The organism is Bacillus sp. m3-13 (genome assembly GCF_000175075.1).
GTDB classification, from domain to species: Bacteria; Bacillota; Bacilli; order Bacillales; family Bacillaceae_I; genus Sutcliffiella_A; species Sutcliffiella_A horikoshii_C.
Genome location: NZ_ACPC01000015.1, coordinates 1 through 57,671 on the forward strand (window position 1 = coordinate 1; position 57,671 = coordinate 57,671).

General features: G+C 40.4%; 62 protein-coding genes and 4 pseudogenes (1 of these 66 running past the window's edge). 57 read left to right on the plus strand and 9 right to left on the minus strand.

What is annotated here, in order from left to right; translation table 11 throughout:
* Positions 1 to 438: 438 nt before the first annotated feature.
* From M313_RS0106770 to M313_RS0106930, 33 genes and pseudogenes are all read left to right on the plus strand, one after another.
* Positions 439 to 645, plus strand: coding sequence for a DUF2768 domain-containing protein (locus M313_RS0106770; RefSeq protein ID WP_010193639.1), 207 nt, complete (start codon positions 439 to 441; stop codon positions 643 to 645).
* A 21-nt stretch (positions 646 to 666) separates the two neighbouring features.
* Positions 667 to 1,398 (plus strand): YphF family lipoprotein, encoded by a 732-nt coding sequence (locus M313_RS0106775; protein ID WP_010193641.1) that lies wholly within the window; start codon positions 667 to 669, stop codon positions 1,396 to 1,398.
* A 247-nt stretch (positions 1,399 to 1,645) separates the two neighbouring features.
* Positions 1,646 to 3,124, plus strand: coding sequence for a stage IV sporulation protein A (gene spoIVA, locus M313_RS0106780; RefSeq protein ID WP_010193642.1), 1,479 nt, complete (start codon positions 1,646 to 1,648; stop codon positions 3,122 to 3,124).
* A 505-nt stretch (positions 3,125 to 3,629) separates the two neighbouring features.
* Positions 3,630 to 3,902: a non-specific DNA-binding protein Hbs gene (gene hbs, locus M313_RS0106785; RefSeq protein ID WP_010193643.1), complete on the plus strand. Its 273-nt coding sequence runs from the start codon at positions 3,630 to 3,632 to the stop codon at positions 3,900 to 3,902.
* Positions 3,903 to 4,037: 135 nt separating this feature from the next.
* Entirely contained in the window at positions 4,038 to 4,604 is a 567-nt protein-coding gene (gene folE, locus M313_RS0106790) for a GTP cyclohydrolase I FolE (protein WP_010193645.1), read from the plus strand.
* Positions 4,605 to 4,634: 30 nt separating this feature from the next.
* Positions 4,635 to 4,856, plus strand: coding sequence for a trp RNA-binding attenuation protein MtrB (gene mtrB / locus M313_RS0106795; protein ID WP_010193648.1), 222 nt, complete (start codon positions 4,635 to 4,637; stop codon positions 4,854 to 4,856).
* Between the two features lie 254 nt (positions 4,857 to 5,110).
* Complete coding sequence (locus tag M313_RS0106800) at positions 5,111 to 5,929, plus strand: heptaprenyl diphosphate synthase component 1 (RefSeq protein ID WP_010193649.1); 819 nt, start codon at positions 5,111 to 5,113, stop codon at positions 5,927 to 5,929.
* Positions 5,930 to 5,932: 3 nt separating this feature from the next.
* Entirely contained in the window at positions 5,933 to 6,646 is a 714-nt protein-coding gene (locus tag M313_RS0106805) for a demethylmenaquinone methyltransferase (protein WP_010193650.1), read from the plus strand.
* A gap of 18 nt (positions 6,647 to 6,664) precedes the next feature.
* Complete coding sequence (gene hepT / locus M313_RS0106810) at positions 6,665 to 7,627, plus strand: heptaprenyl diphosphate synthase component II (protein ID WP_010193651.1); 963 nt, start codon at positions 6,665 to 6,667, stop codon at positions 7,625 to 7,627.
* A 136-nt stretch (positions 7,628 to 7,763) separates the two neighbouring features.
* Complete coding sequence (ndk, locus tag M313_RS0106815; RefSeq protein ID WP_010193652.1) at positions 7,764 to 8,210, plus strand: nucleoside-diphosphate kinase; 447 nt, start codon at positions 7,764 to 7,766, stop codon at positions 8,208 to 8,210.
* 325 nt (positions 8,211 to 8,535) lie between these two features.
* On the plus strand, positions 8,536 to 9,318 hold the full coding sequence (locus tag M313_RS0106820; protein ID WP_010193653.1) for a CheR family methyltransferase: 783 nt from the start codon (positions 8,536 to 8,538) through the stop codon (positions 9,316 to 9,318).
* A 127-nt stretch (positions 9,319 to 9,445) separates the two neighbouring features.
* Positions 9,446 to 10,618: a chorismate synthase gene (gene aroC / locus M313_RS0106825; RefSeq protein WP_010193655.1), complete on the plus strand. Its 1,173-nt coding sequence runs from the start codon at positions 9,446 to 9,448 to the stop codon at positions 10,616 to 10,618.
* The gene (gene aroB, locus M313_RS0106830; RefSeq protein WP_010193656.1) at positions 10,602 to 11,696 is read left to right on the plus strand and encodes a 3-dehydroquinate synthase; all 1,095 of its coding nucleotides are present in this window, start codon (positions 10,602 to 10,604) and stop codon (positions 11,694 to 11,696) included. The genes aroC and aroB overlap by 17 nt, the downstream gene beginning before the upstream one ends.
* Before the next feature lie 16 nt (positions 11,697 to 11,712).
* Entirely contained in the window at positions 11,713 to 12,093 is a 381-nt protein-coding gene (gene aroH / locus M313_RS0106835; RefSeq protein ID WP_010193658.1) for a chorismate mutase, read from the plus strand.
* A gap of 290 nt (positions 12,094 to 12,383) precedes the next feature.
* The gene (gene trpE / locus M313_RS0106840; protein ID WP_010193660.1) at positions 12,384 to 13,898 is read left to right on the plus strand and encodes an anthranilate synthase component I; all 1,515 of its coding nucleotides are present in this window, start codon (positions 12,384 to 12,386) and stop codon (positions 13,896 to 13,898) included.
* Complete coding sequence (gene trpD, locus M313_RS0106845) at positions 13,891 to 14,916, plus strand: anthranilate phosphoribosyltransferase (RefSeq protein WP_010193663.1); 1,026 nt, start codon at positions 13,891 to 13,893, stop codon at positions 14,914 to 14,916. Before trpE ends, trpD begins: the two co-directional genes overlap by 8 nt.
* On the plus strand, positions 14,906 to 15,670 hold the full coding sequence (gene trpC / locus M313_RS0106850) for an indole-3-glycerol phosphate synthase TrpC (RefSeq protein WP_010193664.1): 765 nt from the start codon (positions 14,906 to 14,908) through the stop codon (positions 15,668 to 15,670). The genes trpD and trpC overlap by 11 nt, the downstream gene beginning before the upstream one ends.
* Entirely contained in the window at positions 15,663 to 16,328 is a 666-nt protein-coding gene (locus tag M313_RS0106855; RefSeq protein WP_010193665.1) for a phosphoribosylanthranilate isomerase, read from the plus strand. Before trpC ends, M313_RS0106855 begins: the two co-directional genes overlap by 8 nt.
* Positions 16,303 to 17,502, plus strand: coding sequence for a tryptophan synthase subunit beta (gene trpB / locus M313_RS0106860; protein ID WP_010193666.1), 1,200 nt, complete (start codon positions 16,303 to 16,305; stop codon positions 17,500 to 17,502). The genes M313_RS0106855 and trpB overlap by 26 nt, the downstream gene beginning before the upstream one ends.
* A complete protein-coding gene (gene trpA, locus M313_RS0106865) occupies positions 17,499 to 18,305 on the plus strand; it encodes a tryptophan synthase subunit alpha (protein ID WP_010193667.1) in 807 nt (268 codons plus the stop codon). The genes trpB and trpA overlap by 4 nt, the downstream gene beginning before the upstream one ends.
* Positions 18,306 to 18,314: 9 nt before the next feature.
* Positions 18,315 to 19,409 carry a histidinol-phosphate transaminase gene (gene hisC / locus M313_RS0106870; RefSeq protein ID WP_010193669.1) on the plus strand — a complete coding sequence of 365 codons (1,095 nt, stop codon included), beginning with the start codon at positions 18,315 to 18,317 and terminating at the stop codon, positions 19,407 to 19,409.
* A 57-nt stretch (positions 19,410 to 19,466) separates the two neighbouring features.
* Entirely contained in the window at positions 19,467 to 20,579 is a 1,113-nt protein-coding gene (locus tag M313_RS0106875; RefSeq protein WP_010193671.1) for a prephenate dehydrogenase, read from the plus strand.
* A 10-nt stretch (positions 20,580 to 20,589) separates the two neighbouring features.
* Positions 20,590 to 21,888 (plus strand): 3-phosphoshikimate 1-carboxyvinyltransferase, encoded by a 1,299-nt coding sequence (gene aroA, locus M313_RS0106880; RefSeq protein WP_029326375.1) that lies wholly within the window; start codon positions 20,590 to 20,592, stop codon positions 21,886 to 21,888.
* Positions 21,889 to 22,322: 434 nt separating this feature from the next.
* Positions 22,323 to 23,234, plus strand: a complete 912-nt coding sequence (locus tag M313_RS0106885; RefSeq protein ID WP_010193674.1) for a hypothetical protein — start codon at positions 22,323 to 22,325, stop codon at positions 23,232 to 23,234.
* Positions 23,235 to 23,278: 44 nt separating this feature from the next.
* Positions 23,279 to 24,538 carry a tetratricopeptide repeat protein gene (locus tag M313_RS0106890; protein ID WP_010193675.1) on the plus strand — a complete coding sequence of 420 codons (1,260 nt, stop codon included), beginning with the start codon at positions 23,279 to 23,281 and terminating at the stop codon, positions 24,536 to 24,538.
* A 32-nt stretch (positions 24,539 to 24,570) separates the two neighbouring features.
* On the plus strand, positions 24,571 to 25,107 hold the full coding sequence (locus M313_RS0106895; protein WP_010193676.1) for a ReoY family proteolytic degradation factor: 537 nt from the start codon (positions 24,571 to 24,573) through the stop codon (positions 25,105 to 25,107).
* A 435-nt stretch (positions 25,108 to 25,542) separates the two neighbouring features.
* Positions 25,543 to 26,001, plus strand: coding sequence for a YpiF family protein (locus tag M313_RS0106900; RefSeq protein ID WP_010193677.1), 459 nt, complete (start codon positions 25,543 to 25,545; stop codon positions 25,999 to 26,001).
* 247 nt (positions 26,002 to 26,248) lie between these two features.
* A pseudogene (locus M313_RS22900) lies at positions 26,249 to 26,762 on the plus strand (ubiquinol-cytochrome c reductase iron-sulfur subunit).
* Between the two features lie 3 nt (positions 26,763 to 26,765).
* Positions 26,766 to 27,440: a menaquinol-cytochrome c reductase cytochrome b subunit gene (qcrB, locus tag M313_RS0106910; RefSeq protein WP_010193681.1), complete on the plus strand. Its 675-nt coding sequence runs from the start codon at positions 26,766 to 26,768 to the stop codon at positions 27,438 to 27,440.
* A gap of 37 nt (positions 27,441 to 27,477) precedes the next feature.
* Complete coding sequence (locus tag M313_RS0106915) at positions 27,478 to 28,272, plus strand: menaquinol-cytochrome c reductase cytochrome b/c subunit (protein WP_010193682.1); 795 nt, start codon at positions 27,478 to 27,480, stop codon at positions 28,270 to 28,272.
* Between the two features lie 70 nt (positions 28,273 to 28,342).
* Positions 28,343 to 28,939 carry a lipoprotein heptaprenylglyceryl N-acetyltransferase LhaT gene (lhaT, locus tag M313_RS0106920; RefSeq protein ID WP_010193684.1) on the plus strand — a complete coding sequence of 199 codons (597 nt, stop codon included), beginning with the start codon at positions 28,343 to 28,345 and terminating at the stop codon, positions 28,937 to 28,939.
* Between the two features lie 59 nt (positions 28,940 to 28,998).
* Positions 28,999 to 29,796 (plus strand): sporulation protein YpjB, encoded by a 798-nt coding sequence (locus tag M313_RS0106925; RefSeq protein ID WP_010193685.1) that lies wholly within the window; start codon positions 28,999 to 29,001, stop codon positions 29,794 to 29,796.
* 85 nt (positions 29,797 to 29,881) lie between these two features.
* Positions 29,882 to 30,562 carry a zinc metallopeptidase gene (locus tag M313_RS0106930; protein ID WP_010193687.1) on the plus strand — a complete coding sequence of 227 codons (681 nt, stop codon included), beginning with the start codon at positions 29,882 to 29,884 and terminating at the stop codon, positions 30,560 to 30,562.
* A gap of 169 nt (positions 30,563 to 30,731) precedes the next feature.
* On the opposite strand, the gene M313_RS0106935 is transcribed toward M313_RS0106930, so the two are convergent.
* Positions 30,732 to 31,607 (minus strand): YitT family protein, encoded by an 876-nt coding sequence (locus M313_RS0106935; protein WP_010193688.1) that lies wholly within the window; start codon positions 31,605 to 31,607, stop codon positions 30,732 to 30,734.
* Positions 31,608 to 31,936: 329 nt separating this feature from the next.
* Here M313_RS0106935 and M313_RS0106940 point away from each other — a divergent pair, with 329 nt between their 5' ends.
* From M313_RS0106940 to M313_RS0107025, 18 genes and pseudogenes are all read left to right on the plus strand, one after another.
* Positions 31,937 to 32,275, plus strand: coding sequence for a nucleotide pyrophosphohydrolase (locus M313_RS0106940; protein ID WP_010193689.1), 339 nt, complete (start codon positions 31,937 to 31,939; stop codon positions 32,273 to 32,275).
* Positions 32,275 to 33,078, plus strand: coding sequence for a 4-hydroxy-tetrahydrodipicolinate reductase (gene dapB, locus M313_RS0106945; protein WP_010193690.1), 804 nt, complete (start codon positions 32,275 to 32,277; stop codon positions 33,076 to 33,078). Before M313_RS0106940 ends, dapB begins: the two co-directional genes overlap by 1 nt.
* A 13-nt stretch (positions 33,079 to 33,091) precedes the next feature.
* A complete protein-coding gene (gene mgsA, locus M313_RS0106950) occupies positions 33,092 to 33,511 on the plus strand; it encodes a methylglyoxal synthase (protein WP_010193692.1) in 420 nt (139 codons plus the stop codon).
* Complete coding sequence (gene bshB1, locus M313_RS0106955) at positions 33,504 to 34,214, plus strand: bacillithiol biosynthesis deacetylase BshB1 (RefSeq protein WP_010193693.1); 711 nt, start codon at positions 33,504 to 33,506, stop codon at positions 34,212 to 34,214. Before mgsA ends, bshB1 begins: the two co-directional genes overlap by 8 nt.
* Positions 34,215 to 35,348 (plus strand): N-acetyl-alpha-D-glucosaminyl L-malate synthase BshA, encoded by a 1,134-nt coding sequence (gene bshA, locus M313_RS0106960; RefSeq protein ID WP_010193695.1) that lies wholly within the window; start codon positions 34,215 to 34,217, stop codon positions 35,346 to 35,348.
* 16 nt (positions 35,349 to 35,364) lie between these two features.
* Positions 35,365 to 36,582, plus strand: a complete 1,218-nt coding sequence (locus tag M313_RS0106965; RefSeq protein WP_010193697.1) for a CCA tRNA nucleotidyltransferase — start codon at positions 35,365 to 35,367, stop codon at positions 36,580 to 36,582.
* Positions 36,583 to 36,584: 2 nt separating this feature from the next.
* Positions 36,585 to 37,538, plus strand: coding sequence for a biotin--[acetyl-CoA-carboxylase] ligase (locus M313_RS0106970; RefSeq protein WP_050780661.1), 954 nt, complete (start codon positions 36,585 to 36,587; stop codon positions 37,536 to 37,538).
* A 252-nt stretch (positions 37,539 to 37,790) separates the two neighbouring features.
* Positions 37,791 to 38,621 (plus strand): 3-methyl-2-oxobutanoate hydroxymethyltransferase, encoded by an 831-nt coding sequence (panB, locus tag M313_RS0106975; protein ID WP_010193700.1) that lies wholly within the window; start codon positions 37,791 to 37,793, stop codon positions 38,619 to 38,621.
* Between the two features lie 5 nt (positions 38,622 to 38,626).
* A pseudogene (panC, locus tag M313_RS22905) lies at positions 38,627 to 39,489 on the plus strand (pantoate--beta-alanine ligase).
* 3 nt (positions 39,490 to 39,492) lie between these two features.
* Positions 39,493 to 39,879, plus strand: a complete 387-nt coding sequence (panD, locus tag M313_RS0106985) for an aspartate 1-decarboxylase (protein ID WP_010193705.1) — start codon at positions 39,493 to 39,495, stop codon at positions 39,877 to 39,879.
* A 184-nt stretch (positions 39,880 to 40,063) separates the two neighbouring features.
* Complete coding sequence (locus M313_RS0106990; protein ID WP_010193713.1) at positions 40,064 to 42,598, plus strand: exonuclease domain-containing protein; 2,535 nt, start codon at positions 40,064 to 40,066, stop codon at positions 42,596 to 42,598.
* Positions 42,599 to 42,812: 214 nt separating this feature from the next.
* Positions 42,813 to 42,983: a YpmA family protein gene (locus tag M313_RS25070; RefSeq protein WP_010193715.1), complete on the plus strand. Its 171-nt coding sequence runs from the start codon at positions 42,813 to 42,815 to the stop codon at positions 42,981 to 42,983.
* 12 nt (positions 42,984 to 42,995) lie between these two features.
* A complete protein-coding gene (locus M313_RS0107000; protein ID WP_010193717.1) occupies positions 42,996 to 43,469 on the plus strand; it encodes a cell wall elongation regulator TseB-like domain-containing protein in 474 nt (157 codons plus the stop codon).
* A gap of 21 nt (positions 43,470 to 43,490) precedes the next feature.
* Positions 43,491 to 44,681: pseudogene (locus M313_RS22910) on the plus strand (pyridoxal phosphate-dependent aminotransferase).
* Positions 44,682 to 44,814: 133 nt separating this feature from the next.
* A complete protein-coding gene (gene asnS, locus M313_RS0107010) occupies positions 44,815 to 46,107 on the plus strand; it encodes an asparagine--tRNA ligase (RefSeq protein WP_010193720.1) in 1,293 nt (430 codons plus the stop codon).
* A 560-nt stretch (positions 46,108 to 46,667) separates the two neighbouring features.
* Positions 46,668 to 47,343, plus strand: a pseudogene (locus tag M313_RS22915) (DnaD domain protein).
* 71 nt (positions 47,344 to 47,414) lie between these two features.
* Entirely contained in the window at positions 47,415 to 48,068 is a 654-nt protein-coding gene (gene nth / locus M313_RS0107020) for an endonuclease III (protein WP_010193722.1), read from the plus strand.
* The gene (locus tag M313_RS0107025) at positions 48,068 to 48,571 is read left to right on the plus strand and encodes a YpoC family protein (RefSeq protein WP_010193723.1); all 504 of its coding nucleotides are present in this window, start codon (positions 48,068 to 48,070) and stop codon (positions 48,569 to 48,571) included. The genes nth and M313_RS0107025 overlap by 1 nt, the downstream gene beginning before the upstream one ends.
* A 49-nt stretch (positions 48,572 to 48,620) precedes the next feature.
* Here M313_RS0107025 and M313_RS22920 read toward each other — a convergent pair whose 3' ends face one another.
* The 3 genes from M313_RS22920 to recU all read right to left on the minus strand — a co-directional run bounded on the left by M313_RS22920 (position 48,621) and on the right by recU (position 51,967).
* Positions 48,621 to 51,077 (minus strand): transglycosylase domain-containing protein, encoded by a 2,457-nt coding sequence (locus M313_RS22920; RefSeq protein ID WP_010193724.1) that lies wholly within the window; start codon positions 51,075 to 51,077, stop codon positions 48,621 to 48,623.
* A gap of 101 nt (positions 51,078 to 51,178) precedes the next feature.
* Positions 51,179 to 51,325: a hypothetical protein gene (locus tag M313_RS25755; RefSeq protein ID WP_010193725.1), complete on the minus strand. Its 147-nt coding sequence runs from the start codon at positions 51,323 to 51,325 to the stop codon at positions 51,179 to 51,181.
* Between the two features lie 45 nt (positions 51,326 to 51,370).
* Complete coding sequence (gene recU, locus M313_RS0107040; protein ID WP_010193726.1) at positions 51,371 to 51,967, minus strand: Holliday junction resolvase RecU; 597 nt, start codon at positions 51,965 to 51,967, stop codon at positions 51,371 to 51,373.
* A 94-nt stretch (positions 51,968 to 52,061) separates the two neighbouring features.
* On the opposite strand from recU, the gene M313_RS0107045 reads away from it, so the two are divergent.
* Positions 52,062 to 53,078: a DUF2515 family protein gene (locus M313_RS0107045; RefSeq protein WP_010193727.1), complete on the plus strand. Its 1,017-nt coding sequence runs from the start codon at positions 52,062 to 52,064 to the stop codon at positions 53,076 to 53,078.
* Positions 53,079 to 53,126: 48 nt separating this feature from the next.
* On the opposite strand, the gene M313_RS26100 is transcribed toward M313_RS0107045, so the two are convergent.
* Complete coding sequence (locus tag M313_RS26100) at positions 53,127 to 53,231, minus strand: hypothetical protein (RefSeq protein WP_010193728.1); 105 nt, start codon at positions 53,229 to 53,231, stop codon at positions 53,127 to 53,129.
* A gap of 191 nt (positions 53,232 to 53,422) precedes the next feature.
* On the opposite strand from M313_RS26100, the gene M313_RS0107055 reads away from it, so the two are divergent.
* Complete coding sequence (locus M313_RS0107055; RefSeq protein WP_010193729.1) at positions 53,423 to 53,680, plus strand: hypothetical protein; 258 nt, start codon at positions 53,423 to 53,425, stop codon at positions 53,678 to 53,680.
* 36 nt (positions 53,681 to 53,716) lie between these two features.
* A complete protein-coding gene (locus M313_RS0107060; protein ID WP_010193730.1) occupies positions 53,717 to 54,079 on the plus strand; it encodes a YppE family protein in 363 nt (120 codons plus the stop codon).
* Between the two features lie 45 nt (positions 54,080 to 54,124).
* On the opposite strand, the gene M313_RS26105 is transcribed toward M313_RS0107060, so the two are convergent.
* Both M313_RS26105 and M313_RS0107070 read right to left on the minus strand, forming a co-directional pair.
* Complete coding sequence (locus M313_RS26105; RefSeq protein ID WP_010193731.1) at positions 54,125 to 54,289, minus strand: hypothetical protein; 165 nt, start codon at positions 54,287 to 54,289, stop codon at positions 54,125 to 54,127.
* Positions 54,290 to 54,410: 121 nt separating this feature from the next.
* Entirely contained in the window at positions 54,411 to 54,614 is a 204-nt protein-coding gene (locus tag M313_RS0107070) for a YppF family protein (protein WP_029326378.1), read from the minus strand.
* 204 nt (positions 54,615 to 54,818) lie between these two features.
* Here M313_RS0107070 and M313_RS26110 point away from each other — a divergent pair, with 204 nt between their 5' ends.
* A complete protein-coding gene (locus M313_RS26110) occupies positions 54,819 to 55,442 on the plus strand; it encodes a YppG family protein (RefSeq protein ID WP_010193733.1) in 624 nt (207 codons plus the stop codon).
* Between the two features lie 109 nt (positions 55,443 to 55,551).
* Here the strand turns inward: M313_RS26110 and M313_RS0107080 are convergent, their stop codons facing one another.
* The gene (locus M313_RS0107080) at positions 55,552 to 55,740 is read right to left on the minus strand and encodes a hypothetical protein (RefSeq protein ID WP_010193734.1); all 189 of its coding nucleotides are present in this window, start codon (positions 55,738 to 55,740) and stop codon (positions 55,552 to 55,554) included.
* A gap of 139 nt (positions 55,741 to 55,879) precedes the next feature.
* Between M313_RS0107080 and M313_RS25760 the strand changes: the two genes are divergently transcribed.
* Complete coding sequence (locus M313_RS25760; RefSeq protein WP_157182430.1) at positions 55,880 to 56,032, plus strand: hypothetical protein; 153 nt, start codon at positions 55,880 to 55,882, stop codon at positions 56,030 to 56,032.
* 469 nt (positions 56,033 to 56,501) lie between these two features.
* Here the strand turns inward: M313_RS25760 and M313_RS0107090 are convergent, their stop codons facing one another.
* Positions 56,502 to 56,966, minus strand: a complete 465-nt coding sequence (locus M313_RS0107090; RefSeq protein ID WP_010193736.1) for an Hsp20/alpha crystallin family protein — start codon at positions 56,964 to 56,966, stop codon at positions 56,502 to 56,504.
* A 155-nt stretch (positions 56,967 to 57,121) separates the two neighbouring features.
* Here M313_RS0107090 and M313_RS0107095 point away from each other — a divergent pair, with 155 nt between their 5' ends.
* On the plus strand, positions 57,122 to 57,671 hold the 5' portion of the coding sequence (locus tag M313_RS0107095) for a flippase-like domain-containing protein (protein WP_010193737.1). 1,373 nt of this gene lie beyond the right edge of the window; the window shows 550 of its 1,923 coding nt (coding positions 1–550); its start codon is at positions 57,122 to 57,124; its stop codon lies beyond the right edge, outside the window.

Below are 57,671 nucleotides of genomic sequence, written 5' to 3' on the forward strand. Positions count from 1 at the left end.
GACCCCATAGCGCAGCGAGGAGGCTCAAGCACCGTCCCGCGGAAAGCGGAGCCATTTGCGTAAAGGAACAGCGGCGATCAACCAAAAACTAATGTCTAAAAACCCAATTTTTCTTAATGAATCTATACATAAAATAAACAAACACCCATCCTTTAATAGTGCATAACTTATAAGGAAGAAACCATAGGAGGGTGCTCAGGAAAGAAATCCATAATTTTTACAAGCTTTTTTACGATAAATAGGCATTTGGCGATGCATGTATGTAAAGTGCCGCATAAGATGTGTATGAGGATATCACTGGTTGAGCTGTGGGATTGGATTATTTAGTCTTTCTATTACTGCTGAAGTAAAAAGGGCCCCTTTTACTTCAGCTTTTTTTGTTGTTTCACTTCATGTAAATCTTATGCTATAATGTTTCACGGAAAAGGAGAGATGAGGATGTCACCTGCATTAATGAAGATGTGGATTTCGTTTGTAGCGATGGGGTTCATGATTATATCCGTTTTAACGGTTTATTTTACTAGATTCAAGGTGAAAAACACTATTATCAGAGGTATTTTGAATACGGTTGCTTTTTTATTGATTCTATTTGCCGGTCTAATTATTTTTTATGTTGTATTCAGTGGTCCTGTACCGGAGCAATAATGATGAAAGAAGGAATAATTTATGAAATTTAAAAGGTTCTTTCTAGTAGTAGGACTTCTGGTGGTAAGCAGCGTCCTTTCAGGTTGTTTATATCCCCAAGATCGTCTAAGGGAAAACCAAGTCCCTTATTTAGACCAACTTGAAGCGGTTCAGTCCTCAGTCGACCAATACCGCAAGGCATCCGGTGGCTTGTTGCCGATAAAAGACAGGGATATGGAGACACCAATCTATCAAAAGTATCCAATTGATTTTAACAAACTATCCCCAAGATACATACAAGAACCTCCTGGAACGGCATTCGAGAGTGGTGGAGTCTACCTCTATGTGCTTGTGGATGTTGAAGAAGATCCTAAAGTGAAGCTCATTGACCTTCGGGTGGCCGAACAGATTCGTGATATAAACATTAGAATTGATATGTACAAGCGCGCGAATAACGGATATGCCCCGATCAAAGAGGTAATAAATGATCAGGCATTCAAATTAGATTGGGAAAAACTCGGCTATGAATCAGAGCCTTTTGCAGAGAGTCCAATCTCAGGTAAAAACTTGCCATTTGTTCTAAATAACGCAGGACAAGCTCAATTAGATTATTCAATTGACTTGTACGATTTTCTGCAAGAACATGAACATAATTACAAACCAGGGGATGACATCCGTGACATCATAGTGGAACATTCCGTGTTTGTACCTGCTTTCTCGCTTGCCTATACTGTAGATGAGAACAATGAACCAGTGTTTTTAAATAAAGAATAGAATAGTTGTCATGAACCCTTTTTTAGAGAATACATTCTAAAGAAGGGTTTTTTGTTTTATTTACATGAAACATAATGCCCCCCTAATTCATGATATCAACCATATATAAAAATAAAGAGGGAAACGGGATGAATTTTCTATTAAAGTAGTCATATTTAATTAGGACAACATCATACACATATAGTGTCATAGATTATATCCTTACTAGAAAATGAAAATCCCAAGATAAATGTCGGGAGGGAATCACTTGGAAAAAGTAGATATTTTCAAAGATATCGCTGAACGTACGGGCGGCGATATATATTTAGGGGTCGTAGGAGCTGTTCGTACAGGGAAATCAACGTTCATCAAAAGATTCATGGAGTTAGTGGTTCTGCCGAATATAGGAAACGAGTCCGATAAAGCTCGTGCTCAAGATGAGCTGCCGCAAAGTGCAGCTGGTAAAACGATTATGACAACAGAGCCTAAGTTTGTTCCTAACCAGGCAGTAAAGGTTAAAGTAGATGAGGGCCTTGATGTAAATATCCGTCTTGTAGACTGTGTGGGCTACACGGTGCCTGGTGCAAAAGGTTATGAAGATGAAAATGGTCCGAGAATGATCAATACTCCTTGGTATGAAGAGCCAATCCCATTCCATGAGGCGGCGGAGATTGGTACCAGAAAAGTAATCCAAGAACATTCCACCATTGGTGTTGTCATTGCGACAGATGGCTCCATAGGTGAAATTCCTCGCAGAGACTACATTGAAGCAGAGGAAAGGGTTGTCGAAGAGTTAAAAGAAGTTGGCAAACCATTCATCATGGTCATCAACACCGTACAGCCACATCATCCGGAAACAGAGGCATTAAAGCGGGAGCTATGTGAAAAATATGATATCCCGGTAATTGCGATGAGTGTGGAAAGCATGAGGGAATCCGATGTCTACAATGTGTTAAGAGAAGCACTATTTGAATTCCCGGTACTTGAAGTGAATGTTAATCTTCCAAGCTGGGTTATGGTCCTGAAGGATAACCACTGGTTGCGTGAAAGCTACCAAGAGGCTGTAAAAGACACGGTGAAGGATATTAAGCGTCTTCGTGACGTGGACCGTGTGGTAGGTCAATTCAGCGAGTATGAATTCATTGACAGGGCCGGCCTTGCAGGAATAGAGATGGGGCAGGGAATCGCGGAAATCGATCTATATGCTCCAGACGATTTGTACGATCACATCCTCAAAGAAGTAGTGGGAGTGGAGATTCGAGGAAAAGATCACTTGCTGCAATTAATGCAAGATTTTGCATATGCAAAAGCGGAGTATGATCAAGTTTCAGACGCACTGAAAATGGTAAAACAGACAGGTTACGGCATTGCCTCTCCTGCTCTTACAGATATGAGTCTTGAAGAACCAGAGATTATCCGCCAAGGATCCCGCTTTGGGGTTAGATTAAAAGCGGTGGCGCCATCTATTCACATGATTAAAGTGGATGTGGAGAGTGAATTCGCTCCGATTATCGGAACTGAAAAGCAGAGCGAAGAACTTGTCCGCTACCTGATGCAAGACTTTGAGGATGACCCTCTATCTATCTGGAATTCCGATATCTTCGGACGCTCCCTGAGCTCCATTGTTAGAGAAGGAATTCATGCGAAAATATCGTTAATGCCTGAAAACGCCAGATACAAACTAAAAGAAACACTAGAGCGAATCATCAACGAAGGCTCCGGCGGCCTAATCGCGATAATTCTATAAGTCTTCTAGCTGTTGATTGAAGCAAAAGGCGAAGACTCCTGAGGGAGATAGCGCTAGGTGGAGACCCCGCAGGCGCAGCCGAGGAGGCTCCAGCAGCGCCCCTAGGAAAGCGAAGCCATTTGCGGAAATCATCAGCGGAGTTTAAAAAATTCTGTCGAAAATGTTTAATAGCTTCCCAACTGTGGAAATAACACAGATGGGAAGCTCTTTTTTGTGTATTAAAACAGAGAAATGCTTGATATAGAGGGATTCTTATGTTAATCTACAAACAGAAAATCTTCTCTTAATTGGCGAAATATTCCTCTAAAAGCACTTTTTTATGAGAAATTTGTTGAAATCTAGTGTTTAATGGGTTAATATAAGCCTAGTTACAAGATTAAGCGATTCTACTATGTATAGAATCAATCAAAATTGTGAACAAATGTTAGTACGAAAGGCTTTTGCTAGACTAAAATGCTATTTTGGTTTAGAATAGCGATAACTCCTTTGGGAGGAGGTGAATGGCATGAACAAGACAGATTTAATCAATGCAGTTGCTGAAGCTAGTGAACTTTCTAAGAAAGATGCTACTAAAGCAGTTGATGCTGTTTTCGATACAATTCTTGACGCACTTAAAAACGGTGACAAAGTACAATTAATCGGTTTTGGTAACTTTGAAGTACGTGAGCGTGCTGCGCGTAAAGGTCGTAACCCACAAACTGGGGAAGAGATCGAAATCGCTGCAAGCAAAGTACCAGCTTTCAAACCTGGTAAAGCACTTAAGGATGCTGTGAAATAATTGACAGCTACATAGTCAAATGAATGTCATCTTAAAGAGGCGCATAGTTTGCGCCTCTTTATTTTTGCTTTTTTAAAAAAACTTATGCTAGAATCACATTACAGCTATTTTGCGGTAATGTAGGAGGATAAATAAATGATAGAAGTTAATAAGGCTCAAATAGAAGAAGCAGTAAGAATGATTTTAGAAGCAATCGGGGAAGATCCTAATCGAGAAGGACTACTAGATACACCAAAACGAGTGGCAAAGATGTACACGGAAGTGTTTGCAGGTCTAAATGAAGACCCTAAAGAGCATTTTAAGACAGTGTTCGGGGAAGCACATGAAGAATTGGTACTTGTTAAAGACATCTCATTCTTCTCCATGTGTGAACATCACTTAGTTCCTTTCTTCGGAAAAGCCCATGTGGCGTACATACCTAAAGGCGGAAAAGTTACTGGCCTCAGTAAACTTGCCCGTGCAGTGGAGGCGGTTGCAAAAAGACCGCAACTCCAAGAAAGAATTACTTCTACCATAGCAGAATCTATTGTAGAATCCCTTGATCCACATGGGGTAATGGTTGTAGTGGAAGCAGAACACATGTGCATGACGATGCGTGGTGTTAAAAAACCAGGTGCAATGACGATCACGTCTGCTGTCCGTGGGGTGCTGGAAAATGATCCTGCAGCAAGAGCGGAAGTTTTATCTTTAATTAAAGGGTAACCCATACTATAAACTAGAAGGAGGATTGTCATGAGTCAATCTAACACGAACGACTTTATTGTGATCAAAGCGAAGGAAGACGGGGTTAGTGTCATTGGACTTACACGAGGAACAGACACTCGTTTCCACCATTCCGAAAAGCTTGACAGAGGAGAAGTGATGATTGCCCAGTTCACAGAGCATACCTCCGCAATCAAGATAAGAGGAAAAGCGCTCATCCAATCTTCCCATGGAGAAATGGAAACAGACTGACGCAAAAGATTAACTTTCATACTATAAAAGCGATTATATGTCCTGAGTAAGAAAGCAGAAGAATAAATATTTCTCTGCTTTTCTTATTATCTATTCAATAGCGGGTTAAACTAAAGAAAGATAGCCCATTTTAACAATATGCTTCACTAATGTGCTATAATTAACTTTGTCTATTTTAGTTCGACTCTATCGTCTGTAGATCTTTTGTTAAACGGACGACGTCAGTCAAGAAAAGGGAACAAGGGTGGTCTTTAGTGAGTCATATACATATATCCAAAATAAAAGAGAAACTACATAATCTGATTACACATCCATATTTAATTAAACATATTGAATACCCTGCCATTGATGAGGATAAATTATTGCTGCTTTATTCTATCTTGGAATCCATTGATATATCTGATGAAAAAAAAGAACAATACATATTATCAACCATGCTTGTCCAGATAGCCCTTGATACCCATGATTTGGTGACAAATGCAAAAGCAGGTCAGCTACAAGAAGGCGATGAAAAAAGCCGTCAATTAACTGTTTTAGCAGGGGATTTTTATAGTGGCCTTTATTACAGGCTCCTGGCAGATGTTAATGATATTTCTATGATCAAAACACTCGCACATTCCATAAAACAAATAAATGAACATAAAATTGCCTATTATCATAAAGAGCTCGAAGGAATTGAACCATTAATGGACAGCCTGGGAAAAATCGAGTCTTCTCTTATTCAGTCCGTATCTGGCTTTTTCTCCAACTCGGTTCTGAAAGAATTAAGCGGCAACTTCCTTTTATTAAAGCGCTTAATTCAAGAACGCAAACTTTTTTGTCACGAAAGATCAACGTTCCTGTTTGAAACATTGCGAAGGATCGCTTTCTCAAAAGGGGAAAAGGACGTCGCATCCAAAGAACAGGAAACCTACATGTTATACCTTATAGACCGGTATATTGATCATATTAAACAAAAAATAGAACAGTTGACGCATTCGATCCCAGCAATGAACAAACTATTAGAATCAAGAATACAAGAACTTTTTTATGAAATCCCATTTTCATCGAAAAAGTATGCGGAAGAAGGGTAAGCCATGCAACATCCATCTAAAGAAGAGCGTGTTCATAATGTTTTTGAAAAAATATATAAAAACTATGACAAAATGAATTCCGTCATCAGCTTCCAACGTCATGTAGCTTGGCGAAAGGATACGATGAAAAGAATGAATGTGGCAGAGGGCTCCAAAGCATTGGACGTATGCTGCGGAACAGCGGACTGGACGATTTCGATGGCAGAAGCAGTCGGAGCGAGTGGGAAAGTGGTTGGCCTGGACTTTAGTGAAAACATGCTTTCTATCGGCAAAGAAAAAGTGAAAAACCTAGGTAAGAGTAATATTGAATTGATCCATGGAAATGCGATGGCACTACCGTTTGAAGATAATTCTTTTGATTATGTCACGATAGGTTTCGGTTTGCGAAATGTTCCTGACTATTTTCAAGTGTTGAAAGAGATGTACAGGGTGGTAAAACCTGGAGGGAAGGTCGTTTGTCTAGAAACATCACAACCTACTATGCCAGGCTTCCGTCAAGTCTATTTTCTTTATTTTCAATACGTAATGCCGATGCTTGGAAAGGTTTTCGCTAAAAGCTATAATGAATACGCCTGGTTACATGAATCGGCTAAAGACTTCCCAGGATCGAAAGAACTAAAAGTAATGTATGAAAAAGTAGGTTTCCAACCAGTTGAGGTTAAGGCATATACAGGTGGAGTTGCTGCCATGCATTTAGGAGTTAAACCTAGAAAATAGTTTGTAAAGGTGACCTACATGAAATTAAAGATGATGTATTCCTTTTTAAATAACGATTTACAAATAATTGAAAATGAATTAGAAGCTACCATTCAAACAGAGCGAGCTTTGTTACAAGAGGCGTCGTTACATTTGCTGCAGGCCGGGGGAAAGAGAATTCGACCGGTCTTTGTCCTATTAGCCGCAAAATTAGGAGCTTACGACATCCATAAGGTCAAAAATGTAGCCGTCGCCCTAGAACTCATGCATATGGCATCCCTAGTTCACGACGATGTTATCGATGACGCGGAGTTAAGGCGAGGCAAGTCCACCATAAAAGCAAAGTGGGATAACCGTATCGCGATGTACACGGGCGACTATATATTTGCAAGATCCCTTGAAATGATGACAAAAGTGGAGGACATTGAGGCTCACCGCATCCTTTCCAATACACTTGTCGAACTCTGTAAAGGGGAGATTGAACAGATCCGGGATAAATATAACTATGATCAGAACTTACGGACATACTTGCGAAGAATCAAAAGGAAGACCGCCATCCTTATTGCCGTCAGCTGTCAACTAGGTGCCATAACCTCCGGAGTCCCAGCATCTGTTCATCAGAGCCTTTATTGGTTTGGTTACTATGTTGGAATGTCTTTCCAAATTACAGATGATATATTAGATTTTACATCCACAGAAGAACAACTTGGAAAACCTGCCGGAAGTGACCTTCTACAGGGAAATATTACGTTGCCTGTTCTTTATGCGATGGAATCGCCTCCATTGAACGAAAAGATTCGTACTATTCACGAACACAGTAATTCAGGGGAAATAAAGGAAATCATTGAGTTGATCAAAAGATCTGATGCCATTGACCGTTCCTTTGCACTTAGCGACCGTTATCTGGAGAGAGCTTTCAAGGAGCTTGAGAAACTTCCGAACGGACTTGCAAAACGCACCTTCAACAATGTGGCAAAGTACATTGGAAAACGTAAATATTAAGCCCAATTTCGTGAACTTTGTAAAATATTACGATAATTCTCCATCTTCTGTTGCGAAACTATAAAAACCGTGATATATTTTGGTAGGTTAGGGTTTACCTAACCTTACATAATCGTAATGGGGTGGAGAAATTATTATGGAAAAAACATTTTTAATGGTAAAGCCTGATGGCGTACAACGTAACCTTATCGGTGAAATCGTTTCTCGTTTTGAAAAAAAAGGTTTCCAACTTGTTGGTGCAAAATTAATGCAAATTCCAACTGAATTGGCAGAAGAGCACTACGGTGAACATAAAGAGCGTCCTTTCTTTGGAGAGCTAGTAGAATTCATCACTTCTGGTCCGGTATTCGCAATGGTTTGGCAGGGTGAAAATGTAATCGCTACCGCTCGTCACATGATGGGTGCTACAAACCCTAAAGATGCAGCTCCTGGAACTATCCGCGGAGAGTACGGCGTTATCGTAGGCAAGAACATCATTCACGGTTCTGATTCTTCCGAGAGTGCTGAGCGTGAAATTGGTCTTTTCTTCAAAGGTGAAGGTCTTGTTGAGTACAAAAAAGACGTAAATAACTGGATCTACTAATTTTTGCGATAAATTGAAAACGCTTTATCTGGAGGCACCCTTCTTAGTTTGAGAAGGGTGTTTTTTTGATTTTTTTGATGGTGGGGACGAATTACGGTGATTGCTTTTTAGTTAGGAGGGGTAATTTGTAGAACATTTGAGCTAAGAGGTAGAAGGTTGTTTGGGAAATGTAGAAGATATGCTGGGAAATGTAGAAGGTAGAAGTCCAAACGGTAGAAGGTACTAATTTAAGTGTAGAAGGTGCTTCGGAAAATTTTTTGAAGCTACGTCCCCCCTTCAATCTCAAATCAGCTATACTAAAATTACAGATATAGAGAGAAAGTAGATGAATAGCATGAGGGACGATTACAATCAGTTTATTGAACAAATAAAAAAGAAGACAGGCATTGACCTGGCATTGTATAAAGAAGGGCAGATGAAACGAAGGCTGACCTCACTCTACGAAAAAAAGGGCCTTAAGAATTTTAATGAATATTACCTACTTCTTGATCAAAATCGGGAAGAACTTTTCGAATTTCTCGATCGAATGACTATAAATGTTTCTGAGTTCTATCGCAATTACAAGCGTTGGGAGATCTTAGAGAAAAAGATCCTCCCTGAATTGATTAAACAAAACAAAAGTCCCAAGGTTTGGAGTGCTGCATGTTCCACAGGAGAGGAGCCATATACACTCTCAATGGTCCTAAGCAACTTCCTGCCATTAAAAGATGTAAAAATCAAAGCGACAGATATAGATGCAAATGTCATTGCAAGAGCAAAGCTAGCTACATATCAGGAACGATCGCTGCAAGAAGTTCCAACGGGAGTTAAAAATAAATTTTTCATCAAGCAAGATGGTTACTATAAGGTGAAAGATGAAATAAAAAATACCGTGATTTTTAAAAGACTCAATTTACTCTCGGATCCTTTTGAAACTGGACACGATTTAATTGTCTGCCGGAACGTATTGATTTATTTTACAGAGGAAGCCAAGGAGCGGCTTTACCATAAATTCAGTAATTCGCTCAAAAAGGGTGGCATTCTTTTTGTAGGGAGTACCGAGCAGATTTTCCAGCCTGCACAGTACGGCTTTGAAGTGGTGGACACGTTTTTTTATAGGAAGATATAACGTTCAAACTATACTGCCGATTATTTTTTTACTAGAACAATCCGCTACACTTGTGTTATAGTATTACATAATTAATTTCACTTACATGCTTAAAAGCTTTAAAGAGATAAAGGAGAGGCTGATGACGATGAGATATTTGACTGCTGGCGAGTCTCATGGACCGCAATTGACAACCATATTGGAAGGTGTCCCAGCTGGGCTGCCACTGACTGTCGAGGACATTAATGATGATCTGGCAAGAAGACAGAAGGGGCATGGCCGTGGCCGAAGAATGCAAATAGAAAAGGATACCGTAGATATTCTAAGTGGAGTTCGTCATGGTCAAACGTTAGGTTCTCCCATAACTTTGGCAGTAACAAATGATGATTGGAAGCATTGGACAAAAATTATGGGGATAGAGCCCCTTTCCCAAGAAGATCAAGAAGAGGTAAAGCGCAAGGTAACAAAACCCCGACCTGGACACGCTGATTTAAACGGTGCGATTAAATACGGTCACCGTGATATGAGAAATGTCCTAGAGCGTTCTTCCGCAAGGGAAACGACAGTAAGGGTAGCAGCAGGTGCTGTTGCAAGAAAATTCCTCGCTGAACTAGGTATAAAGGTTGCAGGACATGTAACGGAAATCGGTGGCGTAAAAGCGGAGCCACAGTCTATTTCAAATCTTGATGACTTAAAAGCGCAAACTGAAGCTTCTCCAGTTCGTTGCTACGATAAAAAAGTAGAGCAACAGATGATGGATGCGATTGACACAGCCAAAGAGAACGGAGATTCTATTGGCGGTATCGTCGAGGTCATTGTCGAGGGCGTACCTGCTGGGGTAGGAAGTTACGTGCATTATGATCGAAAGTTAGATGCAAAGGTTGCAGCATCCATTATGAGCATCAATGCTTTCAAAGGTGTGGAGTTTGGCGTTGGGTTCCAAGCAGCCAGCCTTCCTGGCAGTAAGGTTCATGATGAGATTGCCTGGAGCGAGGAACGCGGCTATTACCGTCTATCCAATAACCTTGGAGGTTTTGAAGGCGGCATGACGACCGGGATGCCGATTGTGGTAAGAGGTGTCATGAAACCAATTCCTACTCTATACAAGCCGCTTCAAAGCGTTGATATTGATACAAAAGAGCCCTTCCAGGCTAGCATTGAACGGTCCGACAGTTGTGCGGTACCAGCGGCAAGCGTGGTGGCGGAAGCAGTGGTCGCATGGGAAATCGCTCAAGCGATCGTAGAACAGTTCGGACAGGACAGAATGGACCTTATTAAGGAAAATGTCCAAAGGATGAGAGAACATGCCGCAAAATTTTAACAGCAAACAGGTTGTCGTTCAGACTGATTCAAAGGAGTATCCTGTATTTTTAGGAAAAGAAGTAATAGAACAACTGCCACGTTTACTTGGATCTTTTGAAAAGAAACCAAGTAAGGTGCTTATTGTGACAGATGATCTAGTTGCTGACCTGTACCTTTCTGAAATAGTCTTAAGTTTAACGCAACGCTTTACCGTCCATTCTTATGTACTTCCTAATGGGGAAGAAGCCAAGTCATTTGAGAATTATTATGCCATTCAGACATTTGCGCTTGAAAATGGATTGGACCGCCATTCTGCCATCATCGCTCTTGGTGGGGGTGTGGTCGGTGACATTGCGGGGTTTGTTGCCTCGACCTTTATGAGGGGAATCAAATTCATTCAAGTTCCTACCACACTCCTTGCCCATGACAGTGCAGTCGGAGGGAAGGTTGCCATCAATCATCCGCTCGGGAAGAATATGATTGGCTCCTTTTATCAGCCCGAAGCGGTTATATATGACGTGGATTTTTTAAAGAGCCTGCCTGATAGTGAAATGCGCTCAGGCTTTGCCGAAGTGGTGAAGCATTCCCTTATCTGGGACGAAGCATTCTATCATTGGATAAAAGAAAACATTAAAAGTCTGGCCGACCTAACAGAAGAGCGGCTGCTTGTATGCTTGGAAAACGGAATTAAAATCAAAGCGGAAGTCGTATCCAATGATGAAAAAGAGACAGGCTTGCGGGCGATCTTGAATTTTGGTCATACATTAGGTCATTCTCTTGAAGCTGCTTATGGATATGGAAAAATAACGCATGGAGACGGGGTAGCGCTTGGGATGCTTTTTGCGACAAGATTAAGTGAAAAGCTGAATGCCAACCTTAATCTAACCGCTGACTTGATAGAATCGTGGAACCGTTACGGTTTTCCAACAAAGATTAGATCATCTGTATCCCCAGAAGAACTGTTAGGTTGGATGAAAAAAGACAAAAAAACACAGAACAGTCATATACATATGGTATTGATACAGTCAGTAGGAAATGTAGAATTGCGTACCGTATCAGATGAACTCATACTAGAAACGTTACAAGAATTTTATTAAAAAAGGGGGGAATTCGGTGATTCGTGGTGTAAGAGGCGCAACAACCATACTGGAGAATTCTGAAAAAGAAATCATCTGTAAAACAGAAGAATTATTAACAAACATGATTGAAGCGAACAACATTGTGGCCGAAGATGTCGCGCAAGTTCTTATTTCTGTAACAGCAGATATCACGGCATGTTTCCCGGCCAAAGCGCTCCGAAATCTTGAAGGCTGGGATTATGTCCCTGTCATGTGTACGAAAGAGATTGCTGTACCGAACTCACTGCCTTCCTGTATCAGAATTATGATGACTGTCAACACAGAAGTCGCGCAAAAGGACATTCAGCATATTTACTTGCATGATGCGGTAAGCTTACGACCGGACCTTGCAAAAACTTTATCGGTTGACAATTAGCAATCTTCTATCATATAGTACTTACAAGTAACAAAACAGTTTAGAGATTAGTTTAGAGAGTAACAAGTTGAGGGCTATAGAGCCAAAGAGTAAGACCAAAACCAATATTTTTATTATTGAGCCGAGTTGAGAAGAGAATAGCTGAGAATGAGTCGAGATTAGCTGAGGTTAGAATGTATTCTATAAATCTACCCAAAGACTATCCTCTGTCTTTGGGTTTTTGTTTTTCCTCATTCTGTAACGCCTCGTTACAAACTCATTCTCCATTACGTGAAAATGGAGGAGATCATATGCAACAGTTTGCAGAATTCCTACATGCAAGCAAACATTATAAAACCATTCCCATTATGGAAAGTTTTTTTGAAGACACGTTAACACCCGTTTCTATCTTTCAGGCTTTACGAAAAGAAGCGGTCTATCTATTAGAAAGTAAAGAGCCCAAATCAGACTGGGCGAGGTATTCTTTTATTGGATTGAATCCATTTTTGAAGATAACAGCTGAGGATACCACCATTTCTTTACGGGAAGAAAAGACCAACCACATCTTCTTTCAATCAAATGAATTGAATGAAGTCATCCAACAAGCTAACAAACTACTGCAAGTAAAGCTCCTGGAAAAAAAGGTAGGATTTACAGGGGGAGCAGTTGGCTATCTAAGTTATGATTTTATCCCGACAATCGAAAAAGTGCCAATGCACCCATCTTACGGAGGAGAACACACAGCAAATCTATTGTATTGCGAGAATATAGTCGTATGTGATCATAAGGAAAATGAATTACATTTTATTCATTATATTCGTTTAGATGGAGAGGAAAATGAAAAAGAACTACAGGATAGATTTAATCAGGCAAAACAATCAATTCTTGAAAAAGTGTCTCTAATAAGAAAACGACAAGAAAGCGACCCTCTTGTGGAAGCAGATAATGAAAAGGCGGAGCTTCCTGTTCAGTCTAATTACACAAAAGAGAGATTCATTGAACATGTAGAAAAGATTAAAAAATATATCCAAACAGGTGACATCTTTCAATGTGTCCTTTCCCAGCGTTTTGAGTTGGAAGCTGACATGGAAGGATTTGATGTTTACCGAGTGCTAAGAAGGCAAAATCCCTCTCCTTACTTGTTTTATCTTAAATATGACGAAATGGAACTGATAGGAAGTTCTCCCGAGAGGTTAATACAAATTCAGGATAAGAAGTTAGAGATTCATCCGATTGCCGGTACGAGAAAAAGAGGAAAAACGGAAGAGGCAGACCAGAAGCTTGCAAAAGACCTAATGCAAGATGAAAAAGAACAGGCCGAACATTATATGCTTGTCGATCTTGCGCGAAACGATTTAGGAAGGGTCGCCAAATACGGTTCCGTTCATACGCCGGTCATGAAAGAGCTTGTTTATTTTTCAAGGGTGATGCACCTTATTTCTATCGTAAAGGCAGAACTTGCTCCAAACTACACACCTGTGGAAGCCTTGCTCGCAGCATTTCCCGCTGGTACAGTTTCCGGCGCACCAAAGGTAAGGGCGATGCAGATCTTGCAAGAGCTTGAGCCGACAGTAAGAAACACATACGCCGGGGCAATTTGTTATATCGGTTTTGACGGAAACATCGATTCTTGCATTACCATCCGGACCATTCAAAAACGCGGCAACAGCTTTTATGTTCAGGCAGGTGCTGGTGTCGTGGCAGATTCTGTTCCAGAACTGGAATATAAAGAAACGGTAAATAAAGCCTCAGCATTAATTGAAACAATCCAACTAGCAAATAAATATTTTGCAAAAAAGACGGGAGGGTCTTGCAGCTATGTTTAAAGCCTATTTAACAAAATTAATAGATGGAGCGAACCTTAGAGCAGAAGAAGCGGAAAGTGCGATGGATCTAATGATGAAAGGGGAAGTCACCTCCAGTCAGATTGCAAGTTTCATCTCTATCCTCAGATTCCGCGGGGAGAGCTTTGAGGAGATGTTGGGTTTCACAAAAGCGATGCGAGGCCACATGAAGCCAATATCTTATACGCACCCTCATTTAATAGACACATGCGGTACAGGAGGAGATGGCGCCTCTACCTTCAATATTTCTACAGCTTCTGCAATTGTGGCGGCAAGCGGCGGGGCAAAAGTAGCCAAACATGGAAATCGGGCAGTTTCTTCTTCCAGTGGTAGTGCGGATGTGTTGGAACAGTTGCAACTTCCTGTCCAACAAACATTAGAAGAAGCGACGGAAAACCTTAAAGTAAACGGAATGAGCTTTCTATTTGCCCCTATCTATCACGAGGCAATGAAGCATGCGGTCGCTCCTAGAAAGGAAATCGGTTTCCGGACTATCTTTAATCTGCTTGGTCCTTTAGCCAATCCTGTTCGTTGTAAAAAACAAGTAATCGGGGTGTTTTCGGCCGATTATGCATATAAGATGGCAGAAGTGTTAAATGAGCTCGGCTCCGAACATGTATTGATTGTAGCTGGGGAAGATGGGTTAGATGAAATTACGATTACTGCAAGCACGCATGTGGTGGAAGTGAAAAACGGAAAAATATCCTCTTATACGATAACTCCAGAGGATTTTGGGTTTGAACGAGGCCGACTGGAAGACATTCAGGTATGTAACAGTTTGCAGAGTGCCCATCTTATCAAACAGATTTTTCAAAACAAAAGCAATGAAAATGCACGAAATATCGTTTGTTTGAATGCTGGTGCGGCTCTGTATGTATCAGGAATTACCGATACGATCCATGAGGGTGTAGAGCTTGCCCTCCAATTAATTGAGGAAAATAAACCGTACGAACTATTACAGCAACTAAAGAAGGCAGGGGTGACGGAACATGTTAACTAACATTGTAGAGACGAAAAAGGTGGAAGTAAAAAATTTAACACTTCCTTCCCAGAAACAGGTACAGCGTTACTCCTTTTACGAGGCACTTGCCAATCCCAAGCGTCATATAGGCGTGATAGCAGAAATGAAAAAGGCTTCCCCATCAAAGGGGATCTTAAAAGAAAGCTTTGCTCCTATCGATATTGGAGCGGAATATGAAAAAGTTGGAGTGGATGCGATATCCGTCCTCACAGATCAGACCTATTTTAAAGGTTCAAAACACGATCTGATGATGGTAAAGGAAACAACAAGCCTTCCTGTACTGAGAAAAGATTTTATTATAGATCCGATTCAAGTTGAGGAAAGTGCCCGTATTGGAGCAGATGCGATTTTGTTGATAGCAGAAATTCTTACCGATAAAAAACTGGCAGCATTATATAAACAAGCAACAGATTTAGGCTTAGATGTACTGGTGGAAGTGCACAGCCTGGATAGGTTGTCACAACTCCTGCAAACAATCACTCCAAAGATCATTGGAGTCAATAATAGAAATCTAGCAACCTTTGAAACAGATATTCAAACGACCAAGGAACTCTCAGCTCACATACCAAGCTCTTCCTTGCTTGTGAGTGAAAGCGGCATACTGACTGCAGAGGACCTGCGCCAAGTAAAAGAGTTTGGTGCAAAAGCCGTGCTGGTTGGGGAAGCGTTCATGAAAGACCAAACCCCAGGGATTGGAGTAAGAAGATTATTTGGAGAGCTTGAACGTGTTTAAAACGAAGGTGAAATTATGTGGCAACAAAAGCTTGGAAGATTATGAGGCATCTGTAAAGACCGACGCAGATTATCTAGGCTTCGTTTTTGCGAGGAGTAAGCGTCAGGTAACACCCGATCAGGTGGCACAATGGGTAGCGCTTGTTCATCCTCGGAACAAGCGGCTTGTAGGAATCTTTGTTAATCAAAGTAAAGAGTTCATCCTTCATGCAGTCCGCACAGTTCCGCTCGATGTCGTTCAGTGTCACGGAGATGAGGACCTGACTTTTATAAAAGACTTGAAGGCAGAGAGTGATGTAGATATTTGGAAGGTGATCCACCATGAAGATGAATCTACTGTAGATAAATTAAAACCTTTTCTGGGAACGATAGATGGTTTTGTGGTAGATAAAAAGGTCGGCAATCAGTACGGTGGGACGGGAATAAGCTTCAATTGGGGCCATATCCCGCTTTATGATAAGGTTTCGTGTGAAAATGATATTCCATATTTGATTGCGGGCGGGATAAATGTAGAGACCTTACAAGAGTTGTTACCCTTTTCTCCACAAGGAATCGATCTATCAAGTGGAATAGAAGAGAATTTTGCTAAAAGTGAAGAGAAAATGAATCTGATAGAAAGAATGGTGAGGGAACATGACAAACGTACAAACACCAGATAGCTTCGGTAGATTTGGAGAGTTCGGGGGCAAGTATGTGCCTGAAACATTGATGCTGCCGTTGGAGGAACTAGAACAAGGCTTGCAAAAGGCCCTGAAAGATCCAACCTTTCTAGAAGACTATCACTATTATTTGAAGGAGTATTCCGGCAGACCGACAGCGTTGACATATGCTGAAAAACTGACAAGTCGAATTGGCGGAGCGAAAATCTACCTAAAAAGAGAAGATCTAAATCACACAGGTGCACATAAAATAAATAACGCCATTGGCCAGGCATTACTTGCTAAGCGCTTGGGCAAAAAGAAAATTATCGCAGAAACAGGGGCAGGACAACATGGAGTAGCAGCCGCAACAGTTGCTGCCAAGTTTGGATTGGAGTGCAAGGTGTTCATGGGGGAAGAGGACATTGAGCGTCAAGCGTTAAACGTTTTTCGTATGAAATTACTCGGGGCAGAAGTAATACCTGCTACAAGCGGCAATAAAACGCTAAAAGATGCCACCAATGAAGCTATTCGCTACTGGGTGCAGCATTGTGAAGACCATTTTTATATGATTGGCTCGGTTGTTGGTCCCCATCCGTATCCATATATGGTAAGGGAATTTCAACGAGTGATCGGGGAAGAATCAAAGAGACAGTTCCAAGAAAGAGAAAGAGGGTTGCCTGATAAAATTGTAGCCTGTGTAGGTGGCGGCTCTAATGCAATTGGAATGTTTGCGCCATTTGTGGACGATGCAGTGGAACTTATCGGCGTGGAAGCTGCCGGAAAAGGTATCGATACACCACTTCACGCTGCAACCTTAACGAAAGGGACAAAGGGAGTGATCCATGGCTCCCTGACGTATCTTATTCAAGATGAACACGGCCAGATCATTGAGCCTTATTCCATTTCAGCAGGCCTGGATTATCCTGGTATCGGACCGGAGCATGCCTATTTGAAAGACAGCAACAGAGTGGAATACCAAAGTGTGACAGATGAGGAAGCGTTGGAGGCCCTTCATATACTTGCAAAGGAAGAGGGCATCATCCCGGCAATCGAGTCGGCACACGCTCTGGCAACTGCGTATAAAGAAGCGGCAAAGATGCCAAGTGATCAAACGGTCCTTGTTTGTTTATCGGGGCGGGGCGACAAAGACGTGCATACATTAATGAATAGAATGGAGGGGACAGTAGAATGACAACGTACCTAGAGAGATTACCAAAACATGACAAGCTGTTTATTCCATTTATCATGTCTGGAGACCCTACACCGGAATTGACGATAAAGCTGGCCCTCCTTTTAGAAGAAGCGGGCGCATCCGTGCTAGAGCTTGGAGTACCGTACTCCGATCCGTTAGCCGATGGACCTGTCATACAGCGTGCTTCCAAGCGGGCTTTGGCCCATAAAACAACCATAACGAGCACCATGGAGCTTGCAGGAGAAATGAGAAGAAGAGGACTGAAAATTCCGATCATACTCTTTACGTATTTCAATCCTGTGTTACAATTAGGAGAAGAATCCTTTTTCGCTTTAGCGAAGCAAAATCAGGTCGATGGGCTCCTTATTCCTGACCTTCCGTACGAAGAGAGTGGGCGCATACGAGAGAAATGCAGCGAACATGCTATTACGTATATATCGCTTGTTGCCCCAACATCCAAAGATCGGATGAATACGATCACGGAACACGCCCAAGGGTTTCTATATTGTATCTCATCCCTTGGCGTGACAGGAGTGCGTAAGGAATTTTCGGAGGAGTTATACGCTTTTCTTGAAGAAGTGAAAAAGAAAAGCAACGTCCCGACTGCAGTAGGATTCGGAATTTCAGAGAGTGAACACATACAAACCTTAAAACCATATTGTGATGGCTTTGTGGTGGGGAGTGCACTCATAAAAATGATTGAACAAAAAGAAAAGCAATTTAAAGTTGATGAAGAAAAAACATTGCATGAATTAAAAGAACAAATAGAGGAGCTTATTTCTCCACTTTTAGCAGAAAGGTGATTGTTGAAGATGGATATTAAAGAACAACTGCTTAACTTAACCCCATATCAACCTGGTAAAACAATGGAAGAAGTGAAGAGGGAATTAGGGTTAGACAAAATAGTGAAACTCGCTTCCAACGAGAATCCTTATGGCTGCTCTCCGGCTGTACAAGAGGCATTGATATCGCAGCTTAGCAAGTCTGCAACATACCCTGATGGTTATGCAAGAGACTTGCGAGAAGTACTTGCAGTCCAAACTGGTGTAGGAGAAAAAGAGCTTATTTTCGGAAATGGTTCTGATGAGGTCATTCAAATTGTTTGCCGAGCACTATTAAAACCTGGGAAAAATACTGTCATGCCAACTCCTTCATTCCCACAATACAAGCACAACGCCATTATTGAAGGGGCAGAAGTTCGAGAAATTCCATTGAAAGATGGTTATCACCAGCTCGAGGAAATGCTTAACTCCATTGATGAGAATACAGCGATCGTTTGGTTATGCAGTCCGAATAATCCTACAGGAACGTATATCAAGGAAGAGTTGCTTCTAGAATTTATTAAGAAAGTCCCTAGCAGCACTTTAGTTGTTGTGGATGAAGCATACAAGGAGTATGTCACATCAGAGGACTATCCTGTAACGGTGAATCTGTTAAAAGACTACCCAAACCTTATGATTACCCGTACATTCTCGAAAGCTTACGGCCTTGCAAGTTTTCGAATCGGATATGGAATTGCGAATGAAAAGCTTATTCGTCTCATCGAACCGGCAAGGGAACCTTTTAACACGAACTCCCTGGCTCAAGTCGCTGCAAAGGCTGCAGTAGGAGACCAATCTTTTATTAAAGATTGTGTATCAAAAAATAAAGAAGGTTTAGAGCAATATTACGCATTCTGCGATGAAATGAAGCTTGCTTATTATCCTTCTGAAGGGAACTTCATCTTAATAGACTTTCAGACTGACTCCGATGTATTGTTTCAATACTTAATGAAAAAAGGGTATATTGTCCGCTCAGGAAAAGCTTTAGGTTATCCGACTTGTTTACGTATTACAGTCGGAACAAAAGATCAAAACGCAGAAATCATCTCTTACTTGAAAGAATATAAAATGAAGCAAGCTATTTGATAGAGAGGAGATATCCTCTCTATTTACATATATAAAGACATCAGGCGGTGAAGTGTAGTGAACGGGAAAGTGTTGGTGATCGGACTAGGGCTGATCGGAGGGTCCATAGCCCTTGCGATAAAAAAAGAACATCCAAATGCCTATATAATGGGATACGATATTCATGTACAACAGGCAAAATTAGCAAAGTCGTTAAAAGTTATCGACGATTTTTGTGAAAACTATGATGCAGAAGCAAGGGATGCAGATTTTATTGTCATTTCTGTACCTGTCATGCAGGCAAATGAAGTGTTAAAACATTTAAGCGGGATTACATTTTCGAAACCACAAGTTGTGATTACCGATGTAGGAAGTACGAAAAATAGCATTACAACTTTAGCCGCTACCCTTTTCCCCCAGGATAATGTTACATTCATAGGGGGACATCCCATGGCAGGTTCCCATAAAAGCGGGGTGATTGCTGCCAAAAGCCACCTTTTTGAAAATGCTTTTTATGTACTTACTCCATTCAAAGAGGATGCAAATCCTAAAGAAGTGGCCTTAACCAAAATGTGGCTTGCCGGAACAAAGGCGAACTTTATCACCATGTCTGCTAAAGAACATGATCTGGTTGCCGGAGTCATCAGTCATTTTCCTCATGTGGTCGCAGCAGGTCTTGTTCATCAGGCGGAGGACATGCAGTCTACTAATCCGTTTGTCTCAAGACTCGCAGCTGGCGGATTTAGGGATATCACAAGGATCGCCTCAAGTAACCCAACCATGTGGAAAGACATTTTAATACATAATAAAGCCACTATCTTAACACTTTTAGATCAATGGATGGAGCAAATGGAAGTGGTGAGGGATCATTTGTCACAGGATAACGAAGCTTTTTTGCTAGAGTATTTTAGCAAGGCTAAGGAATTCCGTGACGGCCTGCCCGTAAAGTCCAAGGGAGCCATTCCCTCATTTTACGATTTATATGTAGATGTGCCTGACTATCCTGGTATCATTTCTGAAATTACCGGTATACTTGCACAAGAAAACATAAGCATTACCAATATCCGAATCATGGAAACAAGAGAAGAAATTTATGGAGTGCTGAGACTAAGCTTCCAATCTGAAGAAGATCGCCAATCTGCTGAAGATTGCCTACGCAAACACACCATGTATGAAACCTATATTGTCTAGTTAGGAGAGAGTGAAAATGAAAAAACTTACAGGTACCGCAAGTGGATTAAAAGGAACCATTCAAATCCCTGGAGATAAATCTATTTCCCATCGTTCTGTCATGTTTGGGTCTATGGCGAAAGGCAAAACGACAGTGGAGAATTTCCTCCCAGGTGATGACTGCCTAAGTACAATCAGTTGTTTCTCCAAGCTTGGAGTGAAGATAGAACAGAATGGCTCCAATGTGACGGTATATGGAAACGGATTGAAGGGACTTCGAGAGTCATCAGAAATATTGGATGTCGGGAATTCCGGAACAACAGCGCGACTGATGATGGGGATCCTCTCCGGTTTGCCAATACACTCTGTCTTGATAGGGGACGAGTCTATCGCCAAACGACCAATGAAACGGGTGACGGTTCCATTACGTGATATGGGGGCAAGAATACAAGGGAACCAAGATGGCAATTTCACGCCGATCTCTATTCAAGGAGGCGGCTTACGTGGTCTTGATTACGTGTCACCTGTCGCAAGCGCCCAAGTGAAGTCTGCCATTCTGTTGGCGGGTTTGCAGGCTGAAGGAGTAACCTCTGTTAGTGAACCGTTTAAATCCAGGGATCATACAGAAAGAATGCTTCGTGCGTTTGGTGTGGAAGTAAAAGAAGAGGAAGGCGGAAAGGTAAGCTTGGTTGGTGGGCAGAAGCTGGTGTCCGATCTGCATATTGTTGTTCCTGGAGATATTTCTTCTGCAGCGTTTTTCCTGGTGGCTGGTGCGATTGTGCCCGGTAGTAGAATCACACTGGAGAGGGTAGGGTTGAATCCTACTCGTACTGGGATTTTAGAGGTGTTGAAAAATATGGGGGCAAGTCTTTCCTACTCTAATGTGATAGAGGATGGACCGGAACCTTATGCCGATATTACCGTTGAGTCTTCTGATCTTAAAGGTGTTGAAATTGGCGGAGATATCATCCCACGGCTGATTGATGAAGTGCCTATCATCGCTTTGATGGCTACCCAGGCTGAAGGAACAACGGTAATCAAGGATGCAGAAGAGCTGAAGGTGAAGGAAACTAACCGCATTGATACGGTTGTTAATGAGCTGAAAAAGCTTGGGGCAGACATTGAGGCAACAGAGGACGGAATGATTATCAAGGGAAAAATAAGGTTGCATGGCTGCACGCTTGATAGCTACGGGGATCACCGTATCGGTATGATGGGGGCCGTTGCGAGTCTCATTGCAGAAGGCGAGACAGTTCTTCAAAATGATAAGGCAATCAATGTTTCTTACCCGAGCTTCTTTGAGCATATGGAGAGTTTGAGAAGAGGTTGAATTTTAGTTGAGTGGGTCCATCCATTGGGATGGGCCACTTTTAGTTTGTTGTACTTAGTAGCTTTGAACATTGAGGGTCGTTGGTTGGCTAAGAGGGGGTATATCACTAGTTTTCCGAAGGATGGGGGACTCGTTTAGCCTGTGAAATTTCATTTTCGCCCGTAAATTTAGATTATCGCCCGATTAGTCTTAAAAATCGCCCGTAAAATGAAATTATCGCCTGATGATGCTGAAAATCGCCCGTAAATTCGAAATATCGCCCGATTATGAGGTTGGATACCACTAGGGGGTATGCAACATTGATTAATAGTTCTTACTCCCGACCTTCAACTAGCAAACCTAACTTTTTCCATGCCCTAAAACATCGCATCCAAAGCATATTCTCCCATCCAGAAGCATAGCTTGTTTTAAGAACATTACAAGAGGGGGATGCTATGGAATATATAATAGAAGCTGCCAATGTAGTTAAAAACAAATCAACACTCCTCCATACCAATCTGCTAGTGAAAGATAGCAAAATCCATTACATGAAAGAAAGCTCTTTTGCTAATTCAAGATCCATGAGAATGGATATCTCCTCTTATGTGCTGACACCCGGACATGTTATGCTGGTTGATAACCTTGAACAAATGCCGTTTCCGCAGTTTAAACAGTTCATCACCGAGAACTATTTGAAAAAAGGCTGTACAACCCTTCTTTCTCTTATTACCGTTCAACGTGAAAAAGAATTATTGCAAACATTGAAGAGAGCGAGAACTTTCTTATTAAATAGTCCGATTGATTATTATTTTGCGGTAAGAATTCCCTTCCATAAACTCACACCTTCTTTTGTGAGACAATGCAGGCGTTATAAGATTTCTGCTATCTTTTTGCAGATGGATGATACAACTGAACTCTCCTCCGTCCCATGGGGGTGGATAAAAGATGCCTTGTATCAATTTCCGGTAACATTTCTGCCGTGCTGGCAAAACATTTCTCCATCCAAAAAAAACAAGAAGAAAAAAGAGTGGAAACTAATCATGAAAGAAGAAAAATTAACACATGCCACCGAGTGTCCAGAACAAGGGAGTCCTCTTGATTTGGATCTATTAATGAAAATTGGTATCTACCCGTCTAAAGGAGATTTGAGGGTCGGTGGAGAATTAGACTATAATCTCTATTTGTCACCAGAAGGCCATATTATTGAAACTATTGAAAATCTGGATTATGATAGTCATATTCCAGAAGTTACAGTTCAAAAAGGAACGGTTATCAAAGCGGGAGACGAGGTTTTATTTCGTCCAGGCTTTGGAGAAGAATATACAGTAACCATTCCAGGCCATTTCTTACTCTCTGAAAAGATTTGAAGAAGATGTGATTTCGGATTTTAAAAACGAAGGGAAGTAGTATTTTGTCTTACACAGTAATTGATAAAGCTCTAGAACTAATAGATAACGGGGACATAGAACAGGGTCTTACTATCCTGAAAGAAAACGAATCAAAATTTGGAGAAGAGGATTTGTTTCAAACTGCCCAGATCTATCAGCAACTTGGCATGCTTGAAGACGCCAAACAACTTTACCAAAACCTCCTATACCAGTTTCCGAATGAGTCTGACCTTATTATTTCACTGGCTGAAGTCCACATTGACCTTGATGAAGAAGATGAAGCGATGGGGTTATTAGAAAACATAGCGGAAGATGATGAGGTCTATATTCAGTCTCTGCTTCTTCTTGCAGACCTGTATCAGGCACAGGGACTATTTGAGGTCAGTGAGCAGAAATTACTTGCTGCCAAAAAACTTGCACCAAATGAACCAATTATCAGCCTTGCTTTAGGGGAAGTGTATCTATCTCAAGGTGACTATAAAAAAGCCATTCCATTTTATGAATCAGTCCTTCCGCATGCAGGTGAGATTGAGTTCTCCCTGCAAGAAAGACTAGCTGAATGTTACAGTGCAACAGGTCAATTTGAAGAAGCGATGCCTTATTTCGACCAGGCTTTGCAGAAAGAGTTGAAAATTGACGTATTATTTCAATACGGATTTACCGCTTTTCAGGCAGGATATTTCAAGACGAGTATCGAAAAACTTAATCAGGTAAAAGAAATGGATTATGAATACTCCTCTCTTTACTTGTATCTTGCAAAAGCATATGAACACGAAGGATTGTTAGAAGACAGCTTGCGTGTTGCAAAAGAAGGATTAGCGGTTAATGAATATAACAAAGAACTGCAAGTGTACGGAGCCAAAGTGGCAATGAAACAGCAGAATGTACAAGAGGCAGAAAGGTTACTTAGGGAAGCCATTGCCATCGATCCTGGATATGTGGAAGCAGCCTTAACTTTAACGAAAATCTTCTTGCAGGAAGAGCGCTATGAAGATGTTATAGACTGCCTAAATGAACTCATTAACTTTGGAGAGTCAGATCCGCAATATGATTGGGACCTAGCTGTTGCCTATCAACAAACCGAAAAATATTCTGATGCATTAAATCATTACCGTCAAGCATATACTTCTTTTAAAGATGACAGCAGCTTCCTTTACGATTATGCACACTTCCTATTGGAGGAAGGGAAACGAGAAGAAGCAAAGCCGCTTTTTGAAAAACTAATACAACTTGACCCAACCAACATAGAATTGCAAGATCTGTATTTAAATTTACAAGAGTAGGATATATTCTACGCAGAGGAGGGACGATAGTTGTGGCTACCCCTGTATCTGTCAACGAGAAGAAGGACTTTATAAGGTGGTTCTTAGGAAACTATCAGTTAAAAAGACGTGAATGTGTATGGATTTTAAACTATTTAATGAGTCATGACCAGTTGATGAAGAAAGTTCACTTTGTCGAGCAAGCCCAGTTCTGTCCACGGGGAATTATCATGTCAACCCATTGTGTAGAAGAAGTTCCATTCAGATTCTATAAGGAAAATGTCATGACGACGGACGCCGAAAAATCCTTCCATGACATCAGGCTTAATCGTGATGAGGATATTTATATACAATTAAATTTCCGGTCAGTCTATCATTCCCCACAATACGCTGCGGTGCTTGAAGATAATCCGTTTATGCCTAAACAGCCCCAAATCAATGAAAAGGATCGGATCTTAGCAGAAAGGATGCTAGAAGAATCCATTTACACCTTTCAAAAAGAGAAGCTGTTGAAATTAATTGATGAAGCGTTGGACCGGCAAGATGAAGAGGCGTTTCGTAAACTTACAGGTCAGTTGAAAAGATTATAGAATTCTTCACCTCCAACATAAGTGTTGGGGGTTTTTTAATGATGGAAAAATATTAGAATAGTCTTCAGGGTTATTCTTGATTGTTAGGTTGAAGACATGAGTGAGGAGGAAAAAGGAGAAGAGAAGTCCTCATCGTCGTTATGAAGACGTGAGTCAGGTGGAAACACGGGAAGAGAGGTCCTCATATTCGTTATGAAGACGTGAGTGAGAAGGAAAAAAGAGAAGAGAGGTTCTCATCACCATTTTGAAGACAGCAATGACAAAAAATTTCATTCAAATGGTCAATGATGAAACTCATGTGCTAATACACAAGTGATTTTTTGTTCATAGGTGGAAAAATAGGTGAGTTCTCCCTAAACATTTGACCTCTACCACTTCAAAACTTATATTTAAAGAAACACACCAAATCCCTCAAAGAAAGAGTGAAACGAAACCATGAAATGGACAAGCAAAGATATCTCCCAGTACGTTCAAGCAAAAGAATATATAGATACTGTCATCATTCCCCTGATGCCGATTAGTTTTGGGGACAACATTAAAACGATTGCCTCTCACGGAGAATACATACACATATTAAGTTACGAATTGGAAAGGCAGTTTAAAGGAAGAGTGATCCTGTTGCCGCCATTTAGCTATATCGAATCAGATCATGCAGAAAACAAAGTAGCTCAGCTTAACAATCTTTCTCTACATATTAAAGAAAACAATATTAAACATGTATTTCTCATGACATCTGACAGTTCTTGGAGTCAAAAGGAACAGCAATTAGAAGGAAAGCTTGTATGGCTTCCTGCGATTCCTTTAGAAGATATGGAAGATAAATATAAACAGAAAATCATTCAAGATCAGATGAATCAATTATTACCGATGTTTATTCAAAAATGGCAGGATTAAAAGTATAGTAAATGGTGCAAAATATCCCAAAAGGCAAACTGCTAGCAAAACAATTTTAAAAAAAGCAATAAAAAAACAAAAATATTTTAAAAGGATTGAAAATAAGTCACAACCTTGCCATTTTTTCAAGGCAGGAGATTATTGACCTTGGGACAAGATTGATATATCATGAGAATGTCCTAGTTTTCTATGTGTTATAATCTACTGTCCGTATGGACTTAGTTCTTTCTATAGAGGGGGGAAAACAATGAGTGAGAAAAACCATCGCGTGTCTAGACGTCAATTCTTAAACTATACCCTTACTGGTGTAGGCGGGTTTCATGGCAGCAGGTATGCTGATGCCAATGGTTCGTTTTTGCAATTGATCCTGTGCTTAAAGCGGGTGCAGATCAAGATATGGTCGCTGTATTTGATGAAAGCGAATTAACAACAGAACCACAACGTTTTGATTTTAAAAATTGATCAAGTTGATGCATGGTATGAATCTGAAGAACCAAGATCTGCCTGGATTTTTAAATCCGAAAACGGAGATGTAATTGCATTATCTCCTGTATGTAAGCATCTTGGCTGTACGGTGAACTGGGCTTCTGATGAAGCGAATCCTAATAGATTCTTCTGTCCATGCCACTATGGCTTGTATAAAAAAAATGGTGACAACGTACCTAATACACCTCCACTTGCTCCACTAGATGTTTACGAACATAAAGTGGAAGATGGAAAAGTATATCTAGGTAGCGCAAAAACCTAAAGGGGAGGCGTAATAATTGTTAAATAAGATTTATGACTGGGTTGACGAACGATTAGATATTACGCCGATGTGGCGCGATATTGCGGACCACGAGGTACCTGAGCACGTAAACCCAGCACATCACTTCTCCGCATTCGTTTATTGCTTTGGTGGATTGACGTTCTTCGTAACAGTTATCCAAGTACTATCAGGTATGTTCCTGACTATGTACTATGTTCCAGACATTAAAAATGCGTGGGAATCCGTTTATTACTTACAAAATGAAGTTGCGTTCGGTCAAATCGTACGCGGTATGCACCACTGGGGAGCGAGTTTAGTTATCGTAATGATGTTTTTACATACACTACGTGTTTTCTTCCAAGGTGCATATAAAAAACCACGTGAACTTAACTGGGTGGTAGGAGTACTTATCTTCTTCATCATGTTAGGTCTTGGTTTTACAGGTTACCTATTACCTTGGGATATGAAAGCATTATTTGCTACAAAAGTAGGGTTAGAGATCGCCGCTGCAACTCCTTTAATAGGAGATATGGTGAAAACGTTACTTGCTGGACATCCTGAAATTGTTGGTGCGCAAACACTGACTCGTTTCTTTGCGATTCATGTATTCTTCTTACCTGCAGCTCTATTCGGCTTGATGGGTGCTCACTTTGTCATGATTCGTAAGCAAGGTATTTCTGGACCGCTATAAGATTCATTATTTTTGATAACAAAGGAGGGGAACCTATATGCATAGAGGAAAAGGTATGAAGTTTGTTGGTGACTCGCGTGTCCCGGCAGTACGCAAACCTAATATTCCAAAAGACTATTCCGAGTTTCCTGGTAAAACGGAAGCATTCTGGCCAAACTTCTTGCTAAAAGAATGGATGGTTGGTGCGGTTTTCCTAATCGCATTCCTATGCCTGACTGTCGCTCACCAATCACCATTAGAGCGTATCGCAGATCCTACTGATACTGCGTATATCCCGTTACCAGACTGGTACTTTTTATTCTTATACGAACTACTTAAATATCGTTATGCAGCTGGACCATACACGGTTATTGGTGCAATGATTATGCCTGGTCTTGCGTTTGGTGCATTGCTACTTGCTCCGTTCTTAGACCGTGGTCCTGAGCGTCGCCCAAGTAAGCGTCCAATCGCAACTGGTCTTATGCTACTTGGTATTGCTTCAATCTTCTTCTTAACTTGGCAGTCTGTAGATTCTCATGACTGGGAAGCTGCGGCAGAACAAGGTGAGATTAGAGACGAACTTGCGGTTGAAATTGATGAGAATGCAGAAGGTTACTTGATTCTTCAAGAAAACACCTGTCTTTCTTGCCATGCTAACAACTTGCAAGGTAGCCCTGGTGTAGCTCCATCCTTATTAGACAACCCTGACTATGCATCTGAAGATTATCAGAAGATTGCAGTAGAAGGTCAAGGTGATATGGGAGCTGGGATTTTCAAAGGTTCAGACGAAGAACTTAAAATCCTAGGTGACTACTTAGTTGAAATGAATGAAAAAGCTGCAGAAGCAGAATAACAATGAAGCTGGCTAATTTAGCCAGCTTTTTTGTATAATGGAAACATCAATTAAAAAGTGAGGAAACATGATGTTAACTTGGTTTATACATTTATTGAAGACGCCGGTAATGCTATGGCTGGTGCTAATCATTAACGTTCTTGGCACCATCTATGGGTACATATGGTATGGCTATCAATTAGCAGAAACTCCAGCTATCTTTCTTATTTTTGTCCCAGATAGTCCTACGGCAAGCCTCTTTTTCTGTTTTGTCTTAGCAGGTTTTATTTTAAAAAGGAATTTCAAGCTGTTTGAGGCGTTAGCGATTATTACGCTAGTGAAGTATGGAATATGGGCTGTAGTGATGAATATATTAACGCTCATGGAAACTGGCTATTTGCCGATAGAGGGATATATGCTGATTGTTTCCCATGGAGCGATGGCTGTGCAAGGAGTGCTGTATAGTCCGTATTATCGTTTCAGACTATGGCATCTTGTTGCCGCAGGAATTTGGACTTTACATAATGATGTTATAGACTATGTATTTAAAATGATGCCTTGGTACGGAAGCTTGATGAAATATTTGCCTCAGATTGGCTATTTCACTTTTTGGTTAAGTATATTTTCCATTGGCGTCGCGTATTATTTCTCTTTACGAAAAAGTAGAATGAAGCTGAGCATGGATTAATGTTCTAACCTTGTCCACCCTCTCATAACATGTAGTAGAGAATATGGGAGGGACAAGCGATGAAAGCAAAAAAACTTATAGTAGCCATACTATTATTTTTACTTATTTTCCCGACAGGTATAAAAGCACACTCTCATGAAACTTTGGAGCCCTTTGCCCTGAACTTTATAATGGATGATGCTCTACAGCTTGTAAAAACGGAAAGATATGTAGAAGCACACAACCTGCTGGATATTTTTTCTGATGAATTTACTAAGCTAATGGTAACGAACCAGCAGATTCCCCCTGATGAAGTAAGGATTATTTCTGTGGTTCATCAACAATCAATGTCCTCCCTCAGTGACACACTTCTTCCACATGAAGAAAAAGTTAGGGCAATCATTAGACTCCGTTTGGCAGTAGATGCCATGACATCCGAACACCAGCCGATGTGGGTGGAGATGGAAGATCCTCTTATCATGACATTTCAACAATTGAAGGATTCTGTTGATACCAGGGACAGTGATACGTATGAAGCATTGTACCGAAGACTATTGTTGGAATACGATATGATTCATCCAAGTGTTCGGATGGATGTTAAGCCAGAGCATATACAAAAAGTCGATGCCCATATTGATTATTTGGATAAAAACAGGGAGGCTTTGCTATCTCATTCAGAGGAATTTGATGATATGCAGGTTATTGAAGCCGATCTTAAAGCACTTTTTAAAGAGCTTAAAGAAAACGAAACAGATCCGTCGTTCTTATGGGTCATGATTTCAACAGGGAGCTTTATTTTATTAACATTGTCCTATGTCGCCTTCCGTAAATACCTTGGGGCAAAAAAGCTCGAGATGAGGAAAAAGCTTAAAGATTGACAGGGATAAAATAAAGCAAATAAAATAATCCTAATAGGAAGACTACATTTAGCTATGTGATATGAAGCTAAGGAGGGACTTACTAATGGGATTGGGAATGTATCTAATCTACTTTGCATTTTTACTGATTGTCCCATTATGGGCGCAGTCAAGAGTGAAAAGCGCATATAAAAGATATTCTAAAGTCGCTTCCTCATCCGGAATGCCGGGGGCAGAGGTTGCTAGGAGAATATTACATGATAACGGAATTCACAATGTGAGGGTGGAAGAGACCAGGGGTCATTTGACGGACCATTATGATCCTCGCTCGAAAACCATCAGATTGTCATCCCATAATTATCATGGTAATTCCATTGCGGGTGCGGCCATTGCTGCTCACGAAGTTGGCCACGCCATTCAGGACAATCAAGATTATGCGTTTTTACGGTTTCGTCATTCGTTAGTACCGGTTGCAAGTCTTGGATCGAATATGTCATTTTTCTTGATTTTCGCTGGGATTATCTTCGGTGCGAGTAACCTGATTCTTGTCGGGATTATCTTTATGGCGGCTGCGGTGCTGTTTCAGCTGGTCACCCTGCCTGTTGAGTTCGACGCTTCCAACCGGGCGATGGATCAAGTGGTGTCGCTTGGAATCATTAATAATAATGAGGAACGGGAAACGAAGAAGGTACTGAATGCCGCGGCATTGACCTATGTGGCAGCTGCTGCTGTGGCAGTGGCGGAGCTTGTGAGGTTTATTTTGATTTATTTGGGTAGTAGGGAATAGAGTTTGGAAGCAGCCTGTGTGAGCGGGCTGCTTTATTTTGTTCGATGTGACTATGAAGACCTCTAAAACAAGAAAACCGAAGAGAAGTGGTCTTGATAAGTATAAAGACCTCTGAAGCTAAAATCCGAAGAAGAGAGGTCTTCATACAAAGACCTCTCATGTATTAATATTATCGCTCCACCGGATTCTTATTCTCATCCAACGTAAAGCCTTCCCCAAGCACGTCATGTACATCACTGACCGCAACAAACGCATGCGGATCAACAGAAGTGATGACATTTTTCAACTTTACCAGCTCATTTTTGGCAACAACACAATACAATACATTGCGTTCGACCTTTGAAAAGGAGCCTTGTCCACGCAATATAGTCACACCACGGTCCATTTCCTCATGTACTTTGGACGCAATCTCTTCATTCTTTTCAGAAATAATGGTTGCCCCTTTAGCCGCATATGCTCCCTCTTGCATAAAATCAATTACACGGGCGGCAACAAACACAGCAACAAGTGTGTACATCGCTTCCTGGTAAGTTAAGTACATAATCAATGAAAGCACAATCACAACAGCATCAAACATGAACATTGCTTTTCCCATACTCCAGCCAATATATTTGTGCGCAAGCCGTGCGATAATGTCCACGCCGCCTGTAGTTCCTCCGTATCGGAAAATAATCCCCAATCCTATCCCGATGAACACTCCTGCAAACAACGCTGCCAAAGTTAAGTCATTCTCAAGAGGAGGGAACATTAAAGGGACTCTTTGGAATATCCATAAAAATAAAGACAAGCTGAACGTCCCAATCAGTGTGTAAAAAAACGTATTTCTTCCTAGTAGCTTCCACCCAATGAAAAATATAGGGATGTTAAGGAGAAGGTTAGTATAGGAAGGATCGAACCGGAAAAGAAAGTATAAAAGTAGTGTGATACCGGTAAAGCCGCCTTCTGCTAGATTGTTTTGCATGTTGAAGTTGACAAGACCAAATGCGAAAATGGCAGAACCGATTAGTATGTAGATAATATTTTTTATTTTCAAGCCTTTTAACATGATGAACCTCCAAGACCTAGATAGTTTACAACCTCTCTATTATAATAGACAAGAAGAAGATAAGTAAATGAGATAAAGGATTAGGCTTATTATTTGTTTTGCCTATCACTTCCTGTCGATTTCGTTCCAGGTGTTCCCTTTCCGCGGGGCGCTGCTTGAGCCTCCTCGGCTTTGCCTGCTGGTTCTCAAGTCTACCGCTACCTCCCGCCGGAGTGTCACACCTTGCACTACAATCGCCAGGAGGGTGTTGCGTGTTTCAATAAATCAAGCTCAATCATTTGTCAAATGATAAGGTTTTAGCTAACATGATAGGGTGAGGTGACATGTGCATGAGTGAAAAAACGATGCAAGAAATGCAAAAGGAAGTTGACAATTATATTTCCCAATTTAAAGAAGGTTATTTCAGTCCGTTAGCAATGCTTGCGAGGATGACAGAAGAACTTGGAGAGTTGTCCAGGGAAGTTAATCACTATTACGGGGAAAAGCCGAAAAAAAGTACAGAGAAAGAAAATACGGTGGAAGAAGAATTAGGTGATATGCTGTTTGTCATGATCTGCTTCGCCAATTCTCTTAATATAGATTTACAGGAAGCACACGACCGTGTGATGGAAAAGTTTCAAACGAGAGATAAAGATAGATGGACAAGGATTGAGGAGGAAGGGAAATAATGAAAAACATCAAGATCATTCTTGCGGGCCCACGTGGACGGATGGGAAAAGAAGCAGTAGATTTAATACATAACACAGAACACTTTCAGTTGGTTGCTTGCCTGGACAGAGTGAATGAAGGCAAACTACTGTCTGAAGTAGAAGGGTTCCCTAACATTGATGCCCCAATTTACAATGACCCAAGAACCTGTTTTCAAGAAGTGGAAGCAGATGTACTCATAGACCTTACCACTCCTGAGATTGGAAAGATTAATACGAAACTTGCGGTAGAATATGGGATTCGCCCCGTAGTTGGGACGACAGGCTTTAATGAAGAAGAGCTTAAAGAACTTAAAGACCTTGCAGCATCCAAAAAAGTTGGTGTCATCATTGCACCAAACTTTGCGGTAGGAGCTATCTTAATGATGAAATTTGCGCAAATGGCAGCGAAGCATTTTCAAGACGTGGAAATCATGGAATTGCACCATGACAGAAAATTGGATGCTCCATCAGGTACAGCGATAAAGACGGCAGAACTTATTTCCAAAACGCGTGAGCCAAAACGCCAAGGCCATCCGGAGGAAGAGGAAACAATTCAAGGGGCAAGAGGAGCAGAAACGAAAGACGGAATTCGCATTCATAGTGTCAGATTGCCTGGACTTGTAGCACACCAAGAAGTGATGTTTGGGGGAGAAGGACAATCCTTGACAATTCGCCATGATTCCTACAATCGTGCAAGCTTCATGTCTGGGGTCAAATTGTCTGTGGAAACAATCATGAATTTGGAAGAGTTAGTGTACGGCTTGGAAAATATTATCGAGTAACGGGGGAACTGTCATGAAGATAGCATTAATTGCACACGATAAGAAAAAACCGGATATGATACAATTTGCTACGGCTTATAAAACCATCTTGGAAAAGCATGAGATTTTTGCGACAGGTACAACCGGCCTTAGAATTGCAGAGGCTACAGGTCTTTCAATTTATAGATTTAAGTCCGGACCACTTGGTGGGGATCAAGAAATTGGTGCTATGATAGCCCAAAATAAAATGGATTTGGTGATTTTCTTCCGTGATCCATTGACTGCTCAACCTCATGAACCGGATGTGACAGCATTGCTTCGTTTATGTGACGTATATTCCATCCCACTGGCAACCAATATGGGAACCGCGGAGATTTTAATTCATGGCCTTGCAAGAGGAGAACTTAGCTGGAGAGAAATTGTACACGGTAAAGAGGCGGAAAGTCATGACTGAACCATTAGACATCCTGGCTTTTGGGGCACACCCCGATGATGTAGAAATCGGTATGGCAGGGACCCTTGCCAAGCTAAAAGAAAAAGGTTTTAGAATCGGTATTTGTAATTTGACTCATGCAGAGAAATCATCCAATGGAACCGTGGAAATACGCCAGAAGGAAGCAGCCAAGGCCGCAGGTATACTGGAACTGGATGAACTTATTCAGCTTTCCCTGCCGGATAGAGGCTTATATCTGAAAGAAGAATACATAACCGAGATCATTTCTGTTATTCGAACTTACAGGCCGCGAATAATATTTGCGCCTTATCATGAGGACCGACATCCTGACCATGGGAATTGCGCTAAGCTAGTGGAAGAAGCAGTCTTTTCTTCTGGAGTCAGAATGGTGGGAGACGGGAAGAACCAAAAGGCACATAAACCAGAAAACCTTTATTTTTATCAAATAAATGGGATGAATAAACCCGAATTTTACATAGATATATCTGATCAAATAAACAAAAAAGCATTGGCTCTCCAAGCCTATACCAGTCAATTCGAGAAAGATAAAGATGGAGTCGATACGCCGCTTACCAATGGATACGTGGACGCAGTCATAAGCCGCGAACGGGCATATGGCAAGCAAATCGGCTCCACGTACGCGGAAGGCTTTTTTGCCAAAGGACCACTTGTCCTAAATTATGATTTACTAGGTGGGATTTAATTGAAATTGAAAATAGGCATTACCTGTTATCCGACCGTAGGGGGATCTGGAGTAATTGCAACGGAATTAGGGAAACTTTTGGCGGAAAAGGGGCATGAAATTCACTTCATCTCCTCGAGTATGCCTTTTAGATTAAATAAAGTGTATAGCAATATTTATTATCATGAAGTACAGGTGAATCAGTACTCTGTCTTCCAATACCCACCATATGACTTGGCCTTAGCAAGCAAAATGGCAGAAGTGGCAAAAAGAGAAAAATTAGACCTTCTGCATGTACACTATGCGATTCCACATGCCGTTTGTGCTTATTTGGCGAAAAAAATGACAGATGATCAATTGAAAATAGTGACCACCTTACATGGGACAGATATAACAGTTCTAGGGTACGATCCTTCATTAAACGATATGATTCGCTTCGGAATTGAAGGGTCGGATGTGGTAACGGCGGTATCTGAGTCACTCGTACAACAGACATATGACCTACTGCAGCCAAAAAAGGCCATTCAGACTGTCTATAACTTCATTGATGAGCGTGTATATTCGAAAAAGGATACGCAAGACCTAAAAACACAATACGGCATATCTGATGATGAAAAAGTTGTCATCCATGTGTCCAATTTCCGGAAGGTAAAGAGAGTGCAGGATGTTGTGAAATCATTCCATCTTATTGAAAAACAGGTCCCATCCAAGTTGCTTCTTGTTGGAGATGGACCCGAAATTTCAGTAGTCTGTAATCTAGTGAAAGAACTTGGGTTGAAAGATAAGGTTCTATTTTTAGGAAAGCAAGAAAACCTTGAGGACTTATACTCTATCAGCGACCTTATGCTTCTTTTATCTGAAAAAGAGAGCTTTGGACTGGTGTTATTAGAAGCAATGGCGTGCGGCGTTCCTTCTGTAGGCACCAAGATTGGTGGAATACCAGAGGTGATAGACGACGGAGTAACCGGATACTTAAGTGATGTTGGAGATGTGGAAGATATAGCAAAAAATGCGGTAAGAATATTGGATAATGCAGCCCTTCATAAAGAATTTGCTGAAAATGCTATTTCAAGAGTAAAAGAGCATTTCAGTTCCCAAAGAATAGTCGAGCAGTATGAAGATATGTATAAACAATTGATTAAGCACGAGGGATGAAAACGGGGGAGTAACGATGAACATAGCCTTCCAACAAGGAATTGAAATCATAGAGCGTTTAGAAGAGAACGGACATGAAGCTTACTTTGTGGGAGGCTCTGTTCGGGATACCCTCATGAACAGAGTGATAGGGGATATTGATATTGCCACTTCCGCCACCCCGGTAGAAATACAAGCCCTCTTTCCAAAGACGGTAGATGTCGGTGCGGAACATGGAACAATCATTGTCATCACGACAGAGCAAGAAAGCTATGAAGTGACAACGTTTCGTACAGATGGAAACTATACAGATAATCGTCATCCAGATGAAGTGATCTTTGTAAAGAGCTTAGAGGAAGATTTGAAACGAAGAGATTTCACAATGAATGCAATTGCGATGAATAAACACGGCAAAATTATCGATCCATTTGATGGAGAGAAAGACATCAATAGGCAAGTTATTCGAACCGTAGGTAAGGCAAAGGACCGATTCAGGGAGGATGCCTTGAGGATGCTTCGGGCTGTCCGCTTTGCCAGTCAATTGTCTTTTTCTTTAGAAGCGGAAACCTTCTTGGGGATTCAAGCAGACAATGCATTGCTTGAGAACGTTTCTATTGAAAGAAAGACGATAGAAATGGAAAAGCTCATTCTTGGACAAGGAGTAAAGTTTGGCTTAGAACTGTTGGTTGCCACAGGCCTTCATTCATTCCTCCCCCTACTAGATGGGAAAGAGGAGCAATTGCTGAAACTAGGGGATGTGCCGCTATATCGTCTTAACAATCGGTCTCCCGTTTGGACTGTATTGGCATATGGTTTGAAGATTGACAAGGCTGAAGTGGAAGGTTTCTTAGTGAGCTGGAAACTACCAAAGAAAATCGTTAAGTCGGTTGCAGAAAATCTACTGCTTATGGATAAAATCCAGCACCAGGACTGGCAGAGTGAATTTGTATACAGAGCAGGACTTGAACGGTCCTTAGAAGCACATCAAGTGATGGTTGTGCTAGGCTTGGACGAAGATACTTCTAAAAAGAAGATATATGAATTATTTGAGAACCTGCCAATTTACAGTTTGAAAGATATTGTGTTTGATGGTCATGACTTGATGGAACTGGCAGGAGGAAAACGAGGTAAGTGGATCTCCGAGATACTGTCAGACATGGAAATGGCTTTGATTCATGAGGAAACTAAAAATGAAAGAGCGGCTTTGAAGGAGTGGGTGTACAATTGGCTACAGAAATACGATCGAGATTATTGAAAATGTTCACCGAAATTGAAGGTGATTTCCTTTCTGGCCAAAAGATAAGCGAAGAGTTAGGGTGCTCAAGGACAGCCGTTTGGAAGCATATCGAAGACTTGAGGCAGGAAGGCTATGAGCTTGAGGCGGTAAGAAGAAAAGGATACCGGATTAAGACCATTCCCGATAAAATATCTCATAATGAAATCTCTCTAGGATTAAAAACGGAAACGCTTGGCCGGAAAATCCATTTTGAAGATTCCGTTACCTCTACACAGAAAATTGCCCACCAATTAGCCTATGATGGCGTACCTGAAGGAACTTTGGTGGTGGCAGAGGAACAGACATCTGGAAGAGGAAGGCTAAGCAGAGCATGGTACTCTCCGAAATATACCGGTGTTTGGATGAGTCTGATCTTGCGTCCGAACCTGCCACCTGCTAAAGCACCTCAACTTACTTTATTGACAGCAGTTGCCATCACTCAGGCTATTGAAGAAGTCACCGGTTTACGCCCGGATATTAAATGGCCTAATGATATTTTGATCAATAAAAAGAAGACAGTCGGTATCCTGACGGAGATGCAGGCAGAAGCAGATAAGATCAATTCTGTCATTATCGGCATGGGGATAAATGTGAATCAATCTTTGGAACAATTCCCGGAAGAGCTTCATTCCATTGCAACATCCTTGTCCATCGAACTAGGGGAAAAGGTCAATCGCGCAGAGCTTATCCAAACCATCCTCATGAAATTTGAAAACTTGTATCAAAAATATTTGCAGCATGGTTTTTATCCGATAAAGTTACTGTGGGAATCTTATGCCATTAGTATAGGGAAAAGAATCATTGCTCGTACGATAACAGGAACACTCGAAGGAAAAGCAAAAGGCATAACAGAAGACGGTGTGTTAATGCTTGAAGATGACCAAGAAGTAGTCCACTATATACACTCAGCGGATATACAAATTGGAAGCGATTAAATGATGGCATTCTTTCATCACATACACTATAATAGTGGTGTTGGGCAGTATCTATAAATGAACTGCACCTGACAACATATTTTTCTAGTTATATATACAACCAACCAAATATCTGCCTTGATCCAAAGGACTGGGACAGAGGGATTGAACTGAATGATTTTTTGAGCTATCCACTACATCCTTCTTTCGCATGCGCAAAAGAGGGATTTTTTTCGGTTCTTTTCCTCTCCTTATTAAAAAGGAGGACGGAAAATGAAAACTACATCGGACTTTCTAAAAATGAAAAAAAACAAGGAGAAAATCGCCATGTTAACGGCATACGACTACCCTTCTGCCAAGCTTGCAGAAGAAGCGGGAGTCGACATGATCCTTGTGGGAGATTCCCTTGGCATGGTAGTCCTTGGGTACGAATCTACGGTACCTGTAACAGTGGATGATATGATTCACCATACAAAAGCTGTAAAACGCGGAGCACCTTCAACATTTGTCGTAACAGATATGCCTTTCATGTCCTATCATCTTTCCATGGAAAACACGCTTACGAATGCCAAAAGGATTGTTCAGGAGTCAGGGGCACATGCGCTGAAAGTAGAAGGTGGCGGGGAAGTGTTCCATGTTATATCCTCTTTGACAAGCGCCGGAATACCAGTGGTTGCGCATCTTGGACTGACACCGCAATCAGTGGGTGTCCTTGGCGGCTACAAAGTGCAAGGGAAAGATGTGGAAAGTGCCAAAAAAATGATCCAAGATGCAAGAACAGCTGAAGAGGCAGGGGCAATGGCACTAGTATTAGAGTGTGTGCCAATGCAACTAGCCAAGGATATAGCAGCTCAACTTACCATTCCCGTGATTGGGATAGGTGCAGGAATTGATGTTGACGGACAGGTACTTGTTTACCACGATGTCGTGAAATACGGAGTAGACCGGGTTCCAAAGTTTGTGCAATCGTATGTGGATTCGCAAGTGCTAATGAAAGATGGTCTGCAACAGTATGTTCATGAGGTGAAAGAAAACATTTTTCCTAAACCGGAACATAGTTTTACGATGAAAGAGGAAACGCTGCATCGATTATATGGGGGATAACAACCGTGAAAATCATTAAACAAATATCTGACATGCAACGTGTCATGAAAATAGAAAAACAACAAGGTAAAAAGGTCGGTTTCGTTCCGACGATGGGTTATCTTCATGAAGGACATCAGACTTTACTAAAAGAAGCTCGCGAAAACAATGACATCGTCGTGTTAAGTATTTTTGTAAATCCTTTGCAATTTGGACCTAATGAAGATTTAGACGCCTATCCACGTGATTTTGAACGAGATGAAGAGATTGCAGCATTACGTGGAGTGGATTATCTTTTTTACCCTACAGTAGAAGAGATGTATCAAAGAAAATCGAACAACCATTATAAAAGTGGAACAGCGAGTGGACGTACTTTGCGGTAAACATCGTCCAGGTCACTTTGACGGAGTAGCGACCGTAGTCATGAAACTGTTCCAGATTGTCACACCAGATACAGCATTATTTCGGCATGAAAGATGCACAACAAGTTGCAGTGATTGATGGTTTAATAAATGATTATCATCTACCTATTGACTTGGTCAGAGTGGGGACAGTCCGGGAAGAAGACGGCCTTGCCAAAAGCTCCCGTAATGTGTATTTAAACCAAGAGGAGAGAACAAAAGCTCCATACCTATTTAAAGCACTTGCACTCGGTAAGTTACAGTTGGAAGTGGGAATGGAAGTACACACCGTAAAACAAGAAATGGAGGAATATATTCTCCTTCATACAGGATACAAAGCGGAATATGTGGAGATCTACGCATACCCTACCCTTCAAGAACTGAAGAAGGTAAAGGAAGAAGAGAGCATCATCATTGCTATAGCAGTTAAATTTTCAAAGGCAAGGCTGATAGACAACATTGTTTTTTCATACTCTAAGGGGGAATAGAAATTGTTTCGTACACTAATGAATGCAAAAATACATCGAGCTAGGGTAACAGAATCTAATTTGAATTATGTAGGCAGTATTACCATTGACGAGGACATTCTCGATGCAGTAGGTATGGCTGCAAACGAAAAAGTACAAATTGTAAACAATAATAACGGCGCCCGGTTTGAAACATATATTATACCTGGTAAAAGAGGCGGAAAAGATTTTTGCCTAAACGGTGCGGCCGCAAGACTCGTGCAAGAAGGAGATGTCATCATCGTCATATCCTATGCAATGATGGCGGAGGAAAAAGTTAAAGACCATCAACCGAAAGTCGCTGTCATGAACGAATACAACGAAATCATCGAAATGCTGGGCACAGAACCAGCCGCGACCGTAATGTTATAAATAAATGCAACAACCTGTTGATTGCAGTGGAAGGCACGAAAATCAACTGATATATAGATATCCCCCTCAAAACAGGGGGTTTTTCTATTTAAACATGGGAAAAATAAAAATACATATTTTTTTCAGATGATCTCTATGGTACCTTTTATATATGTTGAACAGATGTAATGAGGTGGATTAAAAAATGAAACAGCGATTTGTCGTTCTTGACTTGGAAACGACAGGGAATACTCCCAAGAAAAATGACAAAATAATACAAGTTGGCGCTGTTTTAATAGAAGATGGTGAAATAGTCGAGCGCTTTGCAAGTTTTGTAAACCCTCAATGTACCATTCCGCCTTTTATTGAACAACTAACCAATATTAATCAGGATATGGTCGGTCGGGCACCAACATTTGCACAAATTGCTCCTATGCTATGTGAGATGCTAAAAGGATCATCATTAGTGGCTCACAATGTACCTTTTGACCTTTCTTTTTTACAACATGAACTGAAAACAAGCGGTCATCCGACTTTTTCAGGGAATACATTTGATACAGTGGAACTAGCAAGGATATTACTGCCTACACAGAAAAGCTATAAATTAACGGATTTATCGATTTTTTATGAATTAAATCATGATAATCCACATAGAGCAGACAGTGATGCGGAAGCTACAGCCATCATTTTTCTGAAGCTTTTGGAGAAAATCAAGACTCTTCCTTCCATTACCATCAAACAGTTACATACATTCTTACATACGATGAAGAGTGATATTCACCTCTTGTTTCAAGAAAAGGGTGTGTCCTCTTCTCTTAACCATGTTCTTTACGATGAAAAGCTAGCTGTTAGAAAAGTTCCGTTAGAATCTATAGAAGTACTTGGAAAAGCCAAAAGTGAGATGCTAACCGAAGTAAAGGGTTTGTTAAATCACTTTGATAAAGAATTAACTGCCCTTCTAGATGCGAGGCAACACGGCTTACTGGAAATTACAACTTCCCAAAAAATGCATACACTTGGTGCATTAGCTTTTGCTCTTGAGAACAATAAACAGGTAGTAGTCAGTTCTGCATCGAAAGAATCAAAACGGGAGCTCGAAAAGCAAGTTCTACTTCTAAATAAACAAGCAGCATTTCTCCTATCAGAAATAAAAGGGAAGTATTACTATCTAAGCTTGTCAAGATTAGTGTCAGTGCTAGCAGAAGCGGATGATAACTATGATGCTGTTTTAACAAAGGCGCAAATTCTCGTTTGGTTAACAGAAACCGAAACAGGAGATATGGAAGAGCTTTCCCTATCTTCTGGGGGAAAATTGCTTTGGGACTCCATTAACTGTTCTTACGGAGAATCCACAGGCGAGTCACAGGATGATCTTTGTTTTTATTCAAGAGCAAAGAATAGGGTAAAACGTGCCTCCATCATCTTTACTAATCACATGTTTCTTGCAAAAGAAATTTGGAGTCCTGAAGCATTTATGCAACTAGAACATTTTCTTGTAGAAGATGCCAGTCTGTTTCAACAAAGTGTAAGCAGGTTCCTTGGGAAAGAAATCAGCTATCTGGATTTATATTTTGCCTTATCGAGACTAAAGGAAACAACAGTTGTCCAACAGGCAAAAGAAGAGCTGGACGAGGCTTTCCGGTTGATACGAAGCTACTCCCTTTTGAGAACAAAGAAAGGTCAATCAAGGGTAATATACAGATTTGATGTGTTAAAGGAAAAATCACCAGGGTGGTATGCAGTTCTAGAAGCTGCCCAAAGGCTTTATATGAAATTGACTGAAGTGTTGTTATCATTGGAGAAAGAAGCCGAGTCGACAGCATTGAAGCAAATGAGGGACACTTTTCACGCCCTATTATTCAGTGTTGAGAAACATGGATTGACATGGTTTGATGTCCATACAAAAGGGGCAAAGAATTCGGTTACCATCTATGAGCAGCCACTTGATGTTTCCCATAGTCTTGCTGAAAAGTTCTATCAGCAAAAAAGCAGTGTAGTGTTTATTTCACCAGCGTTAAGTGTGGACAAGAATTTTGATTATATGCTTGAGGAGTTAGGACTTACAGACTTCTATCCAAAGACCATAACTGTTGAAAATAAAGAAACGAATTACCCCGGCGTATTTATTCCGACAGACATGCCGGCAATTACAAGAGGAAAAAATGAAGCATTCAACGAGATCGCTGCCATGCAACTTTTAGAGCTTTTGGAAGATAGAGGCGGCAGAATACTTGTTACCTTTTCTTCCCTTGAGATGTTGACCTCTGTGTACCAAGCAATCAAATCTATGCCAAATGCAGAAGGAACAGTAGTGGTCAGTCAAAGTAGCTTGTCAGGAGGAAAGCAGAAAATACTAAAAGCGGCTTCCAATTTTGAAAAGGCCATATTGTTCGTTACAAACGGTTTTTTAGAAGAAGTTAACCTTCAAGAGGAAAAGATCGACACACTCGTTGTCATGCGACTACCATTTAAATCAATGGATGAACCGGTGATGGCTGCAAAAATTGCCACAGTCGAAAGCCAGGGCCGCAATTCGTTCACAGATGTATCATTACCAATAGCAGTCCTAAGATTCAAAGCAATGATAGGTCGCTTTTTAGAAGCAGAAGGACCTAAAGAGATATTTATCTTTGACAAGCGAGTGGTGGAAAAAAGATACGGTAACACTTTCCTACAAGCTATCCCAAACGCCATAATCAAAAAAGACTCCTTCTTTGCAATTATGAATAGATTACATTAAAAAGGGGTGAATCTTCCATATTAGAAAGATTCACCCATCAAGTTGGTGTGGGATAGAAGCTAATTTTATACTTTCACGTACATCAATGTACTTAACTGAATAGAAACTGTTATAATGTGTTTGAACACTATAGGTGATTCAGTACTTATATTCTAACCAGCAATACAGGTCTGTATAAGTAACAAAAATTGTTTAAACGCAGGAGGATTTTGGGATGGAAAGTAAAATTGAGGTCTTGTCGACTGTGACAGTGGAAAACTCATCCGATTTGTATAAAATCGTGGATACTTTAAACAGAACATTAAAAAGAGAAAACCTTATGTTTGGCTTGGCTTTAGATCAGGAAGATAAAGAAAAAGCAGTTTTTACAATATATCGTACATAAAGAAGTGATGAAATGAAAAAGTGGATAATTTTTAGCATTATAATGATTGCCATCATCCTTTTGTGGCAATTTATCTCTATATATCAAACAGCCATGTCACCAGTTAAAGATGAAATAGAAAAAGGGGTGGCCGTTGCCCAAAGAGGCTCAGAGCTACAATCAGTGGAAGAAGTAGCGGCATACAATGGAACAAACTCCTATGTTATTGTACAAGGAACGGATAGCGAAAAAGAAGAGCTTGTTGTGTGGGTGAAAGAAAGCAAGGAAGTCGTCCATACAATGAAAATGAAAGACGGCATCCCAAGAGAAGAAGTTTTGAATTATCTTCAAACAGACAGGGAACCGAAAGAGATTATTTCCATCTCCCTTGCAATGGAGAAAAACACGCCATTGTGGGAAATTAAATTTAAAGACAGCAATGATCAATATAATCTTTATTACGTGAAATTCGAAAACGGAGAATACTTTCAACGAATAATCTTTTAATGGTAGCGGGAGGAAGTAAAAATGAAATTAGCCAAAAGGGTTTCAACATTAACACCATCCACAACTTTGGAAATTACGGCCAAAGCAAAAGAACTTAAAGACGCAGGTCATGATGTCATTGGTTTAGGAGCAGGTGAACCTGATTTCAATACGCCAGCACATATTATGGACGCTGCAAAAGAGGCCATGGATAAAGGATTTACTAAATACACACCATCAGGCGGACTTCCTGCCTTGAAAAAAGAAATTATAAATAAACTCGAGCGAGATCAAGAATTGACTTACAAACCATCCGAAGTAATTGTCTGCATCGGTGCTAAGCACGCTCTTTACACACTTTTCCAAGTTATCCTTGATGAAGGAGACGAAGTGATCATTCCTACTCCTTATTGGGTTAGCTATCCAGAACAAGTAAAGCTTGCTGAAGGAGTACCAGTTTATGTAGAAGGCAAGGAAGTAAATCAATTTAAGATTACTCCTGAGCAACTTAAAGCTATTATTACTCCAAAAACAAAAGCAGTCGTATTGAATTCTCCAAGTAACCCAACAGGCATGGTTTACACGAGAGAGGAACTAGAAGAGTTAGGGAAAGTATGTCTAGAACATAATATTCTAATCGTATCGGATGAAATTTATGAAAAGCTTTTATACGATGGAAACAAGCACGTATCTATCGCTCAACTTTCTCCAGAACTAAAAGAGCAAACAGTTATCATTAACGGGGTATCTAAATCTCACTCTATGACAGGATGGAGAATTGGATATGCTGTAGGGAACCAGACCATCATCAGCGCGATGACGAATTTAGCAAGTCATAGTACATCCCAACCCTACATCCATTTCCCAATATGCAACGATTGCTGCGTATCAAGGACCGCAAGATGATGTTGAAGTAATGCGTCAAGCTTTTGAAGAGAGATTAAACATTATTTTTAGAAAAACTTAATCAAATTCCTGGCTTCCATTGCCTAAAAACCACAAGGAGCTTTTTACCTTTTCCCTAAAGCAATTGAAGCGGCAAAAATGGCTGGCTTTAACGATGTAGACAGTTTTGTAAAAGCTTTGCTGGAAGAAGAAAAAGTGGCACTTGTCCCTGGTTCAGGGTTTGGAGCGGATGATTATGTGCGTCTTTCATATGCAACAAGTCTAGACTTATTGGAAAGTGCTGTAGAACGGATTGCAAACTATATGGCAAAAGTGGCGGCTAAGTAATTTTACTTAGCCTTCCTTTTATCCAGAATGTATGGAAAATTGTTTGCTTACCATATTACAGGCTTGTATAATAGAGGATATGTACATAAAAGTGTAAATATATTGCAAGAACAATGCTGGAGGGAATAAAGTAGTGAAAACAACAATAACTGAAGTACATAAACATGTTGGAGAAGAAGTAACCATTGGTGCTTGGATTGCCAACAAAAGATCAAGCGGGAAAATTGCATTCCTTCAATTACGTGACGGTTCAGGGTTTATCCAAGGAGTAGTCGTAAAAGCGGAAGTAGAGGAGTCTGTATTCCAAGCAGCAAAATCTGTCACGCAAGAAACTTCTGTATATGTTACAGGAATCGTGCGTGAGGACGAAAGATCCCCATTCGGTTACGAACTTGGTGTAACAGGAGTAGAAGTGATTCATGAAGCGGTTGATTACCCGATCACTCCAAAAAATCATGGAACAGAATTTTTAATGGACAACCGCCATTTATGGTTGCGTTCCAAAAAACAACATGCCATCATGAAAATCAGAAATGAAGTAATTCGTGCAACTTACGAATTCTTTAACGATAATGGGTTCTCTAAAGTAGATCCTCCAATTTTAACAGGCAGTGCTCCTGAAGGAACATCTGAACTGTTTGCTACAAAATACTTTGACGAAGACGCATACCTTTCTCAAAGTGGACAACTTTACATGGAAGCTGCAGCGATGGCGCTTGGTAAAGTATTCTCATTTGGACCGACATTCCGTGCGGAAAAATCTAAAACTAGACGTCACTTAATTGAGTTCTGGATGATTGAGCCTGAGATGGCGTTCTATGAATTCGAAGACAACCTGGTCGTTCAAGAGCAATATGTTTCTTTCATCGTTCAATCAGTTGTAAAAAACTGCAAATTGGAATTAGGAATTCTGGATAGAGATGTTTCAAAGCTTGAAAAAATCCAAGCTCCATTCCCAAGAATCTCTTACGATGATGCCATTAAATTCTTAAATGAAAAAGGCTTCGATGATATCCAGTGGGGCGATGATTTCGGTGCACCTCATGAAACAGCAATCGCTGAAAGCTATGATATGCCTGTTTTCATTACTCATTACCCTACAGGAATCAAACCATTCTACATGCAACCGCACCCTGAGCGCGACGATGTAGTGTTATGTGCAGACCTTATCGCACCTGAAGGGTACGGAGAAATCATCGGTGGATCTGAACGTATTCATGACTATGACCTGCTAAAACAACGCTTAGAAGAGCATAACTTGGAGTCTGATGCATACAAGTGGTACTTAGAGCTTCGCCAATACGGATCTGTACCTCATTCCGGCTTTGGACTAGGCCTTGAGCGTACGGTAGCATGGATCAGCGGAACTGAGCACGTTCGTGAAGCAATTCCATTCCCAAGATTACTAAACCGTCTATATCCATAATAAAAACAATGGTCACCCGCTTTGAAGACGGGTGACTGTTTTTATGAACTTTTTTGTAAGGAAAGTTTCGTCTCAAGACTTCGAAGTGGAATAAGACCTGGAGTAGAACCTTACTGGGCTAAGAGAGGTCTTGAGGAGTGGAATGAAGACATCTGTTGGCCCAATCACGGCTGAGAGAGGTCTTGAGAAGTGGAATGAAGACATCTGTTGGCCCAATCACGGCTGAGAGAGGTCTTGAGAAGTGGAATGAAGACATCTGTTAAACTAATCACAGCTGAGAGAGGTCTTGAGATGGTGAATGAAGACATCAGTAGCGCTAATCACAGCTGAGAGAGGTCTTGTGAAGGCGAATGAAGACATCAGTAGCGCTAATCACAGCTGAGAGAGGTCTTCTGAAACTCAGCTAGAGTCATACCTGCATCTATATTGCTCCTGTAATTCATAAAACAATAAATATCCATCAACAGATTGAAATATATTACCTATGAAGAATCACTAGAAATTTGTTATACTTATCGGAGAGGTGTCTCAGATGAAAAAAAGAGCAATTTATTCAATTCATGGAAGAGGGCAATCTGTCCGTTCCTAAATATTTGTTGAACAATTACGTAAATCTAGGGTTAAATGAAAAAAGAGTTTATCCTTCTTCTACATGTACATTCATTCGTGGAAAGTGGAATTATTTTTCCAACCCCTATGGAAATCGCAGATAAGATGACAATTGACCCATCAGAATGTATGGAAATCTTGCGTCATCTACTTCAAAAAGGGTATGTATCCATTAGTGATGAAATGGATGAATACTCCATCAAATACGAACGCTATTCACTCCAACCCCTTTGGGAAAAGATGATTACCTATATGATGGACCAAAACAAGCAAGCCGCGCAAACCATGAATCAACAACAAGAAATGAATCTCTATACAGTGTTTGAGCAGGAATTTGGAAGACCTTTATCACCGTTTGAGTGTGAGTCTCTGAATATGTGGATGGACCAAGATCATCATGATCCAACCATAATTAAAGCTGCCTTAAGAGAAGCTGTTATTTCTGGTAAGTTGAATTTCCGTTATATTGATAGGATTCTTTTTGAATGGAAAAAGAATGGAATTAAAACAATCAATCAAGCCAACGATTATGGTAAGAAGTTCCGTAAAAATCAACAAAAGACAACACCTATACCGCAAAATAAATCAAGTAATTCAACTGTTCCATTTTATAACTGGCTTGATTAACAGAAGGGGACGCGTAATGTGGAATTGCGTGTTCTTTTTTCTATCAATTTCGGAAAGGCAGGACATATGGAATGTTAAATCTTAAACAAATAAAAGAAGTAGTAGATGTGATGGGGGAAATGTTTCCTGATGCACATTGTGAATTAAATCATAAGAATCCTTTCGAACTAGTAATTGCTGTTGCACTGTCCGCTCAATGTACAGATGCACTAGTTAATAAGGTTACAAAGAACCTGTTTGAAAAGTATCAAAAGCCAGAGGATTATCTTCAAGTTACACTAGAGGAGTTACAACAAGATATCCGCTCCATCGGCCTTTTCCGAAACAAAGCAAAAAACATTAGAAGTTTATGCCAACTTCTACTTGAGGAATACAATGGACAAGTTCCTAAAGAGAGAGATGAACTCGTCAAGTTGCCAGGTGTAGGCAGAAAAACGGCCAATGTGGTTGTATCCGTTGCCTTTGGGGTTCCGGCTATTGCTGTCGATACTCATGTAGAACGAGTGAGTAAACGATTGGGCATCTGCAAATGGAAAGATAGCGTTTTAGAAGTAGAAAAAACTTTAATGAGAAAAATACCAAAAGAGAAGTGGTCTGATACGCATCATCGACTAATTTTCTTCGGAAGATATCACTGCAAAGCTCAGAACCCTCAATGTGAAAGCTGTCCGTTACTTGAAATGTGCAGGGAAGGTAAGAAGAGAATGAAGAAGAAGGTGGGCTAATGAAGATACCAGAAGCCTTTCTCCATCCCCATTTTTATTCGGATCAAAGCAACATTTCCATAAAGAACTTTAGAATTGAAGATACAGTTGAAATTCCATTTAAATATGATATTGCATACTATCAAGGAGCAGCGCCACATCAATTGCCTTGGGAGATGACAAGTGACTCGATACCACTTATCCTCAATAAATGGAAAGAAAAAGAAACGCATTTAAATAATCTCCATGAAGGTAGGAATCGAAAGGAAGCAAGGGAACAAATCATTCTTCCAATCGCTTGGTTCCTACAATTGTTGTTCTGGATAAATGGTCAACCTGTAAGATGTTTAACGGATTGGAAAAAAGAATCGAAGAAGTTGAAATGGAAGCCGATAAATGTGGATGAGAGGTTGGAGTTTGTCATTAAAAAACCTGAGATGTATCATGCGTTTATTCAGCTTCAACAGCTTTACACAGAAAGCGCCAAGCTTTTTTACAAAATGAAGGCACTAGAGCAAAAATAATAAAAATAGTACACAAAAAGGGCTACCTGCGACGGTAGCCCTTTTTGTGTTAATCGTCATCTTCTGAATCATCACGTTGTCCATTTCGATTTGTGTTGCTCTGTGTATCTGCATCATCAGATTCTTCGCCGTCACCTGGAGGCTCTTCACCGTCACCCGGAGGTTCTTCGCCATCACCTGGAGGCTCTTCGCCATCGCCTGGAGGCTCTTCGCCATCACCCGGAGGCTCTTCGCCATCACCCGGAGGTTCTTCGCCGTCGCCAGGAGGTTCTTCACCATCACCCGGAGGCTCTTCTTCGCCTTCACCAGGAATTTCTGGAATGATACTTTCATCATCCTCTTCAACCGCTTCAGGAATCGTTATCGTCTGTGTTGCTGCGTCACTTTTATTTTCATTGTTTTCATCCTGAACTGCTACAACCTCAAAGATGAAAGTAGCACCAGGATCAGGTGATTCCACAACTAAACCAAGATCTTTTGTTTCTGTCAGTGGTTGAGGAGACCCTTCATTAACAGCTACATTAATAGTAAATGTTACGCCTTCTAAGCGGTCTTCAGGGTATTTCCAGTTCAGATTAATAACATTAGCTTCCTCATCATATTGGGCTGTGAAACCAGTTGGAGCAGGTAGCTTATCATATTCTTTAGAAACCTTTGTTGGCTCAGTTCCCTTTATGAAATATTCATTCGTAATCTGATCTGAAGGTGTAAACTCACTTGCTTTTAATGGAGGATTTGATCCTTTTTCAATTGGAACACGGACAACACTGTTAGGAACAGGGAAGTCTGCTTTGTCTTCGCTTGTCGTGGATATATTCTCCATTAATTGTTTGAAGATAATCCTTGATAGATACTGGTCTTGATTTGAACCGTCAATTGGTAGCAGATAATTATCTGTTCCGGTTCTTCTGAATCCTGTCCATACCGTTGCAGTATATGTTGGTGTATACCCAGCAAACCATGTGCTTGGAACTCCGCCTTCAGGTATTCCATATTCTGAAATGGTATCCTCAGCGAAGTTAGTGGTTCCTGACTTCCCTGCAATATTTAATCCAGGTACATTTGCAGCATTGGCTAATCCGCTTCGTACAGATGTTTTAAGCATATCTGTAATCATGAAAGCAGTGGAATCCTTCATCACAACTTCTGACTCTTTATTAAGGTTTACACTAGTACCATCTTGGAAGACGACTTTCGTCACAGCGAATGGTTCAGTATATACTCCGCCGCTACCAAATGAACTGTATGCTCCAGCCATTTGAAGAGGGGAGATACCATTAGAAAATCCACCGATTGCATATGCTTCGTTTATTTCTTCTTCTAGTGGTATGCCCAGTTTCACAGCAAAATCCCTTGCTCTATCCAAACCGACTTCTTGCAGAGCTTTTAATGCAGGGATGTTACGGGAATCTGCCAGATGTTGTCGCATGCTTAGGTAACCTTTATGCTTGTTGTCCCAGTTATTAATCTCTGTTCCAGAAGAGTAACTATATGGTTCATCATTAATTTGATGGTAAGTGGACCAATCCAAAAATTCAATTGCAGGTGCGTAGTCAAGAATTGGCTTAATCGCTGACGCTGGTTGAACTCGTATATCTGTTGCATAATTGGTACCTGTCTTCATATGGTTTCTACCGCCACCAATGGCGCGAATCTCACCACTTTGCGTATCAATTAAAGCGATACCTGCCTGATAATCTTCATTTTCCAAGTGTGGAATTCCACTTTCATCGGATAAAATATATTCTACTTGTTCTTGTGCATTCACATCAAGAGTTGTGTAAATCTCTAGCCCGTCTGCCTGAGGATCCACATCGCCTAATTGATCAGAGATTTCTTCAATAACTCGATCAATAAACGCGTTGTATTTATTAGAGTAATTAGTTTTCTCCACGTCTTCTGTTAAAGTGGAATCTACTGGAATGGCTCTTGCTTCATCTGCTTCTTCCTCTGTAATCTTTCCATGCTTCACCATAAGAGTTAAGACGATGTTACGTCGCTGCTCAGCATTTTCAGGATTTGTGACAGGATTATAGTTGTTAGGGCTTTGTGGGAGTCCTGCAAGCATCGCTGCTTCATGCAATTCTAACTCATCAAGAGATTTCCCGTAATAATTCATAGCAGCATTGGAAATTCCATATGCATAATTTGAAAAATAAATACGATTTAAGTACATTTCCAAAATTTCATCTTTTGTAAAACGGGATTCTAGTTGATATGCCAAATAGAATTCCTGTGCTTTTCTCTTTAAGGTTTTATCAGTTGATAAAAATGATAGTTTTACTAACTGCTGAGTAATGGTACTTCCACCTTCAGCACCGAAGCCTCTTGTAACGTTTGCCAATACCGCTCCAGCTAAACGTCTGTAATCTACTCCATTATGCTCGTAAAAACGAACATCCTCTGTAGCCAAGAAGGCATCTTTAACGAGGTCAGGGATTTCATCTGAATCTACATACTCCCGAGCTTCATGCCCGCCTATTTCAGCGGCTAGCTCTCCGTCCATCCCATATACTTTGGAGGGAACAGGGACTTTTAGTAATGTCTCATCCAGCGGTGGCGTGCTCTGAACATAATAAGCGAATGTACCTATACCTGTTAATAATCCTACAATACCGATAATAAGTGCAGATAAGAATTATTTTTTTGAATAGGCCCTTTCTTAGGACCTTTCTTTTTCTTGCCGGATTTTGCACTGCGTTCTTCTTGCATAGCTTGTCGTCTCTGTTCTCTTGATTGATACTTTTCAGTCATGTTTCAGACCTGCCTTTCTTCACACATACAGTTATTCCGGAGCTGTTAATAATAGGTGTCTATTATTTTGATGTAATCGATTCTCGGCTGATAACCTTGAGGGATCAAGTGGCCATCGCGTTCGACTTCTTGTTTTGTAATAGACTTTCTTTCACCGGATTCTTTCCTGTCCCAATAATGAAATAATTTATCGGCCGGTAACAGATACACTTCATTAAAAAGACTGAACATTAATATGACGAAACAGATTCCATTTTGTTTCACAACTTGCCGCATATGTTGGATTTGGTGCTCATGAAAATTTTGGAGTGGGAAGGAAGTTTTATTTTTCGTTTCCTTTGCCTCAAAATCAATATACCTTCCTTTGTATACTCCATTAAAGTCTGTAGTCGAAGCTTGTTTGAAGTATGCTTCTTTAATAACGGCGGCACTTCTTTTAGGATAATGCACATCGACAATCTGGATAGGTGTCGGCTTTTTATGGACAACAGCAATTCCGTGTTGGAGGTAATACATATTGGAATCATGAAGATCATCTTCTAAACTCATCCCTCTGTTACCATATAATGTTGGACCAGTCTTTTTGGAAGGCGAATTGCTACTTGCCTGAAATACTTTACCATTTGGGTATCGTATAGTCATAAATTTCCCCCTCTAGACTAAAACTAATCTTATATTAGAAAAAAACGTCATCTTTTTGTAACCTTTGTCACTTTTTGTTTGAAAGGAGTAGAATATGTACGTGAAACATGTAACTCCCTATTCGGAAATACGAGAAAGAAGATTGAAATACAAGTACTCCTTTCAAGAGAATAATTTTATCACTACTATCAGAAAAAATACAGCAAAATACAATGCTGACAATATTTCTAGGACAAAAGCCTATGCAGGTTATTATGATAGAAACAAAGAAATTCGGTGGGCCTTTTTGGCCAGCATGGTATCCCGCAATGCTGGCTGGAATATGACGGATTTGGAGGGGAAATGGTTCAAGCTTGCATTAGAATGGCAGAAAAGATACCCGATATTTATAACCTATGAATTAGCAAATTGGATGATCTTTCAGGATGCGTACCCCCAATTATTAGTCTATGAGTTGTCCAAGAAATATAACAAACCTTTATTTCATTTACTAAAAGAGTTTCATGTTTCCTGTTTTATGGAAGCAGAATGGCAATGCTTTTGGGAGAGAAGGGATATGACAAGGTTAATGACATCCCTTATTATTAATGAACAAAATCTAATCCAAGAACCGGTTCTGCATAACAAAAAACTAAAAAGAAAAGTTTTTGGAACAAGTGTATATGCCTTTCAAGATCTTGGGCATTTCAGTTGTGTCATTTTTCCAACACTTAAGGGGAAGTTGTATGGATATTCTGTTCATGGATTTCAAAAGCTCCATAATAGAATTGAATTGGGGAAGAGATTGGCAAATCTTTTATTTGCCCCGGATTTTTCAGACTCCTTTGTGAACTTTTCGCAGAACACAGAACACACAGGGGCGAGGTATGATTATGAGCAGTATGTACATAAAGGGTTATTTCGAGAAACACCATTTCTTAGGGCGGCTTATCCCATGGTTCCCCATCAGCCTTTCCTCCAAGACGACTGGGTTTTTAAGCAGGCAAGACATCTTTCTAAATGGAGGGAAATGCCCCCGAAAACAGATACCGATGAAATAGAAATTACGAAGTGGTTTATACACAAACAGCATCAGATGCATAGCTTAATTGCTTTAAGAAAGTGGCTATAGCAAATAAAACAGCCCCGTAAAAGGAGCTGTTTTTTGTGATGGCTGAAATCAGGTAGAAGGGCGGTTTGGGCCTTTTAATTTTTTATCTTCCTGGCCTGGTGCGCTTTCTACTTGATTTTTACGTTGTTGTTGATTTTTCTTTTGTTTAGACATTACGGTACCTCCTATTACTGTATTTTTTACCTTCTTATTTTTTACAATTAGGCAATCAATCATGCGAAAAATGGTAGGTGTTTTGCAAATAAACACTTTCTTTGGCGAATTGCTTCTAGTTTTGTCGCACAGGAAGGGAGTAGAGGATGAATGCAGAAAATATAAACTAACAAAGTATGGAGGGGATTTGTATGTCCAATGTAATTGTTTCAAGAAATGAGATTTCGGACTTGTTCAATGAAATGATGCTTCAAATGGATGTATTGGAAGAGACAATGTCAAATTCACTTAAAATAGAGCGAGAAGAGATGGAAGAAGTCATGAAACATCAGATTAAACGGCTGCACGTCACGCTGGATGAAGTGGAAAAAGTGATGGGTGAACAACGGTTGTTGAAAATTCACTCTCCAAAATCAATTGACTTTCGGCAAAGTGCTTACTCTGTATAAGAACATGTGGTAATGTATTGCTAGAGGTGAAGAGAAATGTCTGGCAATAACAATGAGGTAAGGGAATTAACTAAACAAATCTTAATGGAATTGGACAAGATAGAAGAAAACTTTATCAAAGCTAAATCAAGTCAACAGGAACCTGATTTTTTTCAAACAGTTAAGCCGTATGCTGATGGTGTATTTGCGACTGTCGAGAAATGGGAGAGCAGAGTTAAAAACTGGATACTGTCAGATAAACCTAAATATATACACGTTCAACAAATAGATAGCACGGTTGAAAATATAAATATGGTTGCAGTGCAATGTTTTTACCCGGACACACGCGAAAAACGGTTCAAAGGTATGCTTCAATCTATTCGCTATGTTTTGAATGATGCAATATCCAAAAATATCTAGATTATTTAAAGAAGCCTGATCAATGGAAGATCAGGCTTTTCATTTTTATCGGTCTTTTTCTGCTTTGTTTGTTACAGGTCGTTCCTCAGCAGTAGCCACAGGCTCAATAGCGTATTCAACTTTCTCAAACACCTTTTTTTCAGCTGGCTGTGCACCAATGGTAGGTTCGTGGCCTTTTTTCTTATGATTAAAGTTTTTACCGCGACTCATCTATATCCCTCCTTTTTCTCCTTCTTAGCTTTCCACGCAATCGCTCTTCTCATTACGTAATTATATGTAGTGTTGACATAAAAAAAAGAGACCCATTAAGGCCTCCTGAAAGTACTGCTTATTATGTTACTTCTAAGATGTCTTCAAACGTGTTTGGCGGTACAGCACCCTTTGACTCTAGCTCACGAATAAGATTGCGGAACTGACCAATCGTTAATTCTCCTCTAAGGTACAGCTGTCGGGCAAAATCCATTAACTCATTATGCTCCATTGGTTCATAGGTTTTACAACTTAAAAATTTATGACGCAACTCTTCAAGTACCAATCCAATCCCCCCTTTGAAGTTAGTTCCATCATAGCATGCAAAATAAATTTTTCTTGTTTTTGAAAAAATGAAACTTCCGACAAATTGGGACAAAAATGGAGTATTGTGGCAAGAGCTTAAAACGCTTGTATAGGAAAGTGGAGTAGGCACCTTTCCCAGTTTTTCTCATACGTTATATATAGCTAGAAAAGAGGAGGGATTTGAATGTTTAGGAGAATGTATGCAAGGCCTAGACATTTATCACATACTAGGAATTTGAATATGTTAAGTCAGCTTCCTTTTTTAAATAATTTATTGCCTAATTCAGGCGTTGGATCCATGCAAGGAATGTATCCGCAACAGGTAATGAACGGAGGCTGGATGAATCAACAAGGCATGCTTCCCGACTATATGAATACAATGCCGTTTTCAGGGAGTGGGATGCAAAATTCTGCTTTTCCTTTTAACATGATGAATAATATGAGTCCGAATCCTTTCCCGCAGACTATGCCGATTGGCGGTATAGGACAGAACGGTTTTGCTCAAGGCATGCCGTTCGGTGGATTGGGTCAAAACGGCTATCCTCAAGGATTACCACAACAGGCTGGAGGGCCGGCGGGTAACGTCATGCCAAATCAAATGAGCATGCCATTCATGAATCCATATCCAACACAGGGACAATCAGCGAAACCTCAAACATCCCAAGTGAATTCCTTCATGAATCAGTTTAAAGGGCAGGACGGAAATGTTGATATGAAAAAAATGATGGACACTGCAGGTCAAATGATGAATACGGTTAACCAACTTAACAATATGTTTAAAGGTCTTGCAGCGACATTTAAAGCATAAAAGAGATGCCTTCCTATTGAAGGCATCTTATTTTGATATATGTAAAACTATGTGTTATGCTCATCTCTCCCAATTTGTAGAGAAAGGAGAGAGAAGATCTCTCCTAACATTACTTATGGTAATCGCCTTTTGGATCTTGTTCAAAGAAGTAGTTGTCCAATTTTTCTTCTTCCTGATGGTTAAGGGAGGAGCTGTAATATGGATTTTCCTCTTTCTGCTCTTTATCAAGGTTCGTTTTTATCACAAGTGATGGCGAAGTGGATGGACTTGCATACACTTTTTTATATTGCTTGCTCATCTTTTACACCTCCTATTGTTTATCATGTGTGACAGAGAAGGTTTTATGTGATTTTGGATTTGGACTTTTATTTCCAATCATAAAAATGCTGATTCCATACAAGCTATAAAGGTAGGGAATTTCATTTTTTGGAGGCGTTATGATGACAAATAGAAATGATAATAGAGAACGTAAGAATAAATATCCTTCTAATCAGCATCAGCAAGAAGTGTCTAAGGAGCTCGCCAGTATCCAGATGGATTCTACTCCTGAGGAGAATGCAAAGTACGGATCAAAATCACATAAAAACTAAAACAAAAGCAGTCACTCCCAGTGGTGACTGCTTTTGGTGTTTTGAATATCAAAAATTGCATTTAACTGTTGATTGCCGTTCCAGTTGCTTCGCTTTCCATGGGCGGTCCGGAAGCCTCCTCACTTCGTTGCGGGGTCTTCCCTGTCCCTTCCTCCCATAGGAGTCTGCGCAACTTCCACGGCAATCAACAAGTTGACTTTAATCACCTATAGTATTATGAAAGGCCACTAAACAAAATAGCTGCAAATGATGTAACCTTTCGTTTAAGAAATTTCTAGCTGTGGATTGGAGCAAATGACGAAGACTCCAGCGGGGGAGTTACGGTAGGTTGAGATCCCTGAAGCGTTGTGAGGAGTCTCAAGCACCGTCCCGCGGGAAGCGAAGCCATTTGCGGAAAGGAACAGCGACGATTACTAAATAACAAGGTTTAATAGGACAAAGTGTTTTCAATTGGGTTTTCTTATACTTTTTAGTCATCAATCTTGATTTGCTTGATGTTTTTCTTTGGTATGCGGATTTGGAGTAGACCGTCTCGGTAGTTTGCTTGAAGGGCATTCAATTTTACATATGGTGGAACGGGTATAGTACGTTTTTGGTGTTTCATGGTATAGCTATTGCTAATATAAGAACTTGATTCATCGATTGTTTCAAGCGGTTCTTCATTTTTGACTCCGATGGTTAAGTATCGATCAAAAGTTTCTATTGTAATTTGTTCCTTTTTGATTCCAGGGAGCTTACAAATAACCATAAACTCTCCTGATGTTTCGCGTGTCTCCACTGGCAATGAAGCTTCTGAGAATGTATGGCCAAAAAAATTGTCCATTTGCTGTAGCATTCCTTTTATAGGGGAGCTGCTGAAAAATGAATCAATGGATGTCATGATATTATTTTGAGGAAGCTTCTTATTAGTTAGCTTATCCTGTTCGTCTTTCATAGAAATTCTCCTTTCTTGCTCTTTATCATTACTATATTGAACCTCGCTTACATGGGTTACAATTTTAGTGTAGGAGAAAACGACAAAATTTTCATGGTAAGCGCGTACAATCTATGATATTTTTGGGATTAAGAAGTTAAAAAAGGAAGTTTGTTATGCAGTTATTTAGAAATACATATTTTTTAAAAGTGCTAAAGGTTGTATTTCCATTAACAATCTTAATCGTTTTATATATTGAAGGGAAAAAACAGATTCAATCCATCAATATGGCGCTTGTAATGGAGAAAATCCGGGATATAGGATTTTTTTCTTTTACATGGCTAATAATTTTAGGCGTTTTGGCAGTTTCTACAATGATATTTTACGATCTATTCATTTCGAGTGGATTAAAAGTGAGAATACCTGCAAGAAAGCTGGCTGTTTATGGGTTCTCTTCTAATTCCTTTGCGAATTTTATGGGATTTGGCGGTTTTGCAGGGGTAGGATTGAGAACGTTATACTATCGCAAATATGCAAGGAACTTTCCTTTGCTCCTGAAAAGTGTGACCATTATTCTTCCCTATATGCTCTGCGGCCTTTCTATATTTGCGTGGTGGGTTGTCATTTATGAATGGACAGATCCCACGTTACTTTTAGATTATCCCATTTTGAAATTGCCTCTTCTTATCATGAGTGGGTATTTGTTTTTCATTTTTTTAGCAAGTC

Coding starts and splice junctions, on each gene's coding strand:
- M313_RS0106770 (WP_010193639.1), top strand. CDS start 439: ATGTCACCTGCATTAATGAAGATGTGGATTTCGTTTGTAGCGATGGGG.
- trpC (WP_010193664.1), top strand. CDS start 14,906: ATGTTAACTAACATTGTAGAGACGAAAAAGGTGGAAGTAAAAAATTTA.
- mtrB (WP_010193648.1), top strand. CDS start 4,635: ATGAGTCAATCTAACACGAACGACTTTATTGTGATCAAAGCGAAGGAA.
- M313_RS0107055 (WP_010193729.1), top strand. CDS start 53,423: ATGTCCAATGTAATTGTTTCAAGAAATGAGATTTCGGACTTGTTCAAT.
- M313_RS26100 (WP_010193728.1), bottom strand. CDS start 53,231: ATGTCTAAACAAAAGAAAAATCAACAACAACGTAAAAATCAAGTAGAA.
- hisC (WP_010193669.1), top strand. CDS start 18,315: ATGGATATTAAAGAACAACTGCTTAACTTAACCCCATATCAACCTGGT.
- trpE (WP_010193660.1), top strand. CDS start 12,384: ATGCAACAGTTTGCAGAATTCCTACATGCAAGCAAACATTATAAAACC.
- M313_RS0106915 (WP_010193682.1), top strand. CDS start 27,478: ATGCATAGAGGAAAAGGTATGAAGTTTGTTGGTGACTCGCGTGTCCCG.
- M313_RS25760 (WP_157182430.1), top strand. CDS start 55,880: ATGATGACAAATAGAAATGATAATAGAGAACGTAAGAATAAATATCCT.
- M313_RS0107080 (WP_010193734.1), bottom strand. CDS start 55,740: ATGAGCAAGCAATATAAAAAAGTGTATGCAAGTCCATCCACTTCGCCA.
- hbs (WP_010193643.1), top strand. CDS start 3,630: ATGAACAAGACAGATTTAATCAATGCAGTTGCTGAAGCTAGTGAACTT.
- M313_RS0107060 (WP_010193730.1), top strand. CDS start 53,717: ATGTCTGGCAATAACAATGAGGTAAGGGAATTAACTAAACAAATCTTA.
- M313_RS22920 (WP_010193724.1), bottom strand. CDS start 51,077: ATGGACGGAGAGCTAGCCGCTGAAATAGGCGGGCATGAAGCTCGGGAG.
- M313_RS0106820 (WP_010193653.1), top strand. CDS start 8,536: ATGAATAGCATGAGGGACGATTACAATCAGTTTATTGAACAAATAAAA.
- M313_RS0106970 (WP_050780661.1), top strand. CDS start 36,585: ATGTTCACCGAAATTGAAGGTGATTTCCTTTCTGGCCAAAAGATAAGC.
- trpA (WP_010193667.1), top strand. CDS start 17,499: ATGACAACGTACCTAGAGAGATTACCAAAACATGACAAGCTGTTTATT.
- panB (WP_010193700.1), top strand. CDS start 37,791: ATGAAAACTACATCGGACTTTCTAAAAATGAAAAAAAACAAGGAGAAA.
- M313_RS0106965 (WP_010193697.1), top strand. CDS start 35,365: ATGAACATAGCCTTCCAACAAGGAATTGAAATCATAGAGCGTTTAGAA.
- M313_RS0106925 (WP_010193685.1), top strand. CDS start 28,999: ATGAAAGCAAAAAAACTTATAGTAGCCATACTATTATTTTTACTTATT.
- M313_RS0107090 (WP_010193736.1), bottom strand. CDS start 56,966: ATGAAAGACGAACAGGATAAGCTAACTAATAAGAAGCTTCCTCAAAAT.
- recU (WP_010193726.1), bottom strand. CDS start 51,967: ATGACTATACGATACCCAAATGGTAAAGTATTTCAGGCAAGTAGCAAT.
- nth (WP_010193722.1), top strand. CDS start 47,415: ATGTTAAATCTTAAACAAATAAAAGAAGTAGTAGATGTGATGGGGGAA.
- M313_RS0106940 (WP_010193689.1), top strand. CDS start 31,937: ATGAGTGAAAAAACGATGCAAGAAATGCAAAAGGAAGTTGACAATTAT.
- trpB (WP_010193666.1), top strand. CDS start 16,303: ATGACAAACGTACAAACACCAGATAGCTTCGGTAGATTTGGAGAGTTC.
- M313_RS0106885 (WP_010193674.1), top strand. CDS start 22,323: ATGGAATATATAATAGAAGCTGCCAATGTAGTTAAAAACAAATCAACA.
- hepT (WP_010193651.1), top strand. CDS start 6,665: ATGAAATTAAAGATGATGTATTCCTTTTTAAATAACGATTTACAAATA.
- mgsA (WP_010193692.1), top strand. CDS start 33,092: ATGAAGATAGCATTAATTGCACACGATAAGAAAAAACCGGATATGATA.
- M313_RS0107000 (WP_010193717.1), top strand. CDS start 42,996: ATGAAAAAGTGGATAATTTTTAGCATTATAATGATTGCCATCATCCTT.
- bshB1 (WP_010193693.1), top strand. CDS start 33,504: ATGACTGAACCATTAGACATCCTGGCTTTTGGGGCACACCCCGATGAT.
- trpD (WP_010193663.1), top strand. CDS start 13,891: ATGTTTAAAGCCTATTTAACAAAATTAATAGATGGAGCGAACCTTAGA.
- dapB (WP_010193690.1), top strand. CDS start 32,275: ATGAAAAACATCAAGATCATTCTTGCGGGCCCACGTGGACGGATGGGA.
- M313_RS0107045 (WP_010193727.1), top strand. CDS start 52,062: ATGTACGTGAAACATGTAACTCCCTATTCGGAAATACGAGAAAGAAGA.
- folE (WP_010193645.1), top strand. CDS start 4,038: ATGATAGAAGTTAATAAGGCTCAAATAGAAGAAGCAGTAAGAATGATT.
- M313_RS26110 (WP_010193733.1), top strand. CDS start 54,819: ATGTTTAGGAGAATGTATGCAAGGCCTAGACATTTATCACATACTAGG.
- M313_RS25755 (WP_010193725.1), bottom strand. CDS start 51,325: ATGACTGAAAAGTATCAATCAAGAGAACAGAGACGACAAGCTATGCAA.
- aroC (WP_010193655.1), top strand. CDS start 9,446: ATGAGATATTTGACTGCTGGCGAGTCTCATGGACCGCAATTGACAACC.
- lhaT (WP_010193684.1), top strand. CDS start 28,343: ATGTTAACTTGGTTTATACATTTATTGAAGACGCCGGTAATGCTATGG.
- M313_RS25070 (WP_010193715.1), top strand. CDS start 42,813: ATGGAAAGTAAAATTGAGGTCTTGTCGACTGTGACAGTGGAAAACTCA.
- M313_RS0106930 (WP_010193687.1), top strand. CDS start 29,882: ATGGGATTGGGAATGTATCTAATCTACTTTGCATTTTTACTGATTGTC.
- M313_RS0106900 (WP_010193677.1), top strand. CDS start 25,543: ATGAAATGGACAAGCAAAGATATCTCCCAGTACGTTCAAGCAAAAGAA.
- M313_RS0107025 (WP_010193723.1), top strand. CDS start 48,068: ATGAAGATACCAGAAGCCTTTCTCCATCCCCATTTTTATTCGGATCAA.
- ndk (WP_010193652.1), top strand. CDS start 7,764: ATGGAAAAAACATTTTTAATGGTAAAGCCTGATGGCGTACAACGTAAC.
- M313_RS0106775 (WP_010193641.1), top strand. CDS start 667: ATGAAATTTAAAAGGTTCTTTCTAGTAGTAGGACTTCTGGTGGTAAGC.
- M313_RS0106990 (WP_010193713.1), top strand. CDS start 40,064: ATGAAACAGCGATTTGTCGTTCTTGACTTGGAAACGACAGGGAATACT.
- M313_RS0106805 (WP_010193650.1), top strand. CDS start 5,933: ATGCAACATCCATCTAAAGAAGAGCGTGTTCATAATGTTTTTGAAAAA.
- M313_RS0106935 (WP_010193688.1), bottom strand. CDS start 31,607: ATGTTAAAAGGCTTGAAAATAAAAAATATTATCTACATACTAATCGGT.
- aroB (WP_010193656.1), top strand. CDS start 10,602: ATGCCGCAAAATTTTAACAGCAAACAGGTTGTCGTTCAGACTGATTCA.
- M313_RS26105 (WP_010193731.1), bottom strand. CDS start 54,289: ATGAGTCGCGGTAAAAACTTTAATCATAAGAAAAAAGGCCACGAACCT.